Annotated in this window: 56 protein-coding genes; 26 read left to right on the forward strand and 30 right to left on the reverse strand. The window is 63.7% G+C overall.

The window, feature by feature from the left end; genetic code table 11:
• The 4 genes from X726_RS0136380 to X726_RS142620 form a co-directional block, all read left to right on the forward strand.
• On the forward strand, positions 1-358 hold a 358-nt coding region (locus X726_RS0136380; RefSeq protein ID WP_031215432.1), incomplete at its 5' end, for a LysM peptidoglycan-binding domain-containing protein.
• A 229-nt stretch (positions 359-587) separates the two neighbouring features.
• On the forward strand, positions 588-923 hold the full coding sequence (locus X726_RS142630; protein WP_023672695.1) for a metalloregulator ArsR/SmtB family transcription factor: 336 nt from the start codon (positions 588-590) through the stop codon (positions 921-923).
• A gap of 24 nt (positions 924-947) precedes the next feature.
• Complete coding sequence (locus X726_RS142625; protein WP_023672696.1) at positions 948-2,828, forward strand: ABC transporter ATP-binding protein/permease; 1,881 nt, start codon at positions 948-950, stop codon at positions 2,826-2,828.
• A gap of 262 nt (positions 2,829-3,090) precedes the next feature.
• Complete coding sequence (locus tag X726_RS142620) at positions 3,091-3,438, forward strand: hypothetical protein (protein WP_023672697.1); 348 nt, start codon at positions 3,091-3,093, stop codon at positions 3,436-3,438.
• Here the strand turns inward: X726_RS142620 and X726_RS142615 are convergent.
• The gene (locus tag X726_RS142615; RefSeq protein ID WP_023672698.1) at positions 3,417-4,289 is read right to left on the reverse strand and encodes an SMP-30/gluconolactonase/LRE family protein; all 873 of its coding nucleotides are present in this window, start codon (positions 4,287-4,289) and stop codon (positions 3,417-3,419) included. The two genes, X726_RS142620 and X726_RS142615, sit on opposite strands and share 22 nt — an antisense overlap.
• 98 nt (positions 4,290-4,387) lie before the next feature.
• Positions 4,388-5,065 carry a lysozyme inhibitor LprI family protein gene (locus X726_RS142610; protein ID WP_198037381.1) on the reverse strand — a complete coding sequence of 226 codons (678 nt, stop codon included), beginning with the start codon at positions 5,063-5,065 and terminating at the stop codon, positions 4,388-4,390.
• A 181-nt stretch (positions 5,066-5,246) separates the two neighbouring features.
• Between X726_RS142610 and X726_RS142605 the strand changes: the two genes are divergently transcribed.
• Positions 5,247-6,029, forward strand: a complete 783-nt coding sequence (locus X726_RS142605; RefSeq protein ID WP_280790543.1) for a phosphatidylserine decarboxylase — start codon at positions 5,247-5,249, stop codon at positions 6,027-6,029.
• Positions 6,030-6,032: 3 nt separating this feature from the next.
• Entirely contained in the window at positions 6,033-6,848 is an 816-nt protein-coding gene (gene pssA, locus X726_RS142600) for a CDP-diacylglycerol--serine O-phosphatidyltransferase (protein WP_023672701.1), read from the forward strand.
• 160 nt (positions 6,849-7,008) lie between these two features.
• Here pssA and X726_RS142595 read toward each other — a convergent pair whose 3' ends face one another.
• Complete coding sequence (locus X726_RS142595; RefSeq protein WP_023672702.1) at positions 7,009-9,231, reverse strand: AMP-binding protein; 2,223 nt, start codon at positions 9,229-9,231, stop codon at positions 7,009-7,011.
• Positions 9,232-9,430: 199 nt separating this feature from the next.
• Between X726_RS142595 and X726_RS142590 the strand changes: the two genes are divergently transcribed.
• Positions 9,431-9,919 (forward strand): antitoxin Xre/MbcA/ParS toxin-binding domain-containing protein, encoded by a 489-nt coding sequence (locus X726_RS142590; protein ID WP_031215434.1) that lies wholly within the window; start codon positions 9,431-9,433, stop codon positions 9,917-9,919.
• On the forward strand, positions 9,916-10,422 hold the full coding sequence (locus tag X726_RS142585) for an RES domain-containing protein (protein WP_023672704.1): 507 nt from the start codon (positions 9,916-9,918) through the stop codon (positions 10,420-10,422). The genes X726_RS142590 and X726_RS142585 overlap by 4 nt, the downstream gene beginning before the upstream one ends.
• Before the next feature lie 3 nt (positions 10,423-10,425).
• Here the strand turns inward: X726_RS142585 and X726_RS142580 are convergent, their stop codons facing one another.
• Complete coding sequence (locus X726_RS142580) at positions 10,426-10,836, reverse strand: 4-oxalocrotonate tautomerase family protein (protein WP_023672705.1); 411 nt, start codon at positions 10,834-10,836, stop codon at positions 10,426-10,428.
• 107 nt (positions 10,837-10,943) lie between these two features.
• Here X726_RS142580 and X726_RS142575 point away from each other — a divergent pair, with 107 nt between their 5' ends.
• On the forward strand, positions 10,944-11,807 hold the full coding sequence (locus X726_RS142575; protein WP_023672706.1) for a LysR substrate-binding domain-containing protein: 864 nt from the start codon (positions 10,944-10,946) through the stop codon (positions 11,805-11,807).
• 134 nt (positions 11,808-11,941) lie between these two features.
• Here X726_RS142575 and X726_RS142570 read toward each other — a convergent pair whose 3' ends face one another.
• The 3 genes from X726_RS142570 to X726_RS142560 form a co-directional block, all read right to left on the reverse strand.
• On the reverse strand, positions 11,942-12,850 hold the full coding sequence (locus X726_RS142570) for a DMT family transporter (RefSeq protein WP_023672707.1): 909 nt from the start codon (positions 12,848-12,850) through the stop codon (positions 11,942-11,944).
• A gap of 51 nt (positions 12,851-12,901) precedes the next feature.
• A complete protein-coding gene (locus tag X726_RS142565) occupies positions 12,902-13,789 on the reverse strand; it encodes a DMT family transporter (RefSeq protein ID WP_023672708.1) in 888 nt (295 codons plus the stop codon).
• Positions 13,790-13,938: 149 nt separating this feature from the next.
• The gene (locus X726_RS142560) at positions 13,939-15,444 is read right to left on the reverse strand and encodes an alpha/beta hydrolase (protein WP_023672709.1); all 1,506 of its coding nucleotides are present in this window, start codon (positions 15,442-15,444) and stop codon (positions 13,939-13,941) included.
• A 289-nt stretch (positions 15,445-15,733) separates the two neighbouring features.
• On the opposite strand from X726_RS142560, the gene X726_RS142555 reads away from it, so the two are divergent.
• A complete protein-coding gene (locus tag X726_RS142555) occupies positions 15,734-16,240 on the forward strand; it encodes an OsmC family protein (RefSeq protein WP_023672710.1) in 507 nt (168 codons plus the stop codon).
• 153 nt (positions 16,241-16,393) lie between these two features.
• Here the strand turns inward: X726_RS142555 and X726_RS142550 are convergent, their stop codons facing one another.
• From X726_RS142550 to X726_RS142490, 13 genes are all read right to left on the reverse strand, one after another.
• Positions 16,394-16,615, reverse strand: a complete 222-nt coding sequence (locus X726_RS142550) for a hypothetical protein (RefSeq protein ID WP_023689120.1) — start codon at positions 16,613-16,615, stop codon at positions 16,394-16,396.
• A gap of 135 nt (positions 16,616-16,750) precedes the next feature.
• Positions 16,751-17,380: a hypothetical protein gene (locus X726_RS142545; RefSeq protein WP_023672712.1), complete on the reverse strand. Its 630-nt coding sequence runs from the start codon at positions 17,378-17,380 to the stop codon at positions 16,751-16,753.
• Positions 17,381-17,457: 77 nt separating this feature from the next.
• Positions 17,458-18,213, reverse strand: coding sequence for an SDR family NAD(P)-dependent oxidoreductase (locus tag X726_RS142540; RefSeq protein ID WP_023672713.1), 756 nt, complete (start codon positions 18,211-18,213; stop codon positions 17,458-17,460).
• A gap of 30 nt (positions 18,214-18,243) precedes the next feature.
• Positions 18,244-19,725: an amidophosphoribosyltransferase gene (purF, locus tag X726_RS142535; protein WP_023672714.1), complete on the reverse strand. Its 1,482-nt coding sequence runs from the start codon at positions 19,723-19,725 to the stop codon at positions 18,244-18,246.
• Between the two features lie 108 nt (positions 19,726-19,833).
• Positions 19,834-20,499 (reverse strand): CvpA family protein, encoded by a 666-nt coding sequence (locus X726_RS142530; protein WP_023672715.1) that lies wholly within the window; start codon positions 20,497-20,499, stop codon positions 19,834-19,836.
• A gap of 48 nt (positions 20,500-20,547) precedes the next feature.
• The gene (gene radA / locus X726_RS142525; protein ID WP_023672716.1) at positions 20,548-21,951 is read right to left on the reverse strand and encodes a DNA repair protein RadA; all 1,404 of its coding nucleotides are present in this window, start codon (positions 21,949-21,951) and stop codon (positions 20,548-20,550) included.
• Between the two features lie 230 nt (positions 21,952-22,181).
• On the reverse strand, positions 22,182-23,675 hold the full coding sequence (locus tag X726_RS142520) for a replicative DNA helicase (RefSeq protein ID WP_023672717.1): 1,494 nt from the start codon (positions 23,673-23,675) through the stop codon (positions 22,182-22,184).
• 221 nt (positions 23,676-23,896) lie between these two features.
• The gene (locus tag X726_RS142515) at positions 23,897-24,874 is read right to left on the reverse strand and encodes a small ribosomal subunit Rsm22 family protein (protein WP_023672718.1); all 978 of its coding nucleotides are present in this window, start codon (positions 24,872-24,874) and stop codon (positions 23,897-23,899) included.
• Between the two features lie 158 nt (positions 24,875-25,032).
• The gene (locus X726_RS142510) at positions 25,033-26,382 is read right to left on the reverse strand and encodes a cyclopropane-fatty-acyl-phospholipid synthase family protein (protein WP_023672720.1); all 1,350 of its coding nucleotides are present in this window, start codon (positions 26,380-26,382) and stop codon (positions 25,033-25,035) included.
• A gap of 186 nt (positions 26,383-26,568) precedes the next feature.
• Entirely contained in the window at positions 26,569-27,156 is a 588-nt protein-coding gene (gene rplI / locus X726_RS142505; protein WP_023672721.1) for a 50S ribosomal protein L9, read from the reverse strand.
• 267 nt (positions 27,157-27,423) lie between these two features.
• On the reverse strand, positions 27,424-27,672 hold the full coding sequence (rpsR, locus tag X726_RS142500) for a 30S ribosomal protein S18 (protein WP_006203718.1): 249 nt from the start codon (positions 27,670-27,672) through the stop codon (positions 27,424-27,426).
• Positions 27,672-28,172 carry a 30S ribosomal protein S6 gene (gene rpsF / locus X726_RS142495; protein ID WP_023672722.1) on the reverse strand — a complete coding sequence of 167 codons (501 nt, stop codon included), beginning with the start codon at positions 28,170-28,172 and terminating at the stop codon, positions 27,672-27,674. Before rpsF ends, rpsR begins: the two co-directional genes overlap by 1 nt.
• Before the next feature lie 311 nt (positions 28,173-28,483).
• Entirely contained in the window at positions 28,484-30,412 is a 1,929-nt protein-coding gene (locus tag X726_RS142490) for an LTA synthase family protein (RefSeq protein ID WP_031215435.1), read from the reverse strand.
• 277 nt (positions 30,413-30,689) lie between these two features.
• Here X726_RS142490 and fabD point away from each other — a divergent pair, with 277 nt between their 5' ends.
• The 7 genes from fabD to gmk all read left to right on the forward strand — a co-directional run bounded on the left by fabD (position 30,690) and on the right by gmk (position 37,485).
• Positions 30,690-31,682 (forward strand): ACP S-malonyltransferase, encoded by a 993-nt coding sequence (fabD, locus tag X726_RS142485; RefSeq protein WP_023672724.1) that lies wholly within the window; start codon positions 30,690-30,692, stop codon positions 31,680-31,682.
• 15 nt (positions 31,683-31,697) lie between these two features.
• Entirely contained in the window at positions 31,698-32,435 is a 738-nt protein-coding gene (gene fabG, locus X726_RS142480) for a 3-oxoacyl-[acyl-carrier-protein] reductase (RefSeq protein ID WP_023672725.1), read from the forward strand.
• A 221-nt stretch (positions 32,436-32,656) separates the two neighbouring features.
• Positions 32,657-32,893 carry an acyl carrier protein gene (locus tag X726_RS142475; protein WP_006203723.1) on the forward strand — a complete coding sequence of 79 codons (237 nt, stop codon included), beginning with the start codon at positions 32,657-32,659 and terminating at the stop codon, positions 32,891-32,893.
• A gap of 34 nt (positions 32,894-32,927) precedes the next feature.
• A complete protein-coding gene (fabF, locus tag X726_RS142470; RefSeq protein WP_023672726.1) occupies positions 32,928-34,190 on the forward strand; it encodes a beta-ketoacyl-ACP synthase II in 1,263 nt (420 codons plus the stop codon).
• Between the two features lie 201 nt (positions 34,191-34,391).
• Entirely contained in the window at positions 34,392-35,651 is a 1,260-nt protein-coding gene (mltG, locus tag X726_RS142465) for an endolytic transglycosylase MltG (protein WP_023672727.1), read from the forward strand.
• A 262-nt stretch (positions 35,652-35,913) separates the two neighbouring features.
• Entirely contained in the window at positions 35,914-36,804 is an 891-nt protein-coding gene (locus X726_RS142460; RefSeq protein ID WP_031215437.1) for a YicC/YloC family endoribonuclease, read from the forward strand.
• Between the two features lie 24 nt (positions 36,805-36,828).
• A complete protein-coding gene (gmk, locus tag X726_RS142455; RefSeq protein ID WP_023689111.1) occupies positions 36,829-37,485 on the forward strand; it encodes a guanylate kinase in 657 nt (218 codons plus the stop codon).
• Between the two features lie 33 nt (positions 37,486-37,518).
• Here gmk and X726_RS142450 read toward each other — a convergent pair whose 3' ends face one another.
• The 8 genes from X726_RS142450 to lptF all read right to left on the reverse strand — a co-directional run bounded on the left by X726_RS142450 (position 37,519) and on the right by lptF (position 45,743).
• Positions 37,519-37,812 carry a type II toxin-antitoxin system RelE/ParE family toxin gene (locus X726_RS142450; RefSeq protein ID WP_023672730.1) on the reverse strand — a complete coding sequence of 98 codons (294 nt, stop codon included), beginning with the start codon at positions 37,810-37,812 and terminating at the stop codon, positions 37,519-37,521.
• Positions 37,809-38,114, reverse strand: coding sequence for a type II toxin-antitoxin system RelB/DinJ family antitoxin (locus X726_RS142445; protein ID WP_023672731.1), 306 nt, complete (start codon positions 38,112-38,114; stop codon positions 37,809-37,811). The genes X726_RS142450 and X726_RS142445 overlap by 4 nt, the downstream gene beginning before the upstream one ends.
• A gap of 68 nt (positions 38,115-38,182) precedes the next feature.
• Positions 38,183-39,022 (reverse strand): 16S rRNA (adenine(1518)-N(6)/adenine(1519)-N(6))-dimethyltransferase RsmA, encoded by an 840-nt coding sequence (rsmA, locus tag X726_RS142440; RefSeq protein WP_023672732.1) that lies wholly within the window; start codon positions 39,020-39,022, stop codon positions 38,183-38,185.
• Positions 39,023-39,060: 38 nt separating this feature from the next.
• Entirely contained in the window at positions 39,061-40,089 is a 1,029-nt protein-coding gene (pdxA, locus tag X726_RS142435) for a 4-hydroxythreonine-4-phosphate dehydrogenase PdxA (protein WP_023672733.1), read from the reverse strand.
• A gap of 12 nt (positions 40,090-40,101) precedes the next feature.
• Positions 40,102-41,031: a peptidylprolyl isomerase gene (locus X726_RS142430; protein ID WP_023672734.1), complete on the reverse strand. Its 930-nt coding sequence runs from the start codon at positions 41,029-41,031 to the stop codon at positions 40,102-40,104.
• A 91-nt stretch (positions 41,032-41,122) separates the two neighbouring features.
• A complete protein-coding gene (locus X726_RS142425; protein WP_023672735.1) occupies positions 41,123-43,459 on the reverse strand; it encodes an LPS-assembly protein LptD in 2,337 nt (778 codons plus the stop codon).
• Entirely contained in the window at positions 43,459-44,541 is a 1,083-nt protein-coding gene (gene lptG / locus X726_RS142420) for an LPS export ABC transporter permease LptG (protein WP_023672736.1), read from the reverse strand. Before lptG ends, X726_RS142425 begins: the two co-directional genes overlap by 1 nt.
• Before the next feature lie 2 nt (positions 44,542-44,543).
• Entirely contained in the window at positions 44,544-45,743 is a 1,200-nt protein-coding gene (gene lptF / locus X726_RS142415) for an LPS export ABC transporter permease LptF (protein ID WP_023672737.1), read from the reverse strand.
• Positions 45,744-45,775: 32 nt separating this feature from the next.
• Here lptF and X726_RS1000000170795 point away from each other — a divergent pair, with 32 nt between their 5' ends.
• The 3 genes from X726_RS1000000170795 to X726_RS142405 are packed head-to-tail and all read left to right on the forward strand — an operon-like array spanning position 45,776 to position 48,067.
• Positions 45,776-46,069 (forward strand): hypothetical protein, encoded by a 294-nt coding sequence (locus tag X726_RS1000000170795; RefSeq protein WP_155923279.1) that lies wholly within the window; start codon positions 45,776-45,778, stop codon positions 46,067-46,069.
• A 49-nt stretch (positions 46,070-46,118) separates the two neighbouring features.
• Positions 46,119-47,609 carry a leucyl aminopeptidase gene (locus X726_RS142410; RefSeq protein WP_023695590.1) on the forward strand — a complete coding sequence of 497 codons (1,491 nt, stop codon included), beginning with the start codon at positions 46,119-46,121 and terminating at the stop codon, positions 47,607-47,609.
• A gap of 8 nt (positions 47,610-47,617) precedes the next feature.
• Positions 47,618-48,067, forward strand: coding sequence for a DNA polymerase III subunit chi (locus tag X726_RS142405; protein ID WP_023672739.1), 450 nt, complete (start codon positions 47,618-47,620; stop codon positions 48,065-48,067).
• Positions 48,068-48,073: 6 nt separating this feature from the next.
• Here X726_RS142405 and X726_RS142400 read toward each other — a convergent pair whose 3' ends face one another.
• Positions 48,074-48,670 (reverse strand): T6SS immunity protein Tdi1 domain-containing protein, encoded by a 597-nt coding sequence (locus X726_RS142400; RefSeq protein WP_023672740.1) that lies wholly within the window; start codon positions 48,668-48,670, stop codon positions 48,074-48,076.
• 201 nt (positions 48,671-48,871) lie between these two features.
• Here X726_RS142400 and X726_RS142395 point away from each other — a divergent pair, with 201 nt between their 5' ends.
• The 6 genes from X726_RS142395 to X726_RS142375 all read left to right on the forward strand — a co-directional run bounded on the left by X726_RS142395 (position 48,872) and on the right by X726_RS142375 (position 55,637).
• Complete coding sequence (locus X726_RS142395) at positions 48,872-49,813, forward strand: 3-oxoacyl-[acyl-carrier-protein] synthase III C-terminal domain-containing protein (RefSeq protein WP_245272166.1); 942 nt, start codon at positions 48,872-48,874, stop codon at positions 49,811-49,813.
• Positions 49,810-51,549, forward strand: a complete 1,740-nt coding sequence (locus tag X726_RS1000000172005) for an NAD-dependent epimerase/dehydratase family protein (protein ID WP_023672742.1) — start codon at positions 49,810-49,812, stop codon at positions 51,547-51,549. The genes X726_RS142395 and X726_RS1000000172005 overlap by 4 nt, the downstream gene beginning before the upstream one ends.
• A complete protein-coding gene (locus X726_RS142390; RefSeq protein ID WP_023672743.1) occupies positions 51,546-52,802 on the forward strand; it encodes a F390 synthetase-related protein in 1,257 nt (418 codons plus the stop codon). Before X726_RS1000000172005 ends, X726_RS142390 begins: the two co-directional genes overlap by 4 nt.
• 1,195 nt (positions 52,803-53,997) lie before the next feature.
• Positions 53,998-55,002, forward strand: coding sequence for a Rieske (2Fe-2S) protein (locus tag X726_RS142385; RefSeq protein WP_023672745.1), 1,005 nt, complete (start codon positions 53,998-54,000; stop codon positions 55,000-55,002).
• A 52-nt stretch (positions 55,003-55,054) separates the two neighbouring features.
• Entirely contained in the window at positions 55,055-55,342 is a 288-nt protein-coding gene (locus tag X726_RS142380) for a type II toxin-antitoxin system RelE/ParE family toxin (RefSeq protein ID WP_023672746.1), read from the forward strand.
• 1 nt (position 55,343) lies between these two features.
• Positions 55,344-55,637, forward strand: coding sequence for an addiction module antidote protein (locus X726_RS142375; RefSeq protein WP_023672747.1), 294 nt, complete (start codon positions 55,344-55,346; stop codon positions 55,635-55,637).
• A 58-nt stretch (positions 55,638-55,695) separates the two neighbouring features.
• Here the strand turns inward: X726_RS142375 and X726_RS1000000171290 are convergent.
• A partial coding sequence (locus X726_RS1000000171290) for a hypothetical protein (RefSeq protein ID WP_023672748.1) occupies positions 55,696-56,747 on the reverse strand: 1,052 nt, incomplete at its 5' end.

A 56,747-nucleotide genomic window follows, 5' to 3' on the forward strand; every position in this document is an offset into this window, starting at 1 on the left:
TGCCCCGGCGGTTGCCGGGGCACCTGCGGCACCGGCAGCCCCCGCCGCTGAGGCTCCAGCCGTCGTCGCGGCGGCAACGCCCGACGTGCCCGAGACGGTGGCGCCAAAGCTCGAACATGCAGACGGCGCGGTCATCATCCGCAGGCACGACACGCTGTGGCGGATCTCACGGCGCGTCTACGGTCACGGCGTGCGCTTCTCGACCATCTATCTCGCCAACCAGGACCAGATCAGCGATCCCGACCGCATCTGGCCGGGGCAGGTGTTCAAGGTTCCGGAAAAGTCAAAGGAAGGCGAAGCCGCCGACCTCAAGGCGATGGGCGAGCAGGTGACAACGGCGCCGGTGAAGACGCAGTAGCGGCCGAGCGCTTGATCTCCCCCCTTGAGGGGGAGATGGCCGGCAGGCCAGAGGGGGTCGCCGCGCATAAAACGCCGACCTTCTCTTTGCTGCAAACGACGTTGCGTCAGGACGTACCGACCCCCTCTGTCGCCTTCGGCGACATCTCCCCTCGAGGGGGGAGATTAGGTCGCTCTACCCATCGGGTTAGCTTGCCACGCACCCGTTCATCGTCTATCGCCGATGAACGATGGCAGACTCGCTCGCTGAACCAGACCACGCAAACTGCGCACCGCCCCAAAGCCGCGCCGTTGCCGCTCGCTTCGCCGCACTCTCGCACCCGGCGCGCATCGAGATCCTTAGACATCTGTCGGCCAGCCGCTCCTGCTGCTGCCGTGAGGTTGTCGACCATCTCGACCTCGCGCAGTCGACGGTCTCCCAGCATCTGAAAATCCTGGTCGAAGCAGGCTTGGTCCGCTTCGAGCCCGACCGCCAGCGCTCGCGCTATCAACTCGACCGCGCCGCGCTCGCCGACGTTTCCGCATCGCTGACCGCACTCGTCAATTCCTGCTGCTCCGGCCGCTGATTTCTCACCCAAAAGGCAAGACAAGTGGCAGAAAAAACCGTTTCCGATAGCTCGACCTTCAGCACCTTGCGCAATCTGTGGCCCTATATGTGGCCGGCCGACCGCGCCGATCTCAGGGCACGCGTCACTTGGGCAACGCTGCTTCTGGTCGTTGCCAAGCTGACACTGGTTGCCGGGCCGTACTTCTTCAAATGGGCGACCGATTCTCTGGCCGGTGACGCCAAATCGCCGCCGCCGCTGCCATCCTTCCTGCTGGCGCCGGTGATGCTGGTCGTCGCCTACAATGTCGTGCGGCTGGTGCAGCTTGGCTTCAACCAGCTGCGCGACGCGCTGTTTGCCCGCGTTGGCCAATATGCGGTGCGCCAGCTCGCGTTCCGCACCTTCGTTCACATGCACCAGCTGTCACTGCGCTTTCACCTCGAGCGCCGCACCGGCGGCCTGTCGCGCATCATCGAGCGCGGCACCAAGGGCATCGAGACGATCGTGCGCTTCATCATGCTGAACACGGCGCCGACCATCCTCGAATTCGCGCTGACCACCGGTATCTTCGCCTACACTTATGGCTGGAAATATGTGGTCGTGGTGGCGGCCACGGTGTGGCTCTACGTCTGGTTCACGGTTCGCGCCAGCGACTGGCGGATCTCGATCCGCCGCGACATGAACGACAGCGACACCGACGCCAACACCAAGGCGATCGACTCCCTGCTCAACTACGAGACGGTCAAATACTTCAACAACGAGGGTATGGAGGCTGAGCGCTTCGACCGTTCGATGGCGCGCTATGAAATGGCGGCGACCAGGATATGGACCTCGCTCGGCTGGCTGAATTTCGGCCAGGGCATCATCTTCGGTCTCGGCACCGTCATCGTCATGTGCATGTCGGCGCTGGAGGTGCAGGCCGGCACGCAGACGGTCGGCGATTTCGTCTTCATCAACGCCATGCTGATGCAGCTTTCGGTCCCGCTCAATTTCATCGGCTTCATCTACCGCGAAATCCGCCAGGGGCTGACCGACATCGAGCAGATGTTCGACCTGCTCGATGTGCCGCAGGAAATCACCGACAAGCCGGATGCCAAGCCGCTCACTGTTACAGCCGGCAAGGTCGAGTTCCGCGACGTGCACTTCGCCTACGACCCCAGCCGCAAGATTCTGAAGGGCGTCTCCTTCGAGGTTCCGGCCGGCAAGACGGTGGCCATCGTAGGCCCGTCCGGCGCCGGCAAGTCGACGATTTCGCGGCTCTTGTTCCGCTTCTACGACGTCCAGGGCGGTCAGGTGCTGATCGACGGCCAAGATGTCCGTGATGTGACGCAGGCGAGCCTGCGCGGCGCCATCGGCATGGTGCCGCAGGACACCGTGCTGTTCAACGACACCATCGCCTACAACATCCGTTATGGCCGCATCGGCGCCAGTGAGGAAGACATGCAGAAAGCCGCCGAGCTTGCCCAGATCGGCCCGTTCATCGAACGACTGCCCGAAGGCTACCGCTCGATGGTCGGCGAGCGCGGGCTAAAACTGTCGGGCGGCGAAAAGCAGCGCGTGGCGATTGCCCGCACGATTTTGAAGGCGCCGCCGATCCTGATGCTCGACGAGGCGACCTCGGCGCTGGACAGCCACACCGAACAGGAAATCCAGGCCGCCCTCGACCTGGTCAGCAAGGGCCGCACCACCATCGTCATTGCGCATAGGTTGTCGACGGTGATCACCGCCGACGAGATCATCGTGCTCAAGGACGGCGAGATCGCCGAGCGCGGCACCCATGCCGAGCTGATGCGCCAACATGGCCTCTACGCCTCGATGTGGGACCGCCAGCGCGAAGCGACAGAAGCCGAAGAGAGGCTTCGAGTTGCACGCGAGAGCGATGAGCTGGGTGTGGTTGTACGCAGGCGGACTTCGGAGGTGAGCTAGCGTCGACGCCTTCCCCTTCTCCCCTTGTGGGAGAAGGTGTCGCCGAAGGCGACGGATGAGGGGTGTTCCAGGGAACGCCAACGCCTCACTCCGCTGGAACACCCCTCAACCGTCTCGGCGCTGTCGCGCCGATCCACCTTCTCCCACAAGGGGAGAAGGAAGAACGCTCGCGATTTTCCCTCTTGACCTCAACCTTGGTTGAGACCGCAAACCCGTTCCTGAGCCACAGAACCCAAGTCGTTCAGGAACGGAGACAATTGAAATGGATCAACTCAATCAACAGCTTACCAGTGAAGCCGTGTTCAGGGTCGACAAATTCGTCGTTCCTGCCGAGGCCCGTGAAGAAATCCTTCGCAAGGTCAGGGCAACGCATGAACTGCTGCGTCTGCAGCAGGGCTTCGTCCAGGATTTCGTGCTCGAGCAATTTTCGGGACCGGGCGAATTCAACCTCGTCACCATTGTCGAATGGGAAAACCAGGCGGCCGTCGACAATGTCGTGCCGATCGTCAAGGCGGCCCACGAGCGGGCGGGCTTCAACCCGCAGGAGACCATCGCCCGGCTGGGCGTGAAGGCCGATATCGCCAACTATCAGCGTCTGCCTGAACTATAGCCGGGCCAGCCCGTGCCAGGTGCTGGCGCCTCGACGCTCAGCACCTGGCCGGTGCGGGCATCGCTGATCATGTTCTCGAAACCACGCCATTCGGCGGCGACGATGAACAGTGTCGTGCCATCCGGCCCGCCCAGCATGCAGGCAAAGCAGCCGCGATCGGCATCGACTGTCTGCAAGACCTCGCCACCTTCGCGCACCCGCACACAGCGTTTGTTGGGAACATCCGCATACCAGGCAGTTCCTTCGGCATCGAGGCAGACGCCGTCGGGAAAGCCATCGAGATCGGCCCAGACCCGGCGGTTGGAAAGCCCGCCATCCTCCGCGATATCGAAGGCGGTCAGCCGGTTGGCATGCGACTCCGCCACGATCAGTGTCCTGTTGTCCGGCGTCACCGCCATGCCGTTGGCGAAAGCGATGTTCTCGGCCACTTGTCGAACCGAGCCGTCCGGCGTGATCAGCACGATGGTGCCCGGCCCGAAATGCTCGCCCGCAGCCGGCGCCGGCCCGCCGCCATTGACATAGATGTTGCCGCGCCCGTCGACGACGATCTCGTTCCACGGGCTTTTCGACAGCGTCCGAAGATCGGCATGGGTGACGAGGCTTCCATCCGCCTCCTGCCGCAACAGAAGCCCTTCCTGGCCCGAGACGATCAGCAGCCGCCCATCCGGCAACCAGTCGATGGAATAGGGCAGGATGGCCGGTATTTTGAGCATGATCTCGCTGTTGCCATCGGCATCGATGGCGACGATCTCGCCGGTGCCCCAGTTGCAGACCCACAGGCGTCCGTTATGCCAGCGCGGCGATTCCCCGAAAGCGAGGCCGGTGGCAACAAGACGCGTTTGGTTCTGCATTTGGGGAAACTCCTTGTTGGGAGCGCAATCATGGCAAGGGCCATGATCGGCGCTGTCTCACCAAGGACGGGCGAGGGGGTGGTTCCCCGACAGCGGGTTTACTGTTTTTCGGTCAGGAAGAACGTGCCATCGGCATGGCCGTTGGCGCCGCATGACGGCGGCTCCGTTCTGTCATCCTTGCCGGTGCCGCTCTGCTCGACGACAAGCGCATCGCCATCGCGGCGAAAGGTGAAGACAAAACCGGTTGGGTTGTCGTTGTCGTCGGTGTCGACCAGTCGCAGAGTGTTGCGCTTCTCGACCGTGCCGTCGATCTCGCATGACCCACTTCCCGAGACTGGATTGGAAACGACATCTTCCGAGATTTCGACCTTGCCTCCGCCAACAGCCTTGATGTCGACGCTGCCGCGCACGCTGCTCCATGTGCCGATCAAACCTGCATCGGGGGGCTTGCGTATGCCGGACAGGAAGGTTGCGCGGTCGCGCAGGAATTCGCCGAGATCGAAAGTCTGTTGGTTCTTGGGCGAACTTTCGTTGAAGCCGGCGATCTGGTCGCGATACGCGATGAAATCGCTTTGGTCGTCCCGCAGCGCCTTGCCGGCATGAGCATCGAGCCTCTTCAGCAGCGCGGTATAATTCTTCGCGACGTCGGCATCGGCTTGCGCTAGGACCGGATCGGCGCAAATGGCCTTTTCCGCCACGCTGGCGGCCTTGGCGCAGTCGAAGGATGGCTTGCCTTGCGCAACTGCGTGGTCGCTCGCTGCCACAAGTACGGTCAAAACGGCACCCACGGCTGACGATCGTATGGCAACAAGATACGTTTTGCCTGAATTTGGCGCCATGGAAGTCGGCCTTTTCGCCGCGCGTTCAGCCGGCGTTGGCCCGAATTCTGGCGGCAAAGCAGCCGACAGGCAAGCACGTCACCGTTTCTGCCGGCTGCGGACGATGCGGCCTTGCCCAATGTTGCGTTGCGGCAGCGGAGCCTTTCCGGTATTGAGGCCGGACCTGAAACAGGGACCGCCCCCATCCCATGAGCCCCATCCGATGAGCCTTGTCGATTCGATCAAGAATGCCTTCGTTCCGATCCATCGCGAGGGCTATCCGTTCATTGCCGCCTTTGGTGCGGGCACGCTGTTCCTCGGCTATTTCTCCTCGGTGCTGTTCTGGATCGGCCTGATCCTGACCGCCTGGTGCGTCTATTTCTTCCGCGATCCCGAGCGTGTCACCCCGGTCGACGACCGGCTGGTGGTTAGTCCCGCCGACGGTGTCATCTCGGCGGTCGGCCCGGCCGTGCCGCCGCGCGAGCTTGGCCTCGGCAACACCGAGATGACCCGCATCTCGGTGTTCATGAACGTCTTTTCCTGCCATGTGAACCGCGCTCCGGTGCGCGGCCGCATCACCAAAATCGAGCACCGGCCGGGCAAGTTCCTCAATGCCGAACTCGACAAGGCAAGCTCGGAGAACGAGCGCAACGGGCTGGTCATAGACAGTCCCAACGGCATCGTTGTCGCCGTGCAGATTGCCGGCCTGGTGGCGCGCCGCATCGTCTGCTGGGCCGAGACGGGCGGCTCCATTGCCGTCGGCGAACGCTTTGGCCTGATCCGCTTCGGCTCGCGCGTCGACGTCTTCCTGCCGTCGACCGCGGTGCCGCGCGTCGCCGTCGGCCAGACGGCGGTCGGCGGCGAAACCGTGCTCGCCGAATTCGGCGGCGTCGCCGCAACCCCGCTCGTCAGGATTTCGTAAGCGGTGGGCGCGCCGTTCAAAAAGTTCGAGGCCCATGGCAGCGGCGGCCCGCGCATCCGCGAAATTCCGATGCGCATGGTGCTGCCCAATCTGGTCACCGTGCTTGCCATCTGCGCCGGCCTGTCCGGCATCCGCTTCGGCTTCGAGGGCCGTTTCGAGCCGGCCGTGGTGATGGTGCTGCTCGCCGCCTTCCTGGACGGCATAGACGGGCGCCTGGCGCGCATGTTGAAGGCGACATCCAAATTCGGCGCGCAGATGGATTCGCTGGCCGACATCGTCAATTTCGGCGTCGCACCGGCACTGGTGCTCTATGCCTTCCTGCTCGACCGCGCCGGCTCATTCGGCTGGATCGCAGCCCTTCTGTTCACCATCGCCTGTGGCCTGCGGCTGGCGCGCTTCAACGTGCTCGACGAAGACCATGACCGGCCGATCTGGCAGAGCGAATACTTCGTCGGCGTGCCGGCGCCGGCCGGCGCCGTGCTGGTCATGCTGCCGCTCTATCTGTCCTTCCTGCGGCTCGGTCTCGAGCCGGACCGCCTGACGGCATTCGTCGCCACCGGCTTCACTGTGCTGGTCGCTTTCCTGCTGGTCAGCCGGCTGCCGGTCTATTCCGGCAAAAGCCTGAAAGTGCCGGGCGACAAGGTGCTGCCGATCATCCTGGCGGTCGTTCTCTACGTCCTGCTGTTGATGACCTATCCCTGGTACACGCTGACCGCCTCTGTCGCAGGCTATCTCATCTTCCTGCCTTTCAGCGTGCGGGCGTATTCGAAGCGCGCCAAGCGCGAGGGCGAAAAAGTGCCGCCGTCGGATATTGGGTAGTTGTTATCTCCCCCCTTGAGGGGGAGATGTCGCCGAAGGCGACAGAGGGGGTCGGTACGCCCCGGACGCGACCTCGTTTGAGCGAAGAGGACGTCGGCGCTTCACGCGAGGCGACCCCCTCTGGCCTGCCGGCCATCTCCCCCTCAAGGAGGGAGATACGCTAAGCCGCCAGGCCCAGCCCCAGCTTCTCGATCGCCAGGTTCCGCGTCGAGACATAATCCGTCTTGCCGGAACCCAGCACCGGGATCTCCCCGACCTTGACGATGTCGTTGGGCACCATCAGTTCGGCCGCACCTGCCTTCTTGCCGAAGGCGCGCAGTTCTTCCGGATCGGCGTCGTCGGCGGTGGTGACCAGCACGATGCGCTCGCCGCGCCTCTTGTCCGGCACCGCCACCGCGGCGTGGCGCTCTTCCGGCCACAGCGACTGCACCAGCATCTCGACGGCGCCCAACGACACCATCTCGCCAGCGATCTTGGCGAAGCGTTTTGCCCGGCCGCGAATGGTGATGAAGCCTTCGCGGTCGACCGAGACGATGTCGCCGGTGTCGTGCCAGCCGTCCAGCGGCTGCAATTCGCCGGGCCGATCAGCGGTCATGTAGCCCATCATCAAATTCGGCCCGTCCAGCCACAGGCGGCCGGCACCCTCGATACCCTCGACCGGTTCGAGCTTCATGCGCATCGCCGGCAACAGCCGTCCGACCGTGCCGTCGCGACCATGGATGGCGGTGTTGACGGCGACGACGGGAGCGGCCTCCGTCAGCCCGAACCCCTCGATGATCGAGGCATCGAAGCGCTCGCGATAAACGCGCCGCGTCTCCGGCTTCACCGCTTCCGCGCCGGCGACGACGAAGCGCAGGCTGGAGAAATCGCCATCCTTGGCGGTGCGGGCATAGTTGGCAAGGAAAGTGTCGGTGCCGAACATGATGGTCGGCTTCACCTTGCGGGCGATCTCCGGGATGATCTTGTAGTGCAGCGGCGAGGGGTAGAGGAACAGTTTCACCCCGGTCACCAGCGGCAGGATGGTACCGCCGGTCAGGCCGAAAGAGTGAAAAACCGGCAGCACGTTGAGCAGGATGTCGGACGGCGAAATGGTAATGCGCGCCTCGGCCTGCATGGCGTTGGCGTGGAGATTGCGATGCGACAGCACCACGGCCTTGGGCGTGCCTTCCGAGCCTGAGGTGAACAGGATTACCGCCGGCTTGGCCGCATCCTGCCGCTGCAGCGGGAAGCGCCACAGCGCGGCTGCTGCGAGTTTCTCCAGTGTGGTGACGCTTGCGCGCACATCCTCCAGCCACAGCATTTTGGCGCCGCCGGCCTCGACCGCGGCGATGATGTCGGCAAGCGCCGCCTTCTCGACGAAGGCGCGCGAGGAAACCACCGTTCGGATGACTGCGGTGCGCACCGCGGCGGTGACGCTGGCCGGCCCCGCCGTGTAGTTGATCATCGCCGCCACACGGGCTGCCGAGAGCAGGCCGACGAAGGACAGCACCACGCCATTGGCGTTGGGCAGCAACACCCCGACCGCTTCGCCGGGTGACGTTATAGCCTCGAAACGGCGGCCGAGAACGCGCGCGCCGATGAACATCTTTCGATAACTGAGCGAGCCGCTGATCACATCCTCGATGATCGGATGCGAGGCGCCGGTGCGATCGGCGGCATCGCGCATGGCCAGGAACAGGCCGCGATCGAGGTTGCTGCCATAAAGCCGCGCCTCGGCGATGCGGTCGAACAACGCATTTGTGTTGGAAGCCTGGTCGGGGTTGCGCGCCACCAGTTCGGCAACCGTCATCGGCTCCAGCACGCTGATCGAGAGTTTTGGGAACCAGTGGCGGGGCGCCCGATCCTTTGGCGTCAGAGAAACCGGCAGGTCGCGCGCGCCGGCGACGAAGATCGGCACGATGCGGGCGTCAGCCTGCATGGCGATGCGGGTGACGGCGCGGAACAGGCGAAACGCCTTCACATCGGGCTCGACGTCATCGGGCAGATAGACGGCAAGCCGGCCTTTACCCTTCAGCACCCTGACCAGCCGCCGGCTGACGAAGAGATGCTCGGCGTTGAAGGCGATGGTGCGGCCAAGCTCGCGCCATGGCTCCAGCCAGGGCGAGCGCGCCGAGGCCTCGTCGAGAATGTGCAGCGTGTCGTCGGGCAGCAGCGACAGCATCATCGCCGGCTCGAAGCGCGACTGGTGCGAGACCACATATATCACTGGCGTCGGCGCGTTGCGGGCAATGCGGATGCGCCGGTCCTCGATCCGGTAGGCAAGCTTGAACGGCACATAGAGCAGCGCCTGGGTAAAGCGCAGGTCGAGACGAAAGGTCTCGATCGCGCCAATCAGCAGCCAGGCCAGAACGAGGCCTGCAAGCAGCGCCAGTGCCAGGATCATGCCGCGTCTCTCCCAACGGTCCGGTATGCGGCTCTTCGTCCGCTTGGAGAGCAGAGGGTAGCGCAATGGGGGGCAAGGTCAATGCGCGGGTGCGAGGGAGCGGTGTTCCACCTGACCTCACCAGGCAATGATCCAAACGCAGACCTTGAAATATTGCGACACGTGTCGTAAATAAAGCGACACGTGACGGAGAGGTAATATGGCCAGTTCCCCGGTGGGTTTTGCCGAGGCACCGCATATGGAGCCGGAGTTCGAACGGATGGTCGACCTGTTTGGTGGACGGAAGGTTCTTGGATTCTCGGTAGCCAGTCCTCTTGAGGCACATGAAATGATCCTGCATGGAATTCCGGGCCAGGCGCTCGAAAGCCTCGTCAGGCATCTGATGGTCATTGATCCCGCCGATGCGTTTGAGACCGCATTCGGCATGAGCGAGCGGACATTTCAGCGGCACAAATCGGATCACTCCAAGACCCTCAGTCGGGAGCAAGGTTCCAGAACCTGGAACTTCGCCAAGCTCCTGACAAAGGCCACGTCCGTGCTCGGGACTCAGGAAGACGCGGAAAAATGGATGATCGAGCCTGCCATGGGTTTGGACAATCGCCGGCCGATCGATCTGCTGGCCACGGCGGCGGGCACTGCGCTTGTGCAGGAGTTTCTTGAGCGGCTCGACTATGGTGTCTACGCGTGACGCCTTTGCCGGGCTCCCTCGGAACAGGGAAGTTGTTGGGCTGGAGGCTTGATCACAGACGCTTCAAGGCGAGCTGGGACAGTGGCGAAGGAGCCTTCAAGCTTGGGGGAAGGTGGAACAGCAAAGGGATCAGAGCCGTATATGCGTCCATCGACCCATCGACCGCCATCTTGGAGGTGGCGGTCCACAAGGGGTTTCGCACGCTGGATACTGTCCCTCACGTGCTGACGGCATTCGACATCGTCGATCCATCAGAGATTTATGTGGTCCAAACCGACGATATTCCGAACGCGAACTGGCTGCGTCCCGGCATCCCGGGCGCGGGACAGCAGCAGTTCGGCGATGGTCTGCTGGCAAAGCATCCGTTCTTTCTGATCCCCAGCGCGGTATCCCAGCACAGCTGGAACCTGGTGTTCGATCCCAACCGGGCGGCAGGCCTTTATAGCTTGCATCTCCGGGAGGATTTCGCGCTTGATACAAGGCTTCATCCTCCCGCTGGGTAGCAATCAGGCCGTGGCCTTCAGCCGCCCACTGATGAACCGGAACTCCTGCGACTTGCCGCCATAACCGTAAGCAGCGGCCGGGACTTCATGCACGAAGGCATAGCTTTCCTCGTGCACACCACCCAGCAACTTACCAAAGGCCTCAAAGATCGCCTTCAGATAAGCCTCCAGTTCCAGCTTGGTGTTGGTGCCGTCGACCACCTTGATGTCGAGCCAGAAGGTGTTGGCGCCATGCTCCGCCAGCGATTTGCCGCCGGCGAACCAATGCTGCGGGTCGACATAGGTGACGGCGACGGCGGTAATCGTCGGGTCCTTGCGCAGATGGGTTGCCGTCAGCTCGGTGATTTCCTTGGCGATTGTGGCGGACAGCTTGGCGTCGGGCTTGCCGGTGACGCTGATGTTGATGATGGGCATTTTTCTCTCCTTCGTTTGAGCGGCGTCTGTTTGCCGTTGGAGAGACAATGCCATCATCTTTGAAAAAATCGAATTGTTTCGAACAAAAGGTTCTGTATTATCGAAGTATGCAAGCTCTCGATCCCGATCTGCTCAAAACCTTCCTTGCCTTTGTCGATGGCGGCTCGCTGGCTCAGGCTGCGTCTGCTGTCGGCCGCTCGCCCTCGGCGGTGACCGCGCAGATGCAGCGTCTGGAGGAGATCGTCGGCGAACCGCTGCTGGTGGCGCAGGGGCGCGGGCGCGGGCTGACGCCGGCCGGCGAGGATCTTGTCGGTCATGCCCGCCGCATTCTTGCCGTGCACAGCGAGGCCTGGCTGGCGCTCAAGGGCGCGCGTGCCGCTGGTCGCGTCGCCATCGGCACGACACAGGATTTCGCCGATAGCGGCCTGCCGGAGCTGCTGCGCGCCTTCGCGGCCAGCCATCCGCGCGTCAGGGTCGAACTCCGCGTTGGCCGTTCGGCCGAGCTTGGCGAGGCGCTGCAGGCCGGGCAGCTCGATCTGGCCGTTGTCATGCGCAAGACGCCGGCCAATGACGAAGTCGGGCTGTTCAGTGAGCCGATGCTGTGGCTGTGCTCGCAAAAAGGGCTTGCCGTGCGGGAAGAGGAATTGCCGCTGGCGCTGCTCGACCCCTATTGCGGCTTTCGCGAAGCAGCACTCGCGGCCCTCGATGCTGCCGGCCGCCGCTACCGCATTGCCGCCGGCAGCGCCAGCCTTGCCGGCTTGCGCACGGCGGTCAATGCCGGCATCGCGCTGACCTTGCGCACCGCCCGCTTTGCCCATTCAGGCATTGCCGAAGCACCGCGCGAATTCGCCCTGCCGCCGGTGCCGACAGCGCAATTCGCGATAAAACTCGGCCAGGGCGCCGAGCGGCCGGCGCGCGATCTTGCCATCCTGCTCAGCGACAACCTCGCCTTGCCCGGCTTTGCCGGCTGATGTCCAAAGAAAAAGCCGACCTTTACGGTCGGCTTTGAGGAGGACGGGTCGAGGGGTTTGGGGGGACTTGGGGGGTGACCCGTCGCACATAAAACTGCCTGATCCGCATGATGGTTCCATGACTTGGAAAATAATTATTGGGTTGCCGCACTTTTTCTCGCGGCCAGCCAGTCGCGCCCCGCATGGGCGAAAACCGCGCACAGTACTATGGCGCCGCCGATCAGGCTGGCGGCCGGCGCGATCTCGCCGAGGAACAGGAAGGCGAACAGGATCGCAAACGGCACTTCGGCGGCACCGAGAAGGCCGGACTCGGGCGCAGGGATCAGCCGCGAGCCTTCCGTCCACAGGATCGACGCCGCCGCGAACGATCCTCCGAAGGCGACGAGCAGCACGGCGTCGCGAGCAGAAATCGCCAGGGGGTCGGTGACGAACCAGCCGAGCACGAACAGCAGAAGCGCCGAGACTGCGCCCGCCCACACCACCGGCGTGTCGCGGAAGGCGCGCACCATGATCATGTAGAGCGCGCTGCCGGCGGTCATCAGCAGCGCGAGCCCATCGCCAAACAGATGACCGCTGCCGAAGCCGGAGCCGACCATCATCGCTACGCCGCACAGCGAAACGGCGGCGGCGGCAAGCGTCTGCGCCCGGAACGGCTCGCGCACCAGCACGAAGGCGAGCAGCGCGGTGATGAAGGGCGCGGTGGCGTAGATGACAGCGACATTGGCGACATAGGTGAATTTGAACGCCGAGATGAAGGCGATGCTGGCCGCGGCGCCCTCAAGGGCCAGCAGCCAGCCGCGCCAGCCAAGTCGCAAGCTTTCCCGCCCGCCGGAGCGGCGCCGGCGCCACAGCACATAGAAGGTGATCAGGATCGCGCCGACAAAGCCGCGCCAGCAAGTGATGGTCAGCGGGTCGGTGTGGATCGATTTGGTCAGCACGCCGGTGAGGGCGAAGAAAGCCGCCGAGGCCGCCACCAGCATGATGCCGAGCGTACGCTCGGCAGCGGTATCTGTGGTGCCTGGGCCGTCGAGCGCTTCCGTCATCTCAGCAGCCTATCCGTCTTCTCCTGCCACCATGCTGTCAGCACGGGGTACTCATAGCCGCTTGCGGAAATGCTCGTTGCCGATGATCAGCAGGCCGGCGCCGACGATCAACGCCGCCCCCAGAAACACCTCGCGACGCGGCACGTCGCCCCAGATCGCAAAGCCGAGCCCGAAGGCCCAGACCAATGAGGTGTATTCGAACGGCGCCACGATCGACACCGGCGCCCGCTTCATGCCTTCGAACAGCATAAATTGCGCCACGCCGCCGAGCGCGCCGACGCTGATCAAAAGCAGCAACTGGCGCCAGTCCGGCATCTGCCAGACCAACAGCGCCGGCACCGTGGAAAACACCAGGAAGTAGAAATTGTTGAGCACAAGCTGGATCAGCGTGCGCTCGGCCAGCGCCGTCTTGCGCAACAGCACCACGGCAATGCCCCACAGCACTGCCGCAGCCAGTACCAAGAGCATCGGCACGGACAAGCCGAGACGAGTGGGATCACAGGCGATGAAGACGCCGACGAAGCCGATGAACACCGCCAGCCAGCGCAACAGCGGCACCTTTTCGCCAAGCATCACCACCGACAGCACGGTGACGATGATCGGGGCGGCGTAATAGATGGTGGTGAGTTCGGCCAGCTGCAGGGAGCGGGCCGCGTTGTAGTAGCAGAGCCAGGCGCCGAGCGTGAAGGCGCTGCGCACCAGCATCGGCCGCACGATGGGCGAGCGCATTGTGTCGGCAAAGATGCGCGGTCCGCCGATTGCAGCACAGCCGATAAGCACAGCGATCGAGCGGAAGAACATGATCTGCCAGACGCTGATGCCGACGACCAGAAGCTTGATCGCGGCGTCCTGCGTCGAAAACAGGAAATAGGCGCAGCCGGTGAACAGGATGCCGGCAAGCACCCTTTCGCGGGTTTCCAGAATGGCAATATCGGCCATGCGGCGTGTCCGGCGCTGTCAAGAGGACGAAGAAGAAGCCTGCCCCAATCAGGCTCCCATTGCAGGCTATACGGGCGAAAGCCTGCGGGGCGCTACGCCAGTGGCAAGCTTGCGTTGGCGCAGCCTGGCCGACAGCGTGGGCACGCCGTTCACTGTGTTGCCTGGTAGAGCTCCGAAGCGGCCTCCTTCAGGGCGCGCCGGCCGCCCGGCCTGAGATACATCATGTGGCCGCCCTCGATGACGTCGAGACGGATAGGTTTTGCCCCGCCGAGCGTCGGGATTTGGCTCACCAGATAGCGTGAGGCCAGATAGGGAGTGACCAGATCGGTGTCGCCGTTGACGATCACCACGCCGAGCCCCGGGTTGAGCGAGCGCGCCCGCTGCAGATCGTCCATCACCCCGGCATAGCCTTGCCGCGAGCCGCCATAGTCCCAGGCGTGGGTCACATCGCCATTGAGCAACCTGTAGCTGACATCGGTGCGAAAATTCAGCTCGTCGCGCGCATAACCGACAAAGGCCGAGGTCAGCGCCGGCACGCTGCGGTCGAGCACCGGATCCGGGCCGGCGCTGCGGGCGCTCTCCGGGGCGATGTCGCTGGTGGCGATGGTGCCGTCATACGGGCTGAGCACTTTGCCACTGGCGCGCTGGAATTCGCGCGCGAACAGGCCGGTCGGGATGCGGGCGAAATTGCGCTGCACGAGGTCGAGCGGCAGGCCGGTGATCTCGGCCACGCGCTGGCTGGCCAGCCGCCCGCCCTGTTCCAGCCCGCCGGTCAGAGCCGTGAGGTAGTCGCCCAGCGCATACTTTTCGACCTCGGCGAGCTTTTCGCGCAGTGCTTCGCCGCTGAGGCCTTCGCTGCGCAGGCGCACCGCCGCCATCGAGGGCAGTTCCAGCGCCCAATGCAGCGGCTGGAATTCGTCGGGCAGCACCAGCGTGAACTCCAGTGCAGGCGAGATCAGCACGATGCCGTTGGGGCTCAGGCCGACATCTTCCTGCAGGGTCCTGGCGAGAAGTGCCGCGCGGAACCCGCCATAGCTTTCGCCGGCAAGGAAGAGCGGCGATCCGGTGCGGCCGTTCTGGGCGAGATAGAGCCGGATGAAAGCGCCGATCGAACTGGCGTCCTGGCTGACGCCCCAAAAATCTTTTGTGTCCTGGCCGGGGGCCTCGCGGCTGTAGCCGGTGCCGACCGGATCGACGAAGACGAGGTCGGTCATGTCGAGCCAGCTGTCGGGATTGTCGATCAGCTTTTGCGGCGGCGGCAGGAATTGGCCATCGGCGCCGGTCGCGACGACACGCGGGCCGAGTGCGCCGAGATGCAGATAGGCGGATGCCGCGCCCGGGCCGCCATTGAAGACGAAGGTGATGGGGCGAGCCTTCTCCGCGCCCGCCAGTGGCGGCAGCGTATAGGCGACATAGAAGATTTCCGCGGTGACCTCGCCCTTGCCGGATAGCAGTGACAGCGTGCCGGCCTTAGCCTGATAGTCCAGCTTGCGCCCGGCAATGGTGATTGAATGGCTGGTCGTCTGCGGTGCCGGCAGCAGCGACAGCACCCCGCCTGCCGGGGCGGGGCGCTCGGGCGTTTCGGCGAGGCCGGGCTGCGCGAAGGCTGCAAGCACCAACAGGGTAAGCGAGATCAGTTTCAGCTTGAACGGCATGATGCCTCCGCGGGAATGACTCTGCTTAGGTATGGCCGGGGCGGTCGAAGTCAAAGTAACTCTTCGTGAGGTAGCATTCCTTCAGCCCCCTCTGTCCTGCCGGACATCTCCCCCCACAGGGGTGGAGATTGGATGTCGCGACCGCCTTCGCTAATCGCCGGCGTAGAAAGCGCCATCGGCGAAGCTGCAGATCTCCCCCCTGTGGGGAGGTGGCCGGGCCAGAGGGAGGCGCTGTCTCGCTGGCATATCAGTGCTATCAAAGCGCGACGGACTCGAAAAGGAATGCAACATGGACGCCACCGCACTCAAGGCCATGCAGGCACCGATCAAGGAGGCTTATCGCGACGATTCCTCGCGAGCGCTGATCACGCTTCGCGCCAAAGGCTCCATCGACGACCAGTCGATTGCCTGCAAGGTCGAGACGGGCAGGGCGCTGGCGGTCGCCGGCCTGCATCCGGCGACCGGCGGTTCCGGGCTCGAATTGTGTTCGGGCGATATGCTTTTGGAGGCGCTGGTGGCGTGCGCCGGCGTGACGCTGAAGGCAGTGGCGACGGCGCTGGAATTCAGGCTTGGCGCAGCCACCGTCGAGGCCGAAGGCGATCTCGACTTTCGCGGCACGCTGGGCGTGGCCAAGGACGCCCCCGTGGGCTTTCGCGCCATCCGGCTGAATTTCAACCTCGACACGGATGAGCCGCAGGCGCGCATCGATTCGCTCATCAAGCTGACCGAACGCTATTGCGTGGTGTTCCAGACCATCAACAGCAAGCCGGAGCTGACGGTGAGTGCGCGCGCCTGATCTCCCCCCTTGAGGGGGAGATGTCGCCGAAGGCGACAGAGGGGGTCGGGCCGACTGGACGCGACGCCCTTTGTGCGGAAGGAGGTTGGCACTCTACGCGAGGCGACCCCCTCTGGCCTGCCGGCCATCTCCCCCTCGAGGGGGGAGATTGCGCTACTGCGCAGCAGGCTCTTCCGCGTCGCCCTCATCGGTAAACGGCGAGGCGCTCGGCACGCAGTTGACCGCCCAGCCGGCCGGCGTCGGCTGCTTCTGATATTCGGTAATCGCGTTTGTGCACTGTTCGCGGGTGTCGAAGGTGCTGGGCAGCACCACCATGCCGCCTTGCGGGCCGGCGATCACCAGGTACCAGACCAATGCTACGCTGGGAGCAGCCATGGGAATTCCTCGCTTTGCTGAGTGTCGGAGTCGGGTCGACCCTAGCAACTCCCGGCTGATGGCGAAAGCAGGGCGAGGGGGGAGGGACCTGCCGGATCATCACAGACCCGTGAACGAACCGCTCCCAGACGTCTCTCAGTTCGTCGCAAAGCAGTAGAACAGGCCGTCGCCGCCGGTGCCTTTCAGCGCCTCCTGGCTGCAGCCGCCGCGCGAGGCATGCGAGGAGTTCCAGGATTTCGCCGCCGCCGACTCATCAAGGCCGGTGCGGTCGTGATGGCCCATCATCGCCGCGCCCTCCGCGCCGCTCAAGGTCCAGTCGCCGCAGGTCTGGTCGGCGAGCTTGGTGCCGTCAGGCTTCGAGCCGGTCAATATGTCGTGCCGGTTCGGCTTGTCGCCGCGGCCATTGACCACTTGGCCCTTCTCGGTCAGCGCCGTCTGCTTGTTGATGGCGTTGGCGTCGCTGTGCAGCGAGGCGACGTCATCGGCAATCTTCTCGCCCTTGGCGTTGACCCAGGGACCCTTGCCGATACGGTCGCGCGCATCGACATTGGCGCTCGAGAGATAGGCGTGCCATTCCTTGCCGGTAACCCCAGCCGCTTCCGCCAGCGAGGCGCAATGCGCGTCGGCACCCTTGAGACCGCCGAGATCGGCGCCTTTGCCGGAACCGACGCTGGTGACGAAGAAACTCATCTTTGCGTCTTGCGCCAGCGCCACGCCGGCTGTGGCGGCAATCGCGGCGGCGGCAACGAGAAGAAGTCTACGCATGTCGGTCCTCCTGTTTCGAATGTCCTACATTCGAAGAAACGTAACTGGAGGCCTGTTTAATCCCGCTACAACCCGGTTTATTCCGGCTGCCGGTAGGCGACGAAGCGGTTGTTCTTGACCTGGAAGATCAGCCCCGTCTCTTTCATCTCGGGGCTCGCCAGCGGCACGATGCGTTTTGCCACCTCTGACGGGTGCGGCAGCGTTTCCGGATCCTCGCCGGGCGCGGCCTGCGCACGCATGGCGGTGCGGGTGGCGCCGGGGTCGACCGCATTGATGCGGAGCGGCAGGCTCTGCGTCTCATGCGCCCAGGAACGCGTCATGGCTTCCACAGCCGCCTTCGACGCCGCATAGGGCGCCCAGAAGGCGCGCGCCGAATGCGCGGCCCCGGACGACATGAGAATGGCGCGGCCGGCGTCGGACAGCCTGAGCAGCGGGTCGACCGAGCGGATCAGCCGCCAGGTCGAGGTGACATTGATGGTCATAACCTTCTCGAAGGTTTTGGCCTCGACATGGCCGATCGGCGAGATGACGCCGAGCACACCGGCATTGGCCACCAGAATGTCGAGCTTGCCCCAGCGCTCGTGAATGGCGCCGCCCAGCCGGTCGATGCCGGCCATGTCTGAGAGGTCGAGAGGCACCAACGTCGCTTCGCCCTTGCCGGTTTTCGCGCGCTCGGCCTTGATCTGGTCGTCGAGTTCTTCCAGCCCGCCGACGGTCCGGGCTACCGCAATGACATGGGCGCCAGCGGCGGCAAGTTCCTTGGCGATGAAGTAGCCGATGCCGCGCGAGGCGCCGGTAACGACCGCGACGCGGCCGGAGAGGTCGAGGGTCATGCGAGCGCTTTCAAGGATAGCAGTTGGGCTTTACGCCCCGTTGTTCGCCAGCAGCGACAGCGTGCGCACATTGTCGTGACCTTCGAAGTCGAGCAGGCGGGTCGGGTACTGGCCGGTGAAACAGGCGTCGCAGAATTGCGGCTGCTCATTGTCGCGGCTGGCTTCGCCGACGGCGCGGTAGAGCCCGTCAATGGTGAGGAAGCCGAGCGAATCGACACGGATGAACTCGGCCATTTCCTCGATCGACATGCGCGATGCCAAAAGCTTCGACTTCTCCGGCGTGTCGACGCCGTAGAAGCACGACGCGCTGGTCGGCGGCGAGGCGATGCGCATATGCACTTCCTTGGCGCCGGCGTCGCGCACCATCTGCACGATTTTCTGGCTGGTGGTGCCGCGCACGATCGAATCGTCGACCAACACCACGCGCTTGCCCTCGATCATCCGGCGGTTGGCGTTGTGCTTGAGCTTGACGCCCATATGGCGGATCGAATCGCCGGGCTGGATGAAGGTTCGGCCGACATAGTGGTTGCGGATGATACCGAGTTCGAAGGGGATGCCTGCCGCCTGGGAGAAGCCGATTGCCGCCGGCGTGCCGGAATCCGGCACCGGCACGACGATATCGGCCTCGACCGGGCTTTCCTGCGCCAATTCGGCGCCGATACGCTTGCGCACTTCGTAGACATTGCGGCCTTCGACCGAGGAGTCCGGGCGGGCGAAATAGACATATTCGAAGATGCAGAAGCGGGTCTTCTGCGGCTCGAAGGGGAACAGGCTCTCGATGCCCTTCGAGGTCACCACGACCATTTCGCCGGGCTTCAGGTCGCGCACGAAGCGGGCGCCGATAATGTCGAGCGCGCAGGTTTCGGAGGCCAGGATCCAGGCGCCGTCCAGGTCGCCGAGCACCAGCGGGCGGATGCCGAGCGGATCGCGGCAGCCGATCATCTTCTTGGAGGTCATCGCGACCAGCGAGAAAGCGCCTTCGACCTGACGCACGGCGTCGATGAAGCGCGAATTCAAATCGCGTTCCTTACTGGTGGCAACGAGATGCAGCAGCGTCTCGGTGTCGGAGGTCGACGAGAAGATCGCGCCCTGCTTCTGCAGCGCGCGCTGCACGGTCATGGCGTTGGTGAGATTGCCGTTATGGGCGACGGCAAAGCCGCCATCGGCGAGTTCGGCGAAGAAGGGCTGGATGTTGCGCATGCCGGCGCCGCCGGTCGTGGCATAGCGCGTGTGGCCGATGGCACGGTTGCCTTGCAGGCTGTCGATGACGTGCTGCTTGGTGAAGGTGTCGCCGATCAGGCCGACATGGCGTTCGACATGGAACTGCGTGCCGTCATAGGAGACGATGCCGGCCGCTTCCTGGCCGCGATGCTGCAGCGCATGCAGGCCTAGCGTTACGATGGCCGCAGCGTCCTGCCGGCCGAAAATGCCGAACACCCCGCATTCGTCGTGGAAATGATCGTCTGCTTCGGCGGAAAGCACGTCGTCCGCGTCTGCCTTCGAAACTGCCATGGGGCTCAAGCTCCGCTAAAATGGCCATATAGTGCGATAGCGCCGCGAAAGCAACGTAGTCAGGCCGGAACTGCCGGGATGGCGCCTGTCCGGCACCATCCGTCCGTATCAGTTTGCCGGCGCGGCCGGAGCCGGAGCAGCGGGCGCGGGTGCGTTATCGGCCGGAGCGTCGGTCTCGTCGTCGGGCGCCGGCGTATCGTCACCGGTTGCCGGAGCATCCGCCGCCGGTGCATCGGCCGCCGGAGGCGTCTCGGCTGCCGGCTGATTCGGATTGAGCTTCTTCAGGATGGCGTTTTCCGGATCTTCGGGCAGCAGGCTTTCCAGCTTGGCGCCGATGGTCTCGAGCAGCGGCTTCGACTTGGCGTTGGCGATCCAGGCAGGGGCCTTGGCGCCGGCCAGCCAGTTGAAGAACAGTAGCGCCACGGCGACTACGAGGACGCCGCGCGCGGCGCCATAGAGGAAGCCCAGCGTACGGTCGAGCGCGCCGATCCTGGAATCGATGATCCAGTCGGCAAGCTTCATGGTGATGACGGAAACGACGATCAGCGCGATGAGGAAGACGATGCCGGCGGATGCCGCCATGGCGATCTTGTCGCTTTCGACATAGGGCTGAACGTAAGGCAGCACCGGCTTGTAGAAGAAGAATGCCGCCGCGGCGGCAGCCGCCCAGGACACGACGGACAGGATTTCGCGTGACAGGCCGCGAACCATGGCGAGCATCGCCGAGACCAGGGTGAAGCCGACGAGAATTCCGTCCAGCAGCGTAATCGGCATGTCTTTCGCCCCACTCAGATTGTCTTTTCACGGCTCGGGCGAGCCGCGTCAATCTTCCACGTCGACACGGCTGCGCCGTGAGCCGGCTATGCGTGCGACGAGATCGGCAAGTTCGGTCGGCTGGAAAGCGCCGGCCCCGATCCCCCCGACAACCTCCTCGCTGCCCAAGGGCAGAACCGCACTTCCAAAACCCAGCTTTTCGGCCTCTTTAAGGCGCTGCTGCGCATGCGCAACCGGCCTCACTGCGCCCGACAGGCTGATTTCGCCGAAATAGACGCAATCGGCGGGAAGGGCAAGACCGGTGAGCGACGAAACCAGTGCAGCGGCAACCGCCAGATCGGCCGCCGGCTCGGAAATCCGGTAGCCGCCGGCGACGTTGAGGTAGACATCGTGGGTGCCGAAGCGCACGCCGCAATGGGCTTCGAGTACGGCAAGGATCATCGACAGCCGTGCGCCGTCCCAGCCGACGACGGCACGGCGCGGCGTGCCCAATGTGGACGGCGCCACCAGTGCCTGGATCTCGACCAGCACCGGACGTGTCCCTTCCATGCCGGCAAATACCGCGGCACCCGGCGATTTTGCGTGGCGTTCGCCGAGGAACAGCTCCGACGGATTGGCGACCTCGCGCAAGCCCTTGTCCGACATCTCGAAGACGCCGATCTCGTCGGTCGGCCCAAAACGGTTCTTCACCGTGCGCAGGATGCGGTAGTGATGGCCGCCTTCGCCTTCGAAATAGAGAACGGCGTCGACCATGTGCTCGACGACGCGCGGACCGGCGATCTGGCCTTCCTTGGTGACATGGCCGACCAGCACGATGGCAGCACCGGTGGATTTGGCGTAGCGGATCATCGCTTGCGCCGAGGCGCGCACCTGGGTGACGGTGCCGGGCGCCGAGTCGGCCATGTCGGTCCACAGCGTCTGGATGGAATCGAGGATGACGAGGTCCGGCCTTCTGCCGTCGGCTATTGTTGCCAGGATATCCTCGACATTGGTCTCCGCGGCAAGTTCGACCGGCGTGTCGGCGACGCCAAGCCGCTGCGCCCGCAGCCGGATCTGCGCGACAGCCTCTTCGCCCGAGACATAGACGATGCGGTGGCCTTTTGACGCCAATGCTGCTGCGGCCTGGGTAAGCAGCGTCGACTTGCCGATGCCGGGATCGCCGCCGACCAGCAGCGCCGAGCCGCGCACGAAACCGCCGCCGGTGGCGCGGTCGAGTTCGCCAATGCCGGAGATGATCCGCGGCGCATCCTCGATGTCACCGGACAGGCTGGTCAGCACCACGGCGCGGCCCTTGCGCGCATTGCGCGTGTTGGCCGGTCCCGAGCCGATGCCGCCGGACGTGCCTTCCTCGACGAGTGTGTTCCACTCGCCGCAGGCATCGCATTTGCCGGCCCAGCGCTGATGCACCGACCCGCAATTCTGGCAGATGAACTGGACGCGCGATTTAGCCATGGAGTGATGCTGCCTGCAAATGACCGAAGGAGGGTGATCTTGCACACCCCCCTCTGTCCTGCCGGACATCTCCCCCGCAAGGGGGGAGATTGGCTATCGTCGCTGCTTTCGCCAATCCCCAACGTCGCAAGATGAGCGCCATTCGCAAAGCTGCTGATCTCCCCCCTTGCGGGGGAGATGGCCGGCAGGCCAGAGGGGGGTGTGACGGAGCGCTGCGGTAGGCCAAAAAGCTACTCGAACCTCTCCGCAATATGATGCTCTTCGGCGAGGTCGGAAAACCGTGTGAACTCGCCATGGAAGGCGAGGCTCACCGAACCTGTCGGGCCGTGGCGCTGCTTGGCGACGATGACTTCGGCCTTGCCGCGCATCTCGTTCATCTCGTGTTCCCACTTGATGTATTCGTCGGTGCCGGGCTTCGGTTCGCGGTTCTTCAGATAATATTCCTCGCGGTAGACGAACATCACCACGTCGGCGTCCTGCTCGATCGAGCCGGATTCGCGAAGATCGGACAGCTGCGGGCGTTTGTCTTCGCGGCTTTCGACCTGACGCGACAGCTGCGACAGCGCGATGATCGGAACGGAGAGTTCCTTGGCCAGCGCCTTGAGGCCGGTGGTGATCTCGGTGATTTCCTGCACCCGGTTCTGTGAGGACTTCGCGCTCGATCCCTGCATCAGCTGGATATAGTCGATGACGATGAGGTCGAGGCCGCGCTGACGCTTCAGCCGCCGCGCCCGCGCCGACAGCTGCGCGATCGAGATACCGCCGGTCTGGTCGATGAACAGCGGGATCTTCTGCATGGTCTGCGAGCAGGCGACCAGCTTTTCGAAATCCATCTCCGAAATCTCGCCGCGGCGGATTTTTGACGACGAAATTTCCGTCTGTTCGGAAATGATGCGGGTGGCGAGCTGCTCGGACGACATTTCCAGCGAGAAGAAGCCGACGACGCCTCCATTGGCTGCCTTGAACGAGCCGTCGGCCTGCTGCGCCGGCTCATACATCTCGGCGATGTTGAAGGCGATGTTGGTGGCGAGCGACGTCTTGCCCATGCCCGGACGGCCGGCAATGATGATCAGATCCGACGCCTGCAGGCCACCCATGCGGCGGTCGAGATCGCGCATGCCGGTGGCGAGGCCCGACAAATGGCCGTCGCGCATATAGGCGGCGTTGGCCATGTCGACGGCGGTCTTGACCGCGTCGGTGAAGCTCTCGAAGCCGCCGTCGTAACGGCCGGTTTCGGCCAGTTCGAACAGCCGCCGCTCGGCATCCTCGATCTGTTCGGACGGCGCCATGTCGACCGGCGCGTCATAGGCGATGTTGACCATGTCCTCGCCGACGGTAATCAGTGCCCGGCGCGTGGCCAGATCGTAGATGGCGCGGCCATAATCGGTGGCATTGACGACGGTGACGGCTTCGACCGCCAGACGAACCACATATTGCGCCACCGTCATGTCGCCGACCTTCTCGTCGGCCGGCAGGAAGGTTTTCAGCGTGATCGGCGTCGCCACCTTGCCCATGCGGATGAGCTCGGCTGCGACCTCGAAGATTTTCCGGTGCAGCGGCTCGTAGAAATGGCCGGCCTTGAGGAAGTCGGAGACGCGGTAGAAGGCATCGTTGTTGACGAGGATGGCGCCGAGCAGCGCCTGCTCGGCCTCGATGTTGTTCGGCGCTTCACGATAAAGCGGTTGCTGCTCCGCCACGCCGAATTTTCGCGCTGCCTCTGCCATGATGTCCCCGATTTTGATCCCGGCTTCTCGATATCAGAACGAGATAAATCGGTGCTGACCTTTCTGCATCACCGCACGACCAATCAACCTCGATGCCCCGTTGTTCACAGGGGCGGCAAACCGTCCACAGAAGAGTGTTTCCGCGCCCCGATTCCGGTTGACTCAGAAAGGCGCTGACTTCTATCCGAGTCGTTGGAACAGAGCAAGAACAATCTCGGTGATTACCCGCTTCTTCCGTCCAATGTATCGCCCCAGTCCAGCCGCCGCGCTGCCTTGAACAGCTCGCCCTCGCGCTTGGTGAAAAGTGTCTCGCCGGCGCCGCCATCCGGCTGGCACAGTTTGAGCAGCACCTTGCCGGAGCCCGATTTCGGCGGCGCAATCACGCGGGGCGGATGTACAGGCGCGGGTTGCCGCGACGCCGCGACGTAGATGAATTTCTCGTCCTCCCACGGCACGTCCGCGTCTTTGGCCAGGCGATGAAGGCGCGAGCGGGCGACGCGGCGCGAAAAATGGCACCAGTCGGGCGGCTCAAGCGGGCAGGGCGCCTCATGCGGACAAGGCGCCAGCACATGCGCCCCGGCCTCCAGCAATTGCCTGCGCACTGCCAGGATGCGCTGCCAGCCTGCCGGCGTGCCGGGCTCCACGATCAGCAGTGTGTCGCCGGTCAAATGCCAGAGCCGGACGACAAGCTTCGGCAGCGATGCCGGCGCGATCTCGTCCAGCACATAGGCGCAGGTGACGAGGTCGGCAGGCTTGAGATCGGCAAGGTCGATGGTCACGTCGCCGGCCCGCCAGTCCATCCTGGTGGCGATGGTATCAAGGGCGAGCGACTGGCCAACCTTGCGCACCGCGGCGCTTGCTTCAACCAGAACCGCCTCTTCGAGGTCGGGCCACAGATCTGTAGTGGCCCAAAGCACCGTGCCAGGACCGGCGCCGACATCGAGCAAGCTCGTTGGCTGGAAATCGGGCCGCGCATAGGCGAGTTCGTCGAGACCGGCCCGTACCGCCGCGTAGGTCGCCGGCAGCCGCGTCGCCAGATAGGCTTTTACCGCCATCTCTTCGGCCATGTGCGGGCGGCCGTCGCGCAATTCGGCGCGGTAGCGGTCAGACAGCGTCTTCGCCGCCTGGCGCAGCACCGCCAGCGGTGTCGTTTCGAGCAGGCGCTCGACGCCTTGTCGCAGCGAAGCGGGGAGTTCCACGCTCAGGCTCCGCGTGGCGAGAGCACCGAGGCGCCGGCGAACTCGACAAGGGTGGTGGCGATGGTGGGCAGGCAGATCATTAAAAAAGGTCTCGCGAGAACGAGACCTTTTTCAGTGTCAGAGCCGTCGATGGCAAGCGGCAATACGCAATCGAGGCGTTATTCGCGATCCGCCACCTTGCGACGGCGCGCTGGCTTGGCCGCAACGGACCTGACAGCAACGGACCTGGCAGGCACGGACCTGGCGACAGCAGGCTCGGCGGCCGCCGCCTCCTGACGATGCCCCATTTCGCGCATTTCGAGCGCCTTTTCACATTTGGCCATGTAGTCGCGCGTCATCGGCAGCGTGTCGTTCTTCTTGGCGATCTGGATCTGGAAGATCACCAGATCCTGCCAGCGGAAGGCGGCTTCCGAAGCCGCCAGATAGAACTCCCACATCCTGCAGAAGCGCTCGTCGTAGATGGCCTTGGCCTTGTCCCGGTTGGCGGCAAAGCGCTGGCCCCAATGCTTCAGCGTATCGGCATAGTGCAGCCGCAGAATCTCGATGTCGGTGACCACAAGCCCCGACTTCTCGATCGCCGGCATCACCTCCGACAGCGAGGGAATGTAGCCGCCCGGAAAAATGTACTTGCGGATAAAGGCGCTGGTCGCCCACGGCACGCCGGAGCGGCCGATCGTGTGCAAGAGCATGACGCCGTCGGGCTTCAACAGCGTCGCCGACTTGTCGAAGAAGGTGCGGAAGTGGTTGACGCCGACATGCTCGAACATGCCGACCGAGACGATGCGGTCGAAGCGTTCGTTGAGTTCGCGGTAGTCCTTGAGGTCGAAATGCACGCGGTCCTGCAAGCCTTGCGCATGCGCCCGGTCGGTGGCGACGCCGTGCTGCTCGGTCGACAGCGTCACGCCTTGGACGTCGACATCGAAAGCCTTGGCGAGATAGAGGCCGAGCCCACCCCAGCCGGAGCCAATATCGAGCACGGTCTGGCCGGCCTTCAGCCTGAGCTTGGCGGCGATATGGCGTTTCTTGGCCATCTGCGCCTCGTCGAGCGTCATGTCCGGCTGTTCGAAATAGGCGCAGGAATACTGCATGTCGTCGTCGAGGAAGAGCCGGTAGAGGTCACCCGACAAATCATAGTGGCGCTGCACGTTGCGGCGCGCCCGTGATGCGGTGTTGATCTGCTGCAGGCGGCGAAAGGCGTGGCGCAGACCCTCGATGGCCTTCGACCAGGTGGCGTCGATACCGCCGCTGCCCATGTTCTGGAAGGCGATGCGCATCATACCCAGTACGCCGCCCTCGATGATGTCGAGTTCGCCGTCCATATAGGCTTCCGGCACGGCCAGCATCGGATCGAAGGTAATGGCGCGCTCGGCATGCGCGGTCTTGATGTGCATATGCACCGGCTCGCCGCTGCCGTCGCCGAAAACCACTGTCGAGCCCTTCGGCCCGGTGACTTTCAGATTGCCCGTACGCACCAGGCGGTCGAGAACGCGCTTCAACAGAATATTCATCACCAAATGTCCCCTCACGGTCAGACTGGCGGACCAATTCTGCAACAATATATAGGGGTTCGAAAAGTTCCATTTGGCACAAAAATGCCCGGGCGAGAGGCCCGGGCATTGGTCCAGAAAGGCTGGATGACGAGGAAGTGATTGGAGCGCTGCTCCCCTCGCTTCCCGATCAGGCCCCGTGCGGGATCAGGCGTTGTCTTCTTCGCCGCCTTCGAACTCGGTGTTCGGGTCGAAGAAGTTCTCCGGCCGTGCGTTGTCGTTGATGTCATCGCCATAGATGGCTTCGGCGGTGGTCAGCGTCTCGCCCTTGGCCTGGCGCTCGGCTTCGTCGGCCGTGCGGGCGATGTTGAGGCTGATGGTGACCTCGACTTCCGGATGCAGCGCAATCGCCACATTGGTGACGCCGATGGTCTTGATCGGCTGGTTGAGCTGGATCTGGTTGCGGTTGACCGAGAACCCTTCGGCGGTCAGCAGGTCGGCGATGTCGCGGGTCGACACCGAACCGTAGAGCTGGCCGGTCTCGCCTGCGGAACGCACGGCGATGAAGCTCTTGCCGTCGAGCTTTTCGGCAACCTGGCTGGCTTCCGACTTGCGCTCGAGGTTGCGCGCTTCGAGCTGCGCGCGCTGCCCTTCGAACTTCTTCTTGTTGGCTTCGTTGGCGCGCAGCGCCTTGCCCTGCGGCAAGAGGAAGTTGCGGGCAAAGCCGTCCTTGACCTTGACGGTATCGCCCATCTGGCCGAGGCGGGAAACGCGTTCGAGAAGAATCACTTGCATGGTCTTGTTCCTTCGTCTGGGCACCGACCGCGGGATCGGCGCCGAATTGAATGGAACAGGTCAGGAAGCTCTGAGCGCCTTGGCGCCGGTGTCGCTGTCCTGCCTGTCGCGGCAGTTAGAGGCTTTTCACCTCAACTCGGGATTTCAATGCACGTCGCCAAGAGTGGGCCCGGTTTTGGGACAACGACATGCATCATCAAATTACCCCTGCGGCGCCCGTCGCCGTGGGATAAGGAAGCAGGCGGCGAACCGCCTGCTTCGGAGATCTTAGCGAACCACGTAGGGCAGCAGGCCGAGGAAGCGGGCGCGCTTGATCGCCTTGGCGAGTTCGCGCTGCTTCTTCTGGCTGACGGCGGTGATGCGCGACGGCACGATCTTGCCGCGCTCGGAAATGTAGCGCTGCAGAAGACGCACGTCCTTGTAGTCGATCTTGGGCGCGTTGGCGCCGGAGAACGGGCAGGTCTTGCGGCGGCGATGGAACGGGCGCCGGGTCGGGATCTGATTGATGTCGACCATTATTCTGCACCTCCTTCAACGCCTTCGCGCGGACGGCGCGGACCACGATCGCCACCGGCATCGCCAAATGAGCGCGGCGGACGATCGCCACGGTCGCCGCGATCACGGTCGCCGAACGAGCGCGGACCACGATCGCCACGGTCGCGGTCGCCGAAGCCGCCGCGTTCCGAGCGCTCTTCGCGCTTCTGCATCATGGCCGACGGGCCTTCCTCATGCGCCTCGACCTTGACGGTCAGGAAACGCAGCACGTCCTCGGACAGGCCCATCTGGCGCTCCATCTCGTTGAGCGCTGCCGGCGGGCAGTTGAGGTCCATAAGCGTGTAGTAAGCCTTCCGGTTCTTGTTGACCCGGTAGGTGAGGGACTTCAGTCCCCAGTTCTCGACCCGGCCGACGGACCCGCCATTTGCGGAGATGACGCCCTTGTACTGTTCGACAAGCGCATCGACCTGCTGCTGCGAGAGGTCCTGCCGGGCAAGGAACACATGTTCGTATAGAGCCATAGTGGTTCAGTGCCTTTCTTCGTTTCTCTCCCGGATCCTCGCGGCAAAAGCCTCTGCAACTTCTCTGACCCGCTGGTCCCGAGGGGGCGAGGAAGAAAGGAGCATTTCGAGACGGTCGAGAGCGGAGACACGGGAGGCGGAAGCGCTTCTGGCTTCACACGAAGGTTTTGGATAAAACCTCCGGCCCTCCGTTCAGCCCCCAGCAAGGACCGGCAGATTGCGGGCGTCTATATAGCAATTTGGCTGGAAGGCAAGGGTAACGCATGCTCCGGACAGCGTCCTGGCGTCGCAGGGTTGGAAAAGACCAGGCATCAACTCGTATGCGGGGTACGACCGTTGATCGTTTCGGGGAAGAAGTCCGGAGCCGCCTTACGCTTGCCGAACATCATATCGTATTGCAGCAGGCGGAAGTCGTTGATCGCCGGATCGACGTCCTTCTGCCGCGCCCAGTCCGCCGTGGCCTCACCTGACGGTGTCAGAAGCAGATTGCGATCCACGACGCGATAGCGTTCGCGCAGCGCGCCCAGGAAGCCGGTATAGTAGGGGTGCGTGATCCCGGCCGTGGTAAGGATATGGTAGGGCAGGAAGGCCGGGCTCACCGCGCCCATATCCTGCGCCGGACCGGTGCGGTTAGACCAGATGACCAGCGGCGTCTGATGATGCTCCAGTGCCGCCTCCGGCGTCGGTTCCTTGCGCGGCGCGACATTGTCCTTCAGGTAACCGGTTTCGACATAGACGGGGCCGAGCGGCGGCAGATGGTCGCCGAAGAAGGCGATGACCGTCGGCCGCTCGCGCTTCTTCGCCCATTCGATCAATCGTTCGAGGCCACGGTCGGCATCGGCGGAGCCTTCGGCGTAGCTGAGCAGCGATTCCCGCGCCCATGTGCTGATCGGTGCCGCGACCTTGTGGGTCGGATTGTAATAGCGGTACGGCTCGTAGGGACCGTGGTTCTGCAGGCTGACGGCGAAGAAGAACACCGGCCGCTCGCTGGCGTCGGCCTCTGCGATGATCTCGTCGGTCATCGAGGCATCGGAAGCCAGCGGCCCGCGCTTTTCCAGTGGCGGCAGCGTCTCTTCCGAGCGGAAATCGTTGAAACCGAAATCGGCATAGACGGCGCCTCTGTTCCAGAACCAGTTGGTGCCCGGATGGATGGCGCGCGCCCGGTAGCCCTCGCTTTTCAGGAAGGTCGCCAGCGACGGCGTCGGCGTGCGCACATATTGCTGGTAGGGAATCGAGCCCGCCGGCAGGAAGGCATTGGAAAAGCCGGTCAGCGCCTCGAATTCGATGTTGGCGGTCATGCCGCCGAATTCCGGCGAAAACATATAGCCGGAACGCAGCGCCCGCACATTGGGGATCGGGTCAGGCGTGATTGTGACGCCGGGCAGCTTGGTCGGATCCCAGAAAGATTCGCTCATCACCACGATGATGTCGGGTTTCTCATCCGGTACCGAGGCCGCCACAGCAGGCCTGTCGATCGCGTCGATCGCCTTGTCGGAATAGCCCGCCGGCGCCGAGACATGCGCCATCGGCACGTTGAGCGCGAAGGCCAGCGCAAACCCGTTGGAGGCGTAGTTCTCCTTCTGGTCCCACATGATCGGGATGATCTGCAGCCGGTCGCGGGTCCACGAGAAGGTGGCGTAGTCCATGATTGAGACGAAGAAGGCGAGCAGCGGCACTGCCAGCGTCAGCCGCGCCAGCCGCCCTTTGCGGCTGAGGATCGGAACCTTGCGGCGCCACAACCGCCAGCCATAGATCAGCAGCGACAGGCCGGCGACGATGCCGACCGCCATGGCGAGCGCCGTCCAGGGCCGTTCGCGCACCAGGAGCGGCATCAGTGCCATGATCTGGCGCGAATAAAGAAAATCGGTTGGGTAGAGTGGATCGCCGAGATAATGCGACTTCTGATGCCCGACAAAGGCCAGCGCCAGCGTCAGCGGCGCCACGATCATCAGGCTCTGGTGACTGCGGCCAAGCACGGCGTCCAGTCCCATCAGCACCAATGCAAAGACAATGATGGTGGTCCAGCCCGGCTTGAATGGCTGCAGGAAGAAGTCGACCGTGCCGAAGAAGTCGCCGCGCACGATCCATTCGATGGCGAACACCAGGATGGCGGAGGCAAGCAGCGTGACCAGACCGTAGCGGATGACCGGCCATCTGCGCCCCGGCAGGTAGCCGGTGGACGGATCGTCTTCCAAGAATTGTGGCGCGGGTACGGCCGCGCCCTTCCTGATCCTAGCCACGTCTCTTCCCCCGGCCCAAGCAACGCGTATTTCCACTCGCGCCACCGTTCTGTCATAGAACTGTCATGCAAAAGCTAGCGCCTGTGGCGAAAATAAGAAGAGCCAGCAAACGATTCGTGAGCGGTTTTCATCAGGTGTGATCGGCAAAAAGCCTTTGGGAACAGGGACTCGAGGTCAGCTCCGGTTCAAGCGAGAGCCGAAATGCCGCCTCCGGGCTTGACTTGACGGTCCGCCTTGCGTCACAGGCAGGAAAAATCAGCCGCTGGAGAGCGCCCAAATGGCCGTCGCATTCACCTTTCCGGGACAGGGCAGCCAGGCTGTCGGCATGGGCAAGGACCTCGCCGACGCCTTCCCCGAGGCACGCAGGGTGTTCGAGGAAGTCGATGATGCGTTGGGCGAAGAGCTGTCGAAACTGATCTGGGAAGGCCCGGAAGAGGCGCTGACCCTGACTGCCAATGCCCAGCCGGCGCTGATGGCGGTCTCGCTGGCGGCGATCCGCTCGCTGGAAGCGCGCGGCTTTTCGCTGAAGGACAAGGTTGCCTACGTTGCCGGTCATTCGCTCGGCGAATATTCCGCCCTTGCCGCGGCCGGTTTCGTTTCGGTCGCCGATGCTGCCCGGCTGCTGCGCATCCGCGGCAACGCCATGCAGGCGGCGGTGCCGGCCGGCGAGGGCGCCATGGCGGCGATCATCGGACTGGAACAGCCCGACGTCGAAGCCGCTTGCACCGAGGCCGCAACGGGATCCGGCAAGGTCTGCCAGATCGCCAACGACAATGGCGGCGGCCAGCTGGTGATCTCCGGCGCCAGGGCGGCGGTGGAACTCGCCGCGAAACTGTGCACCGAAAAGGGCGCCAAGCGGGCGCTGATGCTGCAGGTCTCCGCACCCTTCCATTCGGCGCTGATGGCGCCGGCGGCCGATGTCATGCGCGAGGCGCTGGCCGGGGTGACCAAGAATGCACCGGTGGTGCCCGTCGTCTCCAACGTCACTGTAGTCCCGACCAGCGACCCCGACGAGATCGCGCGCCGCCTGGTCGAGCAGATCACCGGCCGCGTGCGCTGGCGCGAAACGGTGGAGTGGTTCGGCGCCAACGGCGTCGCCACGCTCTTTGAGATCGGCGCCGGCAAGGTGCTTTCCGGCCTGGCGCGGCGGATCAACCGCGACATCGCCACATCGGCCGTCGGCACGCCGGCCGATGTCGAGGCGGCGCTGGCCGCGCTTGCACAATCCACTGGCGATTCAACCCCTCCCGTGGGAAGGGTGTTCTCTTAAGATCAGGAGACGAAAATGTTCGAACTGACCGGCCGCAAGGCGCTCGTCACCGGCGCATCGGGCGGCATTGGCGAGGCGATTGCCCGGCTGCTGCATGCGCAAGGCGCCATTGTCGGCCTGCACGGCACCCGCATCGAGAAACTGGAGACCCTGGCCGGCGAACTCGGCGACCGGGTAAAGCTGTTCCCGGCCAATCTTGCCGACCGTGACGAGGTCAAGGCGCTTGGCCAGAAGGCCGAAGCCGAACTCGAAGGCGTCGACATACTGGTCAACAATGCCGGCATCACCAAGGACGGCCTGTTCGTGCGCATGGCGGACGCGGATTGGGACAGCGTGCTGGAGGTGAACCTCACCGCCGTGTTCCGGCTGACCCGCGAGCTGACCCATCCGATGATGCGCCGCCGCCATGGCCGCATCATCAACATCACCTCGGTGGTCGGCGTCACCGGCAATCCTGGCCAGACCAATTATTGCGCCTCCAAGGCCGGCATGATCGGCTTTTCCAAGTCGCTGGCGCAGGAGATCGCCACCCGCAACATCACCGTCAACTGCGTCGCCCCGGGCTTTATCGAATCGGCCATGACCGACAAGCTCAACGACAAGCAGAAAGACGCGATAATGGCCGCGATCCCGACGCGCCGCATGGGCACGAGTGTTGAAGTGGCGTCGGCCGTCGCCTATCTCGCCTCCAACGAGGCAGCCTACGTCACCGGCCAGACCATCCATGTCAACGGTGGCATGGCCATGATCTGACAGGATATTGCCGGGTGATAAGAAGACATGGCCGGCTTGTGAAAAGAGACCATTTCGCCTTGGACCTCAGCCATTTTTCGTGTAATGCGGCCCGCAACCCGGCGGTTCGGGCAAAAACCGGTCCGGCATCGTTGCGTTTCCGGCAGGACCATCTTTCAGCTTGATTAGCGGCATTCTGCCCGCTAACGAAGACAGACAAACAAAAGACGAGGATGCCCCAAATGAGTGACACCGCAGAGCGCGTCAAGAAGATCGTCATCGAACATCTTGGCGTCGATGCCGACAAGGTGACGGAGCAGGCGAGCTTCATCGATGATCTGGGCGCGGACAGCCTCGACACGGTCGAACTCGTCATGGCCTTCGAAGAAGAGTTCGGCGTCGAGATTCCGGACGATGCGGCCGAGACCATCCTGACCGTCGGCGATGCCGTGAAGTACATCGACAAGGCTTCAGCCTGACACTGTCCGCAGTCATCACCGGGGAGGACCTGCGATGAGGCGTGTCGTCGTCACGGGCCTTGGCCTGGTTTCGCCGTTCGGCATGGGCTTCGAGCACAGCTGGAAGGAACTTCTGACCGGCCGCAGCGCCGCCAAGCGCGTCACCGGGTTCGAAGTGGAAGATCTTGCCTGCAAGATCGCCCACGTCATTCCTCGCGGTGACGGCACCAACGGCACGCTCAATCCCGAAGCCGTGCTCGAGCCCAAGGAACTGCGCAAGATCGGCGACTTCATCCTTTACGGGATTGCGGCCGCCGACGAAGCGCTGAAGGATTCCGGCTGGGAGCCCAGCACCGAAGCCGAGCGCTGCGCCACCGGCGTCATGATCGGCTCCGGCATTGGCGGCCTCGAGGGCATCGCCGAGAACGCGATCATCCTGAAAGAGCGCGGACCGCGCCGTATCAGTCCATTCTTCATTCCCGGCAATATCATCAACCTGGTGTCTGGCCAGGTGTCGATCCGGCATGGGCTGAAAGGCCCCAACCACGCCGTCGTCACCGCCTGCTCGACCGGCGCGCACGCCATCGGCGATGCCGCCCGGCTGATCATCTTCGGCGATGCCGACGTGATGCTGGCCGGCGGCGCCGAATCGCCGGTGACTAGGCTATCGCTTGCCGGCTTCGCTGCTTGCCGGGCACTGTCCACCGACCGCAACGACACGCCTGAGAAGGCCTCGCGTCCCTATGACCGCGACCGTGACGGCTTCGTCATGGGCGAGGGCGCCGGCGTCGTCGTGCTGGAAGAACTCGAACACGCCAAGGCGCGCGGCGCCAAGATCTATGCCGAGGTCACCGGCTACGGCCTGACCGGCGACGCCTATCACATCACCGCACCGGCCGAAGACGGCGACGGCGCCTTCCGCTGCATGACGGCGGCGCTGAACCGGGCCAAGCTGACGCCCGCCGACGTCGACTACATCAACGCGCACGGCACCTCGACCATGGCCGACACGATCGAACTCGGCGCCGTCGAGCGGCTGGTCGGCAACGCCGCCTCGAAAATCTCGATGTCGTCGACCAAGTCGTCGATCGGCCATCTCCTGGGTGCCGCGGGTGCCGCCGAGGCGATCTTTTCGATCCTCGCTATCAGAGACAACATCGCGCCAGCTACCATCAATCTTGACAACCCGGAACGCGAAACCGCGATCGATCTTGTTCCGAACACGCCACGGCATCGCCAGGTCGACGTGGCCCTGTCCAACTCCTTCGGCTTCGGCGGCACCAACGCTTCGCTGGTCTTCCAGCGTTATACAGGCTGATTGCGGTATCGACCGGCGCGCCAGCGGTCTGTCGTCAATTTTGCCATATTCAAGCCTACTCTGCCGCTGGGGATTCGTCGCATCGGCCTGAAACCGAAGGCGCTTTTTTAAAAGCACGATGCGTAGGCTTGAAATGTTAGGGCACGCTGTGCGTCCAATCGGGCGCATGGTCGCTCTAAGAGATCAGATGGTAGGGCGCTAATGAACACCAATCCGGGCGGCAGCGGACAATTCGGACAAAACCAGCAGACCGGCCCGATCGTGCCGAAGACCGCGGCCGAGGCTTTGCGCCCGGAAGCCGGCACACCACCACCAAAGCGCTCGCGCGCCTCGCGCAGCCAAGTCGTCGTGTTCATGAACTTCGTCATCTCCGCGGTGATGTTGATGATCCTCGCCGCCGGCGTTTCGCTCTATTTCGGCAAGCAGGCATTCAACGAACCGGGCCCGTCGGTGGCCGGCGACACCTTCCTGGTCAAGCCGAGCACCGGCGTCCAGGATATTGCCGACCAGCTCGAACGGCGTGGGCTGATCAGCGATGCCCGCATCTTCCGCATCGCCGTGCGGGTCTATGGCAATGATTCAGCGCTGAAGGCAGGCGAATACGAGATAAAGCCGCGCGCCTCCATGCGCGACATCATGGAGCTTCTGAAGAGCGGCAAGTCGGTGATGTACTCGCTGACCATTCCCGAGGGCCTGACGGTCGAGCAGGCGCTGCAGCGCATCGCCGAGCAGGATGCGCTGACCGGCGACATGCCGGCCGCCAAGCCGGCTGAGGGCAGCCTCGCCACCGACACGCTGCGCTTTACCCGCGGCGCCACGCGCCAACAGATGGTCGACAAGCTGCTCGCCGACCAGAAGAAGCTGGTCGACGAGGTCTGGCAGCGGCGCGCGCCCGACCTGCCTCTGGCCAATGTCGACGACTTCGTCACCTTGGCCTCGATCGTCGAAAAGGAAACCGGCCGGGGCGACGAGCGCTCGCGCGTTGCCGCCGTCTTCCTCAACCGTCTGGCCAAGGGCATGCGGCTGCAATCCGATCCGACCATCATTTACGGCCTGTTCGGCGGCAAGGGCAAACCCGCCGACCGGCCGATTTATCAATCTGACATCCAGAAACAGACGCCTTACAACACCTATCTGATCAATGGCCTGCCGCCGACGCCGATCGCCAATCCCGGCCGCGCCGCGCTCGAAGCCGTCGCCAACCCGTCGAAGACCGATGATCTCTATTTCGTCGCCGACGGCACCGGCGGCCACGTCTTTGCCACCACGCTTGCCGAGCACAATGAGAACGTTGCCCGCTACCGGGCACTGCAGAAGAAGCAGGCTGAAGACGCCGCCAAGGGCGCCAAGACTCCCGGCCAGACCGATGCGCCGGCGGATGGCGACGACAACGGTGACGCAAGTGGCGATGCCGCCGGTGACAGCGGTGATGCCGGCGGCGATACGGGTGCCGCCCAGTAGCAGGTCGGCGCTTTCAGACGGACCGACCTTAAGCAACGCGGACAGAGGCGGACGCGCTGCTGCTTTGAACGAACAGCGCGGTTCGAAGCGTTTTCGGTCTTGCTCGGGTGCCTCTGCTTCTCGATTTCAGCCCTGCGAGATCGAAACGACAGCGGAAACCAACATCTTGCCGGTAGTGCGATTCTGACATTCGCGCCGCCCGTGATATCGAACGCATGCGCAATTTGTAGAATCGGACCATCACGGAGACACGAGCCGCATCATGAATTTGCAGAGCATGACCGGATTTGCACGCACTGTTGCCGAACATGACGGCGCCTCGATCGCCTGGGAGGTCAAGTCGGTCAACGGCAAGAGCGTCGAGGTCAGGTTGCGGTTGCCGCAAGGTTTCGAGCGGCTCGAACCGACTGTGCGGCAGACGCTGCAGAAGCGCTTTTCGCGTGGCAATTTCCAAGCGACGCTGACCGTCGGCCGCGCCGCCGGCCAGCAGGCGCAGCCGGTGGTCAACGAAGCCTTCCTCAGGGATCTGGCGGGCTTGGCCAAGCGGCTGCAGGACCAGTTCGGTGTTGGTCCGGCAACTGCCGACGGTCTGCTTTCCCTGCGCGGCGTGCTCGATATCCCTGAAACCAGCGAAACCGAGGAGGTGCGGGCAGCACTCGACGCGTCAATCCTGTCCGCGCTGGAAAGGGCGCTTACAGGTCTCGAGCAGGCACGCCAGAACGAGGGCGAAGCGCTGCGTTCCCTGCTTTCCGGCCATATCGACGCCATTGAGGCGCTGACGCTTCAAGCCGAGGCCGACCCGTCGCGCGAACCGGCGGCGATCCGCGAGCGGATCGCCGAACAGGTGCGGCTGCTGATGGATGCGTCGGCCAATCTCGATGCCGGCCGGCTGCACATGGAAGCGGCGTTCCTGGCCACCAAGGCCGATATCCGTGAAGAGATCGATCGGCTGAAGACGCATGTGGCGTCGGGCAGAGCGCTGCTGGAAAATGGCGGCGCCATCGGCCGCAAGCTCGATTTTCTGGCGCAGGAATTCAACCGCGAATCGAATACGCTGTGTTCCAAGTCGAACGCCGCCACTGTCACCGCCATCGGGCTGGAACTGAAGGCGGTGGTCGACCAGTTTCGCGAACAGGTCCAGAATCTGGAGTAAACCCGAATGGGTGGCAAGGAGCCGATGGTTGCCAGGGATCTCGGATCCCGCATTCGCCGCCGCGGGCTGATGCTGGTCCTGTCGTCGCCGTCGGGCGCCGGCAAGTCGACGATCGCGCGCAACCTGCTGGAAAGCGACGGCAGCCTGGAATTATCGGTCTCGGTCACTACCAGGCCACGCCGCGGCTCGGAGATCGAGGGCGTCCACTATCACTTCCGCACCACGCGCGAGTTCGAGCGGCTGCGCGATTCCGACGCATTGCTCGAATGGGCCGAGGTGCACGGCAATTGCTACGCGACGCCGCGCGAGCCGGCCGAACTGGCGCTGGCGCAGGGCCGTGACATGCTCTTCGACATCGACTGGCAAGGCGCCCAGCAGCTCAAGGAGAAGATGCGCGCCGACATCGTCTCGATCTTCATCCTGCCGCCGTCGATGAAGGAATTGAAGTCGCGCCTCAAGCGCCGCGCCGAGGACCAGGAGCACGTGATCGAGACCAGGCTGAAGAACGCCCGCAACGAGATCGAGCACTGGAAGGAATATGACTTTGTCATCGTCAACGACGATCTCGACCGCGCCTTCGCCGAAGTGCGTGGCATCGTGACGGCGGAAAGGCTGCGGCGCGACCGCCGGCCCGGGCTGTTCGATTTCGTCTCGGGGTTGCTGGACGAGAAGACGGAATAGCTCGTCCACCGCTGGCAATCTAAATTAGCCGCATCAGCTGCCTGGCAGATCGTCCGGCCAACGCTGCGCTCCGTGAAGCACGCGCAGGATTCGAATCGTGCTGTTGGTCAGCTGATAGGCCGCGACATATGGCGTGCCGACGATGACGATCTCTCGTGTCCCTGCAAGCCTGCCGATCCGGCCGCTTTGGGGAAGGTCCCGAAGACGGTTGATTGCGGCGACGATCCGCTCATCGGTGGCGATCGCGGCCGCAGGATTGTCGGCCTCGATATGCGCGAAGATGCCGTCGCGATCTGAAAGCGCGAATGGCGACCAGACGATCTTCAAGATTTAGGTTCACCCGAACGCCGCGCCGCGGCGCGTCTCTCGGCAAAATGCGCCTCGACTTGATCATCAGGAATGTCTTGTCGGGTGTCGTCGAGCGCTTCGCGAACCTTGGCGCGAAACCATAAATCATACGCCTCGTTGTTTGTGACGAGATCGATGGGCAGCGCACCCTCGTTGGCGGTTCGGGTGAGCAATATCCGCACCGCATCCGAGACCGTCAGCCCCATGCTTTCGAGCACCGCCGAAGCTCGATCCCGGATGTCGGCGTCGATACGCGTCTGGACCAGTGCATTTGCTGGCATGGCAATCTCCTTCGACGTCAATGTAATGCGTTTGAATGACGATTGCTAGGCGGCGCTAGCGCCGCCGGTCAAACCGCGTTTGTCAGCCGCACGAATTCCTCGACGCTGAGCGTCTCCGCACGCCGGGTCGGATCGATGCCGGCGCGCGTCAGCAGTGCCTCGCCACCCAGGCTCTTCACGCTCTGCCGCAGCATTTTCCGGCGCTGGCCGAAAGCGGCTTCGGTGACCCGACCGAGTTTTTTCACGTCGGTTGACAAAGGGTTGGCGCGCGGCACCAGATGCACCACCGAGGACGTTACCTTGGGGGGCGGCGTGAACGCTTGAGGCGGCACGTCGAAGGCGATCCTCGCCTCGGTCCGCCAGCCCGCCAGCACGCCGAGCCGGCCATAAGCATCGCCGCCGGCACCGGCGACAATGCGCTCGGCCACCTCGCGCTGGAACATCAGCGTCATCGATTGATAGAAGGGCGGCCAGTCCGCCATGGTCAGCCAACGGATCAACAGCTCGGTGCCGATATTGTAGGGCAGGTTGGCGGCAATCCTCACCGGGCCACCGCCTTGTGACGCGGCATTGGCAAGAGCGGCAAAATCCGTCTTCAGCGCATCGCCGCTGATCACCTCGAGCCGGCCCGGATAGTGGTTGGAGACCTCGGCCAAGGCCGCCAGGCAGCGTTCGTCGCGCTCGATGGCGACGACGCGGCGGGCACCGGCAGAGAGCAGCGCCCTGGTCAGCCCGCCGGGGCCGGGGCCGACCTCGATCACCGTGCTGTCGCTGAGGTCGCCGGCGACCCGCGCGATCTTGCCGGTCAAATTGAGGTCGAGCAGGAAATTCTGGCCAAGCGCCTTCTTTGCCTGCAGTCCATGGCGCTCGATCACCTCGCGCAGCGGCGGCAGCCCGTCAATGCTCATGAATTTTGGGCTCATGATTTGGGCTCATGATTTTTGGCTCATGCAACTGCGGGCTTTGCGCCGGTATCGGCCAGCCGGCGGGCCAGCTTCAGCGCCGCGATCAGGCTGTCGGGACGTGCGATGCCCTTGCCGGCGATGTCGAAGGCTGTGCCGTGATCGGGCGACGTGCGGATGAACGGCAGGCCAAGCGTGACGTTGACGGCCTCGTCGAAGGCCAGCGCCTTGGCCGGGATCAACGCCTGGTCATGATACATGCAGACCGCCACGTCGTAGCCGGCGCGGGCGCGCGCATGAAACATCGTATCGGCCGGCAGCGGTCCAAAGGCATCGATGCCTTGCGCCCGCAACATGTCGACCGCAGGACGAATGATGCGCTCGTCCTCTGTCCCCATGGCGCCGCTTTCGCCGGCATGCGGATTGAGGCCGGCAAGCGCGAGCCTCGGCCTGGCGATGCCGAAACGGCGTGCAAGATCGCCGGCGGTGATGCGCGCGATGGCAACGATCAGCTCCGTCGTCAGCGTCTTCGGCACCTCGGCCAGCGCGATGTGGATGGTGACCGGAACGGTGCGCAATTCGGGGCCGGCGAGCAGCATCACCGGCGTCACCGTGCCGCCTATATGGAGCGAGGCCAGATGCGCCAGATATTCGGTGTGACCGGGAAAGCCGAAGCCGGCATCGTAAAGCGGCTTCTTCGCGATCGGACAGGTGACGACCGCGGCCGCGTGACCGGCAAGGCAGTCGGCGACGGCGCGATCGATGGCCTCGATGATGCCGACGGCATTGGCCGGGTCGGGCCGGCCGGGATCGTCGGTGAAGTGGGCCGCCAGCGGCACCACGGGCAAGGCGTGTTGAAAGACACCAGCTGCTTGGGCCGGCACCGTCTCGGCGATTGCCACCGCCGCGCCGAGCCGGCGCGCCCGCGCGGCAATCAGCGCCGGATCGGCGAGAAGATAGAAGGGCGCGGCACCGGAACCGCGGGCGCTCTGCCACGCGGCAATGGCGATTTCCGGACCGACGCCGGATGGATCGCCGACGCTCAGCGCCAGCGGAAGCTCTGTCTCACGCACGGCTGGGCCGGTTCAGCGCGTAACGATCTTGGCTTTCGCCTTCAGCTCTTCGACATATTTGGCCGAGAGCTCGTCGGCGTTCTTGTCGCCGCTGCCTTCGCTCTGGAACACCATCTGGGCCGCCTTGTCGTCGGAAACCTCGCGCGACGAGCAGATGCCGATGAATTCGATGCCGCGATCGGTCTCGCGCACGGCCGTGGCGCCGCCCAGCTTGGTGGCCTTGATCTGCTCGGCCCAGTCCGGCGGCAGTTGCGGCGCCAGCAATCGGGGGAGGTCGCGAACGGTGACGTCGATCAGGCCCTTGGCGAATTCACGCGTGGTGTTGCAGCCATTGAAGCGGGCGCGCATGGCTTCGGCCTCGCGCTTGCGTTTGGCGAGTGTGGCACTGCGCTCGGCCTTCGGCACCACGAAGATCACCTGCTGCAGCATGTACTCGGTGGCGCTTGGCTTGGCGCCGCCTTTTTCGAGCATGCGCTTGACCAGATCCTGTTCGCTCACCTCCCCGCCGCCGCCGCTGTAGCGTGCGCTCAGCGCCTGGTTCCACGCCATCTGGGAGCGGATGAATTCCTTGAAATGCTCCTTGGTCACGCCGGACTGCGCCATGACACCGTCGAGCTGCTTGAGCTGCATCTTGTTGCTCGAGGCAAAGCGCTGATAGGCAGCCTCTACCTGGGCGTCGGAGATGCGGATGCCGAGACGCCTGGCCTCCGCCATACGCAGCGTCTGGTCGATCATTTCCTGACCCGCGTCACCCTTCTTGCGCTGCAGTTTCAGGAAGGCAGCCCGGTGCGCGATGTCGCCGGTGGTGATCGGCATGTTGTTGACGACATACTTGATTTCACTGGCGAAGGCCGGCGGTACCATCATGGTGACAGAGACCGAGGTCGCCGCGAACAGGAGCGCGAATCCTGCCGAAAACAGGTATTTCCTCATCGAAAGCATCCCAATTCTAGCCCGGTTTTGGCCGATTCCAGCCCGATATTGGCGAAATCCGTGCCCACTTTATGCGGCAAAACGATGTCGTCAGCCGGCTCTACTGGATGGAGTCGATCGAGCTTTGGGACGAGCCGAAATCGCCGAGCGTGCGGAACGACAGGTTGAAGCCGACATTCTGCGACACTTCCTTGGTGTTGATGTCGCGTGATTCCGAGTACGTCATCAGGTAGGTGAAGCAGGAATCATTGTAGGCAAAGCCGACGCCGTCCTTGACCAGCACACTTTGTTGCAGGTCATAGGTGCCGGTGCCGAAGACGCGCCAGTTTTCGGCAAGGTGCGTCGAGGCGCCGAGCGTGACTTCGTGGCGGTCGGTGGTGAAACCATAGAGCGGCTGCGCCTGGATGAAGGCGTATTTGGCGCTCAGCGAAACCGGCAGCCCGGAATAGGCGGCCTTCACCTCGGCACGGCGAACTTCGAAGGTCTGCTCGTCGAAGCGGCCGCTGAGCGAACCGGAGAAGCCGCTGGGGCTGCTGAAGCCGACAAGGCCGACATAGTCGGAGGTCGAAGTCTCCAGGCCGGAATCGGCGCCCGCATTGACCAGATCCGGTGAATCGAACGAGTTGCGCCCGCCCAGCTGGTAGGATTGGCCAAAGATGGCGTTGGTGCCCCAGCCATTGTCATAGGCGCCCGAATAGCGGAACCCGACATTGGCGCGGCTGCCGCCTTCGACGCGGTCGTAGCCGGAGAACTTGTCGCGCTCGAAGAGCGTCGTGGCATCGAAGACGAAGCTCTGTGCGTCCTCGTTGGGAACGGCGAGCCCGCCGACATACTGCTCGTTCGGGCGCATGAAGACCTGCGCCATCGGCTCGACGATATGGCTGGAGCCGGCCATCGAAAACAGCACCGGCCAGCGCATTTCAAGTCCGGCGGTCGCCATGTACCGGGCGAAGGAGGACCGCATGTCGTCGGAGGCATTAATTCGCGGATCGGTAGCCATCTGATTGATGGCGGCGAGCGAGCCGGAGGAGGCGTTGAGNGATTCGCCCTCGATGCCGCGCACGCGCTGAACGCCCGGCGGATCGGGGGGGAGGAAAAAGGCCTGATCGAGGTCGTCGCGGCGGATGACACGCACGTTGACGTTCAACGACAGCTGGCCACCGGCCACCGACATGTCGGGTATATATGCGTAATCGAGCGAGGGCAGCACCCAGGGCTGCTTGTCACTGCGCGCGAAGGGATTGCTGTCGGGCGTATTTTCCTGAACCTGGAAGCGCATGGCGCGCACATCGAAATAATTGCGGCCGTTGAGGCCGGTCAGGTAGACCGACGATTGATGCACGGCGTCGTTGTAGCCTTCGGTCGTATAGGTACGCGAGAAATTCTTGTCGGTCTGCAGCAGGATGTCCCAGCCGAAGTCCCAGCGCGGATTGATGGCGAACTGGCCTTTGGTGCCCATCATGCCGCGGAATTTGTTCGGATCGCCTGCTGGCCCCGAATTGACATTGTAGCCGTCGGGGAAAGCCGCGAAATCACGGAAAGCGCCTGGGTCCTGCTGGTTGATTCCGGCAAGCTTCAGCGTGTACTGGCCATTGTTGAAGCGCTGGCGCCACTCGGCCTCGCCGAGGAAACCCTGCTTGGTGTAGCCGCTGCCGGTAACGGTGAGGTCGTAGGTCGGCGACAAAGCGAAGTAGTAGGGGACTTTGACGCCGACGCCGAGACGGTTGTTGTAGCCGATGCTGGGGATCAGGAAGCCGCTTTTGCGCTTGACCGTCGGGTCGGCGATCTCGAACGCCGGCAGATAAGCCAGCGGGAAACCGAAGAATTCGAAATTCGCGTTCTCGAAGCGAACCGTTTTCTTTTCGCCGTTCCAGATGATCTTCCTGGCTTTGATCCGCCAGGTCGGCGCCTTGTCCGGCTTGTCTTCGCAAGGCTCGCAGGCCGTATAGACGCCGTTGTGGAACGTTGTCAGCACGCCGCCCATGCGCTCGGCGCTTTCGGCGGCGAAATAGGCTTTTTCGGGCGTTTCGACGCGCAGCGCATTAACGAAACCGTCAGCGAAATCGTCGGTAATATCGATATGCTGCGAGTTGATCTTGGTGCCGTCGCTGTTGACGATCTCGACATTGCCGCTGGCAACCAGCCGCTTGGTGTTTCGATCATAGACGACGCGCTGGGCGACGAGCTTGTTGCCGCCATAGTCGATCTGGACGCCGCCGATGGCGGTGACCGTCTGGTTGTCGTTGTTATAGACGAGCGTGTCGGCCGCCAGCAGCATCTGGGAGCCGGAGGGAACTTTCGTTGCCACGTCGGTAACGTCCTGCGCCAGCGCAGGGGCCGTCAGCACGCTGCAGGCGAGCAGGCATGCCAAGGCGCTCGCCGAATAGAGGCGCGCCAAACCGGCCTGCCTATGGCTGCGCAAAGCCGCCTCCCTCACTAGCCGTCTTCCTTGTATAGCAGGAATGTCACCCCAAAGAACATAGCCACGACAACCGGAACCCATGCAGCCACGGCTGTGGGCACGAATCCCGCCACGCCGAATGCCTTGACCAATACCGAAACGACATAAAGCAGAAAGCCGGCGAGGACGCCACCCAGAATCATCGTTGCCGACTGCCCCATCCTCGCAAATCGCATTGAAACTGTTGCCGCAATCAGCGTCATGGCCACAAGCAGGAACGGTAACGCCACCAGCGAATCGAACTGCATGGCGAAGGCATTTGCCTTGAGGCCGAAGGAGCGGGCAACCTCAACCTTGCCGGGAAGGTCGTAAAACGGGATGGTCTCGGGGCGCGCCAGCCGTTCCTGCACGAATTCCGGCTTGAGGTTGGTCGGCAACTGGTCGGTCGTTTCGGAACGGATGTTGCCGTCCTTGAACACCTTGACGTCCTGCAATTCCCAGTAGCCGTCGCGCAGAAAGGCCCGCGCCGCGTCCTTGCGCTCGACGATATTGCCCTGCGGATCGAGGACGAAGAACACGGCGTCGGCCATTTCCAGGCCCTGGTTCAGGATGGCGCGGGCGCCGATGATGGTGTCGCCGGAGTTGGTTTTCTGGCGGATCCACGGCGTGGCATCGGCCGCCACCACGTTCGAATTGCCGGATCGCAGCTGGTTTTCCATCTGCTCCGACCATGAGAAGCCATGCGCGGCGATCGGATTGAGCACGCCGACCGACAATATGCCGAATAACAGCGCACCGATGCAGCAGGGCAACAGAAACTGCCAGGCCGACACTCCGGCCGATCGCGCAATCACCAGCTCGTATTTGCGGTTGAGCGACACCAGCGTCGCCATCGCCGAGAACAGGCCGACGAACGGCACCGTCTGCAGCATGATCATCGGCATCCTCAGCGCCGAGATCGCGACCGCCGTGCCGTAGGTGAAGCCCGGCAGGCCGGTGATGCGGCCGGACAGCTCGGTGAAGTCGATCAGGAACACCAGCGCCAGAAGGCCGATGAAGAACCAGATCGTGATCGACACGTAGCGAAAGAAGAAGTAGCGGCCCAGGGTCCAGCCCATCGTCAGGCTCCCTGGCCGGATGTGTAGCGCCGATTGAGGCGCAGCTTGAGCGCCGTCCAGCCATCGCTGACGCGGCCGGCGAAATTCGTCATCCAGTCGGCCCAGCTGCCGGGCAGTTCCATGCTTCGCGAGGTGACGATGAACCAGATGGCGACCGCCGAGGCGATGACCGGCACGCCATAGACCATATAGGCGTATTGCGGGATCTTGTCGGCCTTGCCGGCGGCAAAGAAGCCCAGCCAGCGCACGAACAGCGCAATGGCGATGGCTGTGATCAGCGGGTGGATGCGCGCCTCGCGGTGTGAGCGCGCATCGCCTGCCACGGCCAGCGCGATCAGCGCGAACACCAGCGAATAGGACCATTCGGAAAAGCGCTGGTCGAGCTCGGCCTTGTAGGCGCCGGGCCTGCGCTGGAAGATCTTGTCGTTCGGATCCGGGTTGAGCAGGTATTGCGTCGTTCGGTCCTTGGGCAGGAGCATGATATCGTTCGCCGCCGACATGAAGGCGGAAAGGTCGAAGGCGTAGGACGTGAAGCGAATGACCGACAGGTCGCCGGTCAGCGTCTTGCGATGAATGACGCCGTCATTCATCATCAGCACCTTCTCGTCACCCTTTTCGACGACGCTGCCGCTCTTGGCATAATAGATCAGATTGGCGCCTTCCTCGCGCGAATCGGCCACGAAGATGCCGCCGAGCCGGTTGTCCGGCAGCCGCTCGCCTATCTGCAGGAACAGCCCGTCGTCGATCTTGCGGAACGTGCCTTCCTGGATGATCAGCGACAAGAGATCGGCGCGCGAGGATGCTATCAGCTGGCGGTTCTTCTGCCTGGCATAGGGTTCGACGCCATTGTCGACCGCGAAGGAAAAGACGCTGGCCGCCAGCGCGATCAGCAGGACCGGCCGCACAATCGTCCAGCGCGAGGCGCCGGCGGCGTTGATGACGGCCAATTCCGAATCGGAGTTCATGACGCTGAGCGTCTGGGCCACCGCCACCACCAGGGCGAATGGCACCACGATCGGGATGATGGTGGGGATGATGAGGCCCGCGACCTCGAAAAAAGTGAGCGCCGATTGGCCACTGTCGGTGACCAGGTCGATGCGGGCAAGCACCTGCGTCGTCCAGACAATGGCCAGCGTCCAGATCAGCGCAGCGAGAAACACCGCCAGTGCGCGACGCATGATGTAGCGTTCAACGACCTTCATGTAAGGCTTTTCTCGATTTGCCGAACGGCATCATGCCCGCGGACAAGGTAGTCGTCCGGCTGCGGCTGTACAACTGGGTGCGTTTGGCCATTTCTTTCAGGCGGTTCGATCCGATTCTCCGTCCCACATCGCCCGTCCCGCAGGCCGGAGTGTCGGCGGCAATGGATAAGAAAGGGAGAACATCAATGGTTAACAACAGGTTGCGGCAGGAAAGCGGAGCCGTGCCGCGACGAATCGTTATCGATTCCGCTGCGCATATGAGCCCTGATTCCGGCAAAGTCTTGCCAAATCAAGGAAAACGACCAAATGTCGCGCATCTTCCCTGAGAATGCATTTTTCCTGAAAATCTGAGCCGTTTCCCGAAAGCAGGACCTGATGACTTTGAGACCATTGATCGCCTTCGCCAAATTTGCCGCACCCAAAAAGGGCAGCATCATCGTGCTGGCGGCCGACGATGGTGGTCTTGGCGAACCGGCAAAGGCCTGCGACCCCTCAGGAACGCTGGCGCGGGCGTTTCCGGTGGCGGAGTTTTCCGGAAAATTCGCCGGTGTCGTCGAAGTGCTGGCGCCGCAGGGAACATCGCTCGACCGACTGGTGGCGGTCGGCGCCGGCAAGGTCGCCGGCCTCGATGACTTTGCCTGGCTGAAGCTTGGCGGCACCATCGCCGCGTCCCTGCGCAAGGCAGCGGAGGTGGCCGTCATCCTCGATGTGCCGGGCGCAAAGATTGGCGGCAGGCAAGCGGCGAACCTTGCCGCCGGCATCATTCTGCGCAGCTACTCCTTCGACAAATACAAGACCAGGAAAGACAAGGACGATGCCGAGCCGAAGAAACCGGTCAAGGTGACCATCCACACCGCCGATCCTGCCGCGGCGAAAAAGGCCTTCGCCGACGAGGTTGCGGTCATCGACGGCGTGCTTCTGGCGCGCGACCTTGTCAACGAACCGGCCAATACGCTCGGCCCGATCGAATTCGCCGCCCGCGCCAAGGAACTGGAAGCGCTCGGCGTCGAGGTCGAAATCCTCACCGAGAAGGAAATGAAGAAGCTCGGCATGGGCTCGCTCCTCGGTGTCGCGCAAGGCTCGCCACGCGGCGCCCGGATGGCTGTCATGCAATGGAAGGGCGGCAAGGCCAAGGACGCACCGGTCGCCTTCGTCGGCAAGGGCGTCACCTTCGACACCGGCGGCAATTCGATGAAACCGGCTTCCGGCATGGAGGACATGAAGGGCGACATGGGCGGCGCCGCGGCCGTCATCGGGCTCATTCAGGCGCTAGCCGCGCGCAAGGCCAAGGCCAATGTCGTCGGCATCGTCGGGCTGGTGGAAAATGCCGTCGACGGCCATGCCCAGCGCCCCGGCGACATCGTCACCTCGATGTCGGGTCAGACCATCGAGGTGCTCAACACCGATGCCGAAGGACGCCTCGTTCTGGCCGACGCGCTGTGGTATTGCAACGACCGCTTCCAGCCGAAATTCATGGTCAATCTGGCGACGCTGACCGGCGCCATCATGGTCGCGCTCGGCCAGCATTATGCCGGCCTGTTCTCCAACAATGACGAACTTTCGGACAGGTTGACGGCGGCCGGCCAGGCGAGTCAGGAGCGGCTGTGGCGCATGCCGCTTGGGCCCGAATACGACAAGCTGATCGATTCCAAGAACGCCGACATGAAGAACATCGGCGGCCGCTATGGCGGCGCCATCATCGCCGCGCAGTTCCTGCAGCGCTTCGTCAAGGAAACGCCGTGGGCGCATCTCGACATCGCCGGCACCGCGATGGGCTCTCCGCCGAGCGAGATCAACCAGTCCTGGGGCTCGGGTTTCGGCGTCAGGCTGCTCGACCGGCTGGTGCGCGACAATTACGAGGGATAAGGCAGGGAATGGCCGATGTCCTGTTCTACCACCTGACCGAATCGACGCTGGAGGATGCGCTTCCCGGCCTGCTCGAGCGCAGCGTCGATCGCGGCTGGCGCGCCGTGGTGCAGACAGGGACCGAGGAGCGGCGCGATGCGCTCGACCTGCATCTGTGGACATTCAGGGACGATTCGTTCCTCGCGCACGCGACCGACCGTGAAGCCCATCCGGCCGAACAGCCAATCCTGCTCACCACGAGCGACGCCAACCCCAACCAGGCGCAGATACGCTTCCTCGTCGATGGCGCCGCACCCGCCGATCTCGCCGGCTACGAACGCGCCGTGTTCCTGTTCGACGGCCATGACGCGGCCCAGGTCGAAGGGGCGCGGACGCATTGGAAGGTGTTGAAAGAAGCGGGCCACGCTGTCACCTACTGGCAGCAGACGCCCGACCGTCGCTGGGAGCGCAAGGCGTAAGTCGCGTTATCGGTCGCTGATCGTAACCTTGTTTATCTTCGCGCCCTGCGGGAGATCTTTCACCTGCCGATGGATTTGGCCGGCGATATGCACCTTCACAACGAAAAACGTCGTTTCCATCTCTCGCAGACTCATTTCGCCGCCAAGCACCGGCGGCTTCTTGAAATCATAGCATTGGCCGGCTGCCGGAATCAGTCCGTTCTTTCGGGCGGCAACGACAAGGCCCGCCAGCAGCAACTCGTCGCGGCGCGCTTCATTCTGCAAGTCGGCCTGAAATTCCGCCCAATGACCCGCAATTCTGGTCAATTTCCCGTCGAGCATATCGAGATGACGAACCGACCCCTCGCCGGCACGGAAAAATATGTCGCCGAAAGCTGACACCGCAGCTGGTTCAAGGCCATCCAGTCCGATCCACTTCCAGCCGTCCAACGCTTCCGCGACTTCGTTCGCAGGTGGTTCGATAAAGAGGAACTGATAGTCATGGGGCCATTCGGCTCTGATCAAGCCCCCTGTATTGGCTCTGTTGGCCTCGGCTTTTCCTTCCTGTCTGGCGTCGGACGCGCCAAAAATTGAAGAAATAAAGCGGAAAAAAGATCTGGCCATAATCGCCCCCGTACGGGTCTTTATACGTGCGAGAGATTCTAGCCGCAATCCACTGAAGGCTCCATAGTTCCCACGCATTCGTCTTGATGATGGCCATCACATTGGATCCGTTTTATGGATTGACTGGATGCAGGCTCATTGGGCGGGCTGAGAATGCGGATCAGGATCATCGGAACCGGGCGGGCCGTGCCGGCTCGATGCGTGACGTCGCGCGCCCTCGATGCGCGGCTGGGGTTTGGCGATGGACATTTCGAGGCCGCGACCGGCGTCATCGAACGCTATGTCTGCGAGGCCGAATCGCAGGTCGACCTTGCTTGTGCCGCAGCCCGTCTGGCGCTTGCCGATGCCGAACTTGAGGCAGGCAGTGTCGATCTGGTCATCGGCGGTTGCGGCGTGCCTTACCAGCCGTTGCCGTCGACGGCGCCGCTGGTCATGCAGCGCCTCGGCCTTGCCGATGGGTCGGCGGCCGCTTTCGACGTCAACAGCACCTGCCTGGGCTTCCTCACAGCCTTCGAGACCGCGTCGCGCCTGATCGAGGCCGGGCAATGCCGGACGGCGCTGGTGTTCTCGTCTGAAATCGCCTCGCGCGCGCTGCCGTGGCAGGACCAGCCGGAAATTGCGGCCCTCTTCGGCGATGGCGCGGCGGCCGCCGTGCTGCAACAGGCAGCCCCTGCCGAGGGTCGAGTCGCGGCCAACCTGATGCGCACCTACCCTTCCGCCTATGCGGCCTGCAGCATCGGCTCCGGCGGCACCCGGTTCGACTTTCATCGTGAGCCTGAGGAATTTGCCCGCCACAGCCTGTTCCACATGGAGGGTAAGGAACTGTTTCGCGTCACGTCACGCCATTTCAACGGCTTTGTAGCGGAGTTGCTCGATCGCGCCGGCTGGCGGCACGACGATGTCGACCTCGTCGTGCCGCATCAGGCAAGCCCTTTCGCGCTCGCCCACATGGCGCGCCAGACGGGCTTCGCCAGGGAAAAGCTCGTCGACATCGCGGCGCGCTACGGCAATCAGATCGCAGCTTCCATCCCCTTTGCGCTCGACGTCGCGCGCCGCGAACAACGCATTGTGCCCGGCGCCAAAGTGCTGTTCCTCGGCACCTCGGCCGGCGTGTCGTTCGGCGGCATGGCGCTGGAAGCATGACCGTGGGACGCGTCCTCGTCACCGGCGCTAGCGGCTTCCTCGGCGCGCATGTCATGGCGCGGCTGGCTGCACTGGGCACACCGGCGCTGGGTCTTGGCAGGGACGCCAAACGCTGCGCGGCGCTCGAAGCCGCTGGTCATCGGGTCGTTCGGCTCGATTTGTCTCAACCATTCGATGCAGCTGCCGCGCGCGCTCTCGACGGCGTCGATGCGATCATCCACTGCGCGGCACTTTCCGCGCCCTTCGGCAGGTTGGCGGATTTCCAGACGGCAAATGTCACAGCTACCCGCAACCTCAGCGATTTCGCGCGCGGGCAAGGCGTGCGCCGCTTCGTCCATATCTCCAGCCCGACGGTCTGTTTCGCCTATCGCGACCAGCTCGGAGTTTCCGAGAATGCGGCCTTGCCCCCTCCGGTCAACCACTATGCCCGCACCAAGCGGCAGGCCGAGGAGATCGTGCTGGCGGCGCCTGAGATCAGCCCGGTGGTGCTGCGGCCGCGCGGCCTCTACGGTCCCGGCGACCGCACGCTGCTGCCGCGTCTGCTGCAGGTGGCACGGCAGCGCCCGCTGCCGCTGTTTCNAGTGACAGATATTCAACATCTGCGGCGGCGAAGTGGTGCCGGTCCGCCGCGTTGCCGAGGCGGCCTGCGCCCGCGCCGGCGTGCAGCCGCGCTGGCGCAGAATGCCGCTCTGGCCCGCCATGCTGGCGGCCGGGATAGCGGAGACGGTAGCGAATATATTGCCCGGCCGCCCGGAACCGCCGGTGACGCGCTACGGTCTTGGCCTGTTCGCCTATGCGCAGAGCCTCGATCTTTCCAAGGCAGGCCGCATCCTCGGCTGGGCGCCGAAAGTGTCGTTCGAGGAAGGGCTCGATCGCACATTCGGCAAGGCGATGGAAAGCAGGGGGGCAGCGTGAAGATCGTCTTCGCCAACAGCGCCTCTGTCGGCGCAGCCGAGCGCCTGATCCTGCGCGGCGGCAGCTGGGCGAAGGTCAGGCTACGTGTCCGCTACGGCCTGATCATGCATCCGCGGGCCGGCCCCGTCCTGATCGACACCGGCTACACGCCGCATGTGACACAAGGCAGTGGGCGCAGCACGGCGCTGCGTCTTTACAGTGCGATCCTCCGGCCCCAGCTCAACGAAGCCGAGCAGCCGCTCGCGGTACTGGCGCGCTTCGGCCTGTCTTTGCAGGATGTGCGCACCGTCATCGTCACGCATTTCCATGCCGACCACATGTCGGGCCTGTCGCTGTTTCCCAACGCTCGGCTTATCGCCAATGACACCGCCTGGGCGCGGGCGAAGGCCAAGACTTCCCTGCAGAATCTGCGCCATGGCGTCTTCAAGGAACTGTTCCCGTCTGACTTCGAGGCCCGACTCGACGGGCTGTCGTCGAAGCGGCAGGTCGAGCCGCGTGGCGGCGTACCGGGCGGCGCCGATCTGTTCGGCGACGGCAGCGTCATCGCAGTCGGTCTGCCCGGCCATGCCGATGGCCAGTTCGGCCTTTCGTTCCCAAATCTGGAGCGGCCGCTGCTCTACGCCGTCGACGCGCAATGGTTGTTCGCGGCCCTTGTCGAAAACCGAACTCCCGGTCTGCCGGCAACCCTGCTGGCCGAGGATGCCGCCGCGATCGAGCCGACCAGCGTAATGTTGCGCCGGTTTCTGGCGACCGGCGGCGAGGTTGTTCTTTGTCATGATCCGGCGGTGACGGCCTACGATCTGGCCGGAGAGAGCGCATGAACGGGCCGACGGAAGCGGCCCGTTCGTTTGTGTTGACGCAATGGCTCTCGCGCAAGAGCCGTGAGAATTTCGAACGCTGGCAAGGTCATGCCTTGCGCCGCTTTCTCGGCCGCGACCTGCCGCGCGCGCCGTTCTACGGCAAGACGCCGCGTCATCTCGGCGATCTGCCGGTGACCGACAAGGCGACGCTGATGGGCAATTTCGAGCGCTTCAACATTCATGGCGTCTCGGCCGCCGAGGCCTGGAAGGCGCAGGCCGGCGATAGCCGCATTGGCGAGCTGACTGTCGGCTCCAGCACCGGCACGTCGGGCAATCGTGGCCTGTTCGTCATTTCCGAGGCGGAAAAATACCGCTGGCTGGGCACCATCCTGGCCAAAGCCGTGCCCGATCTGCTCTGGCGCCGGCAGCGCGTTGCGGTGATCCTGCCGCAAAACACCGGGCTCTACGATAGCGCGCGCAAATCGCGGCGTATCGACCTGCGCTTCTTCGATCTGACGCGCGGTCCGGAGAGCTGGCGCGGCGCTCTCGAAGATTTCGCGCCGACGGTGATCATCGCGCCACCGAAGATACTGCGGCACTTCGCGGCCGAGGGTTTTCGGCTCAAGCCGCAGCGTGTCTTCAGCGCCGCCGAAACGCTCGACCCGGTTGACCGGCCGGTCATCGAGGCATTCTTTGGTGGTCAGGTCGACCAGATCTACATGGCGACCGAAGGGCTGTTCGCCGTCACCTGCCGCCAGGGCGGGCTGCATCTGGCCGAGGATTCGGTGTTCTTCGAGTTCGAACCGGCCGGCGACGGCCTGGTCATGCCGCTGATCACCGCCTTTCGCCGCCGGACCCAGATCATGGCGCGCTACCGGATGAACGATCTGCTGCGGCTGTCGGAAAAGCCATGCCGCTGCGGCTCGCCGCTGCGCACGCTGGACGAGATCGTCGGCCGCATGGACGACGCTTTCCGGCTCGCCTCGCCGCACGGGCAGCTCCTCGTCACGCCCGACATACTACGCAATGCGGTGCTCAAGGCCGACCGGCGCATCGACGATTTCCGCCTGGTCCAGACCGCTGAAGATGCAATCGAACTCAGCCTGGCCCCCGGGCTTGCCGACGAAGCCGCCACCGCTGCCCATCAGGCCGTGCGCAATTTGCTGGCGGCGCGCCAGGCGACAGCTTCGGTCAGCCTTGTTCGCAGGGACCTGCCGTTGGAGACCGGCCGCAAACTGCGTCGGGTCGAATGCCACCTGGGAGCGGCATCATGAACCGGCTCGCTATGTTGCCACTCGATCAGACGAACCGGGTAGAAAACAGCCCGCGTGAGGTCGAAGCCTTCGTTCAGCTTTTCAACGAGGTGCCGGTGCGCGACCTCGTGCGCAATCTGACAGTGGCTGTCGAAACCTTCGAGATCGCCGGCCGCTCCTTTCCGCTGACGCTGAACGACAGAAGCGAAGCGCCGAACTGCTATATCTGCTGCCCGTCCAGCGCCTATATCGACTATGCCATCGACGAGACCCGCAATTTCGTCTCCTCGCCCTTGCTGCAAAAAACGATGCGGATGCTGATCGGCCTGTGCGCGCCGCTGGTCAGGATGAGCGGCCTTGACCATCAGGTTCAGGTCAACAACTGGCTCTATTCGACCAATCCGGTGCCGCTGCTCGATCGCAACGCGGTCGCGGCGATGCGCGACGATCTCACCGCGCGTTTTCCAGATCGCGCTGTTTTCATCCGCTCCCTGAACGAGATCGCCGATCCCTCGACAATCGCAGCGCTGAAGGCGGAGGGTTTTCGAATGCTGGCGGCGCGGCAGATCTACATCTTCGCAGGCGACGGTTCGGCCATGACCAACGACATGAAGCGCGACCGCAAGCGGCTGCCCACGACGCCTTTCGAGCAGGTCGGCAATGGCGACTTCACCGAGGCCGACTATGCGCGCGCCGAAGCGCTCTACCGGATGCTCTATCTCGACAAATACACGCCGCTCAACCCGCACTACACGGCCCGCTATATCGGCGAGACGCACCGTCGCGGCATCCTGCAACTGGCAGGCCTGCGTCGTCCCGGCGGTGAACTGGTCGCCGTCGCCGCTTTGTCTCAGAACGGCAGGACACTGACGCAGCCCATCGTCGGCTACGACACCGGCCTCCCGGTGAGCGAAGGCCTTTACCGCATGATGATGGCGCTGGCGCAGGATCATGCGATGGCGCACAGCCTGTTCTTCAACATGAGCGCCGGTGCCGCCGCCTTCAAACGCTTGCGCGGCGCCGTGGCGACGGTGGAATACAACGCCGTCTATGCTGCCCATCTGCCGCGCCGCCAACGCATGGCGGTGCGGATCATGGAATAGATCGGAAGAGCACACGTCTGAACTNATCTGCCGCGCCGCCAACGCATGGCGGTGCGGATCATGGAATTTGTGCTCGCGAAGATCGGCATTCCCCTGCTCAGGAGATTTGAACTTTGAGCGACACCCGGCAGCAGAAAGACAAAGACTATTGGCAGGCGGTGATGCGGTCTGCCGACATCAAAGCCAAGCCGAAGCGCATCCTGTTCGACGGCGCGCCACTGGTGCTGTTCCGCTCGGCGAAAGGCATTGCCGCCCTCTTCGACCGCTGCGCTCACCGCCTGGTCGAACTCTCGACCGGCAAGGTCGTCGGTGGCGAGATCGAATGTCCCTATCATGGCTGGCGCTACAATGGGGAAGGGCGCTGCACCGCCATTCCCGGCCATGTCGGCGACGTCCCGCATTACCGTATCCGCCGCTACAGCGCGATCGAGCGCGACGGCGTCGTCTTCGTCTCGGCAGGCACGCCTGAGGGCGAGCCCTATCTCCATTGCATGCAAGGCAAGGATGTCGTCGTGAAGCGGGTGCGAAGCTCGGCGCGATCGACGGTGCTCGACGCCGCCGAGAACATTCTCGACGCCACTCACACCCACTTCACCCACAAGGGTGTCCTGCGCGGCCTGACCGCAAAGCGCCATCTCGTGCGCGTCGAGGTGACCGGCGGCAAGGGCTGGGTCGAAAGCTGCTACACCGGCGAGGACCGCCAACAGGGGCTGGTCAGCCGGCTGCTGGAAGGCGAGCGCGCCAAGACCATCGGCCGCTACCGCCATCCCGGCATCGTCGAACTCGAATATTGGGGCAAGGGCGGCTTGGCGCTGGCGACCACTTTCCATTTGCGTCAGGCGGACGAACGGACCGTCGAAGGCGTCGGCTGGCTGATCGGCCCGCGACAGGGCCTGTTCGGCGAACTCAAGGCGCTTGCTTTCCGGCCGCTCTTTGCCTTTGCCCTGCAGCAGGATCGCCGTGTGCTGAAATCGGCCAGCGACAACGCCCGTATATCGCCGCAGGTTCAGCCGGCGATCGGCCCGCTGGATTTCCTGCGCCGCGACATAGCGGCGATCATCGACGGCAAGATGCCACCGGCGGCGGCAGAGCCGCGGGTGCACCAAATCGAGTTGTAATCTAAAGTTCACGGCACTTGATTCCAGTTCTGCTGTAAGTTATAGTTCACGGATGATCGAAGTTCGATCCACTGACGAATTCCGAAAATGGCTCAGAGGGCTCACGGACATTCGCGCCGTAAAGAAGATCACCCAACGGATTGTCCGCGTTCAGGCTGGGCTGTTGGGAGACGCCAAGTTCTTCGATGGCATAGGAGAATTGCGCGTAGATTACGGTCCGGGATACCGCGTGTACTTCGTCCGGCGCGGCAACACGGTCATTATCCTGCTCTGCGGCGGTGACAAAGGCTCGCAGGACAGGGACATCGGAAAAGCCAGGAAAATGGCAAAGGAAGTTTGATATGACCCTCAGAACCACACCATTCGACGCCGCCGAATATCTTGATGATGCTGAGTCTCAAGCCGAACTGCTCGCTGATGCGTTCGAGACCGGGGACGCGACTTATATTGCGCACGCCCTCGGCATTGTCGCGCGCGCCCGCGGCATGACAAGCATAGCGAAGGACGCCGGCGTGACCCGAGAGGCACTCTACAAGGCGCTGAGCGAAAAGGGCGATCCGCGCCTCAGTACATTGCTGGGCGTAACCAAGGCGCTTGGCCTGCAATTGTCCGCAAAGCCAGTTAATCCCGTTTAGGCAACCTTAGCAGGACTTACGCACTCAGCTGAAAACGGGAAGTTCCGCTTCAACTCGACTAGTCCTGCTCCGGCCCATTCCACTCGATATCGCGCGTCGACGCAGCCTGAAGGCTGATGCGCTGGCGCAGTGCTGTGCCGGCGATCTCGGCCAGCGTGCGCCACTGCGCCCGCTTCGGCGCGGGGTCGCCCGGCCAGTCGAGCAGCTCATCGGCATCGTGCATCGCCTGGCGAAAACTGCCGAGACCACCGGAGCGCAGTGCCGCCGGCATCCCGTAGATCCACATCGCAAGCCTCACCGTCTGCGGCGCCGTCACGTCGGGCTTCACCTCGGCGCCATCCTCCAGGACCGCGTCGGCGAAGCGCCGCGGATCGCGAAAGAAGTGCAGGCCGCTCACGGCGCGCGGATTGCACTCCAGTGGCAGCACCGTGCCGTTATTCTCGCGCATCAGGTCGAAGGAGATCTGGCCGGTCCAGCCGGCGCCGGCGACGAAGGTTTCGACGAAGCGCCGGGCAGCCGCATCCCCGACTGGCTCGAAACAGATGCCGGCGCCCATGCCGGCGCGATAGAGCGAACAGTAGAGCGCCAGCGCTTTGAGTTCACCCTCGACCGCCACCGCATAGGCGCTGATCTCTTCACCGGCGATGTAGCGCTGCGCCACCCAAGGAGCGGCGGGCGAGGGGCGGACGGCGTCGAGTTCGTCCGGCGATGGCCGCAGCAGTACGTCACGGGCAAAACGTGACCACACAGGTTTGAACACCAATTCGCGCGATTGGCCACGAACGCCGTCGAGATCGGCCTCGCTTTGCAGCAGTATCGTTTCCGGCACGTCGAGCCCAAGGCTCTGCGCCAGCCGGATGAAGGCATGCTTGTCGTGAACGCGGGCGAGCATCGCCATCTCGGGTGCGAAGAGGCGGGCCGGCATGGCGCGGTGCTGCCAGAGACGACCGAGATAAAAGACTTCCTCGCAGGTCGGGATAACGAGTTCGATGCCTTCCGCGCGGACAAGCGCTTCCACCGCCTTGGCATAGGCGTCGGCGGCAAAGCGCGGCGGCGGCAGGCGATGGTAGGCGGCGCAGGCCGTGCTCGCTGCGGCGATCGGCCGGGCCG

The sequence above is a fragment of the Mesorhizobium sp. LSJC285A00 genome, from assembly GCF_000503155.1.
Lineage (GTDB): Bacteria > Pseudomonadota > Alphaproteobacteria > Rhizobiales > Rhizobiaceae > Mesorhizobium.

Bases quoted from the DNA above. Each gene is read 5' to 3' on its own strand.
- X726_RS142570 (WP_023672707.1), bottom strand. From the start codon at position 12,850: ATGACGGAAGCGCTCGACGGCCCAGGCACCACAGATACCGCTGCCGAG.
- X726_RS142390 (WP_023672743.1), top strand. From the start codon at position 51,546: ATGAACGGGCCGACGGAAGCGGCCCGTTCGTTTGTGTTGACGCAATGG.
- X726_RS142540 (WP_023672713.1), bottom strand. From the start codon at position 18,213: ATGACCCTCGACCTCTCCGGCCGCGTCGCGGTCGTTACCGGCGCCTCG.
- X726_RS142550 (WP_023689120.1), bottom strand. From the start codon at position 16,615: ATGGCTGCTCCCAGCGTAGCATTGGTCTGGTACCTGGTGATCGCCGGC.
- X726_RS142620 (WP_023672697.1), top strand. From the start codon at position 3,091: ATGGATCAACTCAATCAACAGCTTACCAGTGAAGCCGTGTTCAGGGTC.
- X726_RS142580 (WP_023672705.1), bottom strand. From the start codon at position 10,836: ATGCCCATCATCAACATCAGCGTCACCGGCAAGCCCGACGCCAAGCTG.
- X726_RS142510 (WP_023672720.1), bottom strand. From the start codon at position 26,382: ATGAATATTCTGTTGAAGCGCGTTCTCGACCGCCTGGTGCGTACGGGC.
- X726_RS142605 (WP_280790543.1), top strand. From the start codon at position 5,247: ATGTTGCGTTGCGGCAGCGGAGCCTTTCCGGTATTGAGGCCGGACCTG.
- X726_RS142565 (WP_023672708.1), bottom strand. From the start codon at position 13,789: ATGGCCGATATTGCCATTCTGGAAACCCGCGAAAGGGTGCTTGCCGGC.
- rpsF (WP_023672722.1), bottom strand. From the start codon at position 28,172: ATGGCTCTATACGAACATGTGTTCCTTGCCCGGCAGGACCTCTCGCAG.
- mltG (WP_023672727.1), top strand. From the start codon at position 34,392: ATGAACACCAATCCGGGCGGCAGCGGACAATTCGGACAAAACCAGCAG.
- radA (WP_023672716.1), bottom strand. From the start codon at position 21,951: ATGGCTAAATCGCGCGTCCAGTTCATCTGCCAGAATTGCGGGTCGGTG.
- rsmA (WP_023672732.1), bottom strand. From the start codon at position 39,022: ATGAGCATTGACGGGCTGCCGCCGCTGCGCGAGGTGATCGAGCGCCAT.
- fabG (WP_023672725.1), top strand. From the start codon at position 31,698: ATGTTCGAACTGACCGGCCGCAAGGCGCTCGTCACCGGCGCATCGGGC.
- X726_RS142400 (WP_023672740.1), bottom strand. From the start codon at position 48,670: ATGGCCAGATCTTTTTTCCGCTTTATTTCTTCAATTTTTGGCGCGTCC.
- X726_RS142530 (WP_023672715.1), bottom strand. From the start codon at position 20,499: ATGCCGATTACGCTGCTGGACGGAATTCTCGTCGGCTTCACCCTGGTC.
- X726_RS142520 (WP_023672717.1), bottom strand. From the start codon at position 23,675: ATGGCAGAGGCAGCGCGAAAATTCGGCGTGGCGGAGCAGCAACCGCTT.
- X726_RS142375 (WP_023672747.1), top strand. From the start codon at position 55,344: ATGACCCTCAGAACCACACCATTCGACGCCGCCGAATATCTTGATGAT.
- rpsR (WP_006203718.1), bottom strand. From the start codon at position 27,672: ATGGTCGACATCAATCAGATCCCGACCCGGCGCCCGTTCCATCGCCGC.
- lptG (WP_023672736.1), bottom strand. From the start codon at position 44,541: ATGGGCTGGACCCTGGGCCGCTACTTCTTCTTTCGCTACGTGTCGATC.
- X726_RS142445 (WP_023672731.1), bottom strand. From the start codon at position 38,114: ATGCCAGCAAATGCACTGGTCCAGACGCGTATCGACGCCGACATCCGG.
- X726_RS142475 (WP_006203723.1), top strand. From the start codon at position 32,657: ATGAGTGACACCGCAGAGCGCGTCAAGAAGATCGTCATCGAACATCTT.
- rplI (WP_023672721.1), bottom strand. From the start codon at position 27,156: ATGCAAGTGATTCTTCTCGAACGCGTTTCCCGCCTCGGCCAGATGGGC.
- X726_RS142430 (WP_023672734.1), bottom strand. From the start codon at position 41,031: ATGCTTTCGATGAGGAAATACCTGTTTTCGGCAGGATTCGCGCTCCTG.
- gmk (WP_023689111.1), top strand. From the start codon at position 36,829: ATGGTTGCCAGGGATCTCGGATCCCGCATTCGCCGCCGCGGGCTGATG.
- X726_RS142575 (WP_023672706.1), top strand. From the start codon at position 10,944: ATGCAAGCTCTCGATCCCGATCTGCTCAAAACCTTCCTTGCCTTTGTC.
- X726_RS142590 (WP_031215434.1), top strand. From the start codon at position 9,431: ATGGCCAGTTCCCCGGTGGGTTTTGCCGAGGCACCGCATATGGAGCCG.
- X726_RS142405 (WP_023672739.1), top strand. From the start codon at position 47,618: ATGGCCGATGTCCTGTTCTACCACCTGACCGAATCGACGCTGGAGGAT.
- fabF (WP_023672726.1), top strand. From the start codon at position 32,928: ATGAGGCGTGTCGTCGTCACGGGCCTTGGCCTGGTTTCGCCGTTCGGC.
- X726_RS142555 (WP_023672710.1), top strand. From the start codon at position 15,734: ATGGACGCCACCGCACTCAAGGCCATGCAGGCACCGATCAAGGAGGCT.
- X726_RS142595 (WP_023672702.1), bottom strand. From the start codon at position 9,231: ATGATCCTGGCACTGGCGCTGCTTGCAGGCCTCGTTCTGGCCTGGCTG.
- X726_RS142615 (WP_023672698.1), bottom strand. From the start codon at position 4,289: ATGCAGAACCAAACGCGTCTTGTTGCCACCGGCCTCGCTTTCGGGGAA.
- X726_RS142630 (WP_023672695.1), top strand. From the start codon at position 588: ATGGCAGACTCGCTCGCTGAACCAGACCACGCAAACTGCGCACCGCCC.
- X726_RS142560 (WP_023672709.1), bottom strand. From the start codon at position 15,444: ATGCCGTTCAAGCTGAAACTGATCTCGCTTACCCTGTTGGTGCTTGCA.
- X726_RS142545 (WP_023672712.1), bottom strand. From the start codon at position 17,380: ATGCGTAGACTTCTTCTCGTTGCCGCCGCCGCGATTGCCGCCACAGCC.
- purF (WP_023672714.1), bottom strand. From the start codon at position 19,725: ATGGCAGTTTCGAAGGCAGACGCGGACGACGTGCTTTCCGCCGAAGCA.
- X726_RS142380 (WP_023672746.1), top strand. From the start codon at position 55,055: ATGATCGAAGTTCGATCCACTGACGAATTCCGAAAATGGCTCAGAGGG.
- lptF (WP_023672737.1), bottom strand. From the start codon at position 45,743: ATGAAGGTCGTTGAACGCTACATCATGCGTCGCGCACTGGCGGTGTTT.
- fabD (WP_023672724.1), top strand. From the start codon at position 30,690: ATGGCCGTCGCATTCACCTTTCCGGGACAGGGCAGCCAGGCTGTCGGC.
- X726_RS142460 (WP_031215437.1), top strand. From the start codon at position 35,914: ATGAATTTGCAGAGCATGACCGGATTTGCACGCACTGTTGCCGAACAT.
- X726_RS142410 (WP_023695590.1), top strand. From the start codon at position 46,119: ATGACTTTGAGACCATTGATCGCCTTCGCCAAATTTGCCGCACCCAAA.
- X726_RS1000000170795 (WP_155923279.1), top strand. From the start codon at position 45,776: ATGCCCGCGGACAAGGTAGTCGTCCGGCTGCGGCTGTACAACTGGGTG.